Annotated in this window: 40 protein-coding genes and 1 tRNA gene; 13 read left to right on the plus strand and 28 right to left on the minus strand. The window is 44.1% G+C overall.

Annotation, left to right across the window (positions count from 1 at the left end; translation table 11 throughout):
- Window positions 1-301 precede the first annotated feature (301 nt).
- The 5 genes from Q0369_RS01910 to Q0369_RS01930 all read left to right on the plus strand — a co-directional run bounded on the left by Q0369_RS01910 (window position 302) and on the right by Q0369_RS01930 (window position 3,157).
- Window positions 302-1,261 carry a hypothetical protein gene (locus Q0369_RS01910; protein ID WP_298095237.1) on the plus strand — a complete coding sequence of 320 codons (960 nt, stop codon included), beginning with the start codon at window positions 302-304 and terminating at the stop codon, window positions 1,259-1,261.
- On the plus strand, window positions 1,248-1,514 hold the full coding sequence (locus tag Q0369_RS01915) for a hypothetical protein (RefSeq protein WP_298095242.1): 267 nt from the start codon (window positions 1,248-1,250) through the stop codon (window positions 1,512-1,514). The genes Q0369_RS01910 and Q0369_RS01915 overlap by 14 nt, the downstream gene beginning before the upstream one ends.
- 104 nt (window positions 1,515-1,618) lie before the next feature.
- Window positions 1,619-2,443 (plus strand): hypothetical protein, encoded by an 825-nt coding sequence (locus tag Q0369_RS01920; protein WP_298095245.1) that lies wholly within the window; start codon window positions 1,619-1,621, stop codon window positions 2,441-2,443.
- Between the two features lie 133 nt (window positions 2,444-2,576).
- On the plus strand, window positions 2,577-2,804 hold the full coding sequence (locus Q0369_RS01925; protein ID WP_298095248.1) for a type II toxin-antitoxin system HicA family toxin: 228 nt from the start codon (window positions 2,577-2,579) through the stop codon (window positions 2,802-2,804).
- The gene (locus Q0369_RS01930; protein ID WP_298095251.1) at window positions 2,801-3,157 is read left to right on the plus strand and encodes a type II toxin-antitoxin system HicB family antitoxin; all 357 of its coding nucleotides are present in this window, start codon (window positions 2,801-2,803) and stop codon (window positions 3,155-3,157) included. The genes Q0369_RS01925 and Q0369_RS01930 overlap by 4 nt, the downstream gene beginning before the upstream one ends.
- Here the strand turns inward: Q0369_RS01930 and Q0369_RS01935 are convergent.
- Window positions 3,154-3,684: a restriction endonuclease gene (locus Q0369_RS01935; protein ID WP_298095254.1), complete on the minus strand. Its 531-nt coding sequence runs from the start codon at window positions 3,682-3,684 to the stop codon at window positions 3,154-3,156. The genes Q0369_RS01930 and Q0369_RS01935 overlap by 4 nt on opposite strands.
- Before the next feature lies 1 nt (window position 3,685).
- Entirely contained in the window at window positions 3,686-3,925 is a 240-nt protein-coding gene (locus Q0369_RS01940) for a hypothetical protein (RefSeq protein ID WP_298095258.1), read from the minus strand.
- 254 nt (window positions 3,926-4,179) lie between these two features.
- Between Q0369_RS01940 and Q0369_RS01945 the strand changes: the two genes are divergently transcribed.
- The 8 genes from Q0369_RS01945 to Q0369_RS01980 all read left to right on the plus strand — a co-directional run bounded on the left by Q0369_RS01945 (window position 4,180) and on the right by Q0369_RS01980 (window position 12,191).
- On the plus strand, window positions 4,180-4,524 hold the full coding sequence (locus Q0369_RS01945; RefSeq protein ID WP_298095260.1) for a hypothetical protein: 345 nt from the start codon (window positions 4,180-4,182) through the stop codon (window positions 4,522-4,524).
- 162 nt (window positions 4,525-4,686) lie between these two features.
- Complete coding sequence (locus Q0369_RS01950; RefSeq protein WP_298095263.1) at window positions 4,687-4,932, plus strand: hypothetical protein; 246 nt, start codon at window positions 4,687-4,689, stop codon at window positions 4,930-4,932.
- Window positions 4,933-5,544: 612 nt separating this feature from the next.
- A complete protein-coding gene (locus Q0369_RS01955; RefSeq protein WP_298095266.1) occupies window positions 5,545-7,293 on the plus strand; it encodes a hypothetical protein in 1,749 nt (582 codons plus the stop codon).
- A 3-nt stretch (window positions 7,294-7,296) separates the two neighbouring features.
- Window positions 7,297-7,755, plus strand: a complete 459-nt coding sequence (locus Q0369_RS01960) for a hypothetical protein (RefSeq protein WP_298095269.1) — start codon at window positions 7,297-7,299, stop codon at window positions 7,753-7,755.
- Window positions 7,752-8,837 carry a zonular occludens toxin domain-containing protein gene (locus Q0369_RS01965; RefSeq protein WP_298095272.1) on the plus strand — a complete coding sequence of 362 codons (1,086 nt, stop codon included), beginning with the start codon at window positions 7,752-7,754 and terminating at the stop codon, window positions 8,835-8,837. The genes Q0369_RS01960 and Q0369_RS01965 overlap by 4 nt, the downstream gene beginning before the upstream one ends.
- Window positions 8,782-9,960 carry a type II and III secretion system protein gene (locus tag Q0369_RS01970; protein WP_298095275.1) on the plus strand — a complete coding sequence of 393 codons (1,179 nt, stop codon included), beginning with the start codon at window positions 8,782-8,784 and terminating at the stop codon, window positions 9,958-9,960. Before Q0369_RS01965 ends, Q0369_RS01970 begins: the two co-directional genes overlap by 56 nt.
- A 105-nt stretch (window positions 9,961-10,065) precedes the next feature.
- Entirely contained in the window at window positions 10,066-11,298 is a 1,233-nt protein-coding gene (locus Q0369_RS01975) for a replication endonuclease (protein ID WP_298095278.1), read from the plus strand.
- Window positions 11,299-11,309: 11 nt separating this feature from the next.
- Complete coding sequence (locus Q0369_RS01980) at window positions 11,310-12,191, plus strand: site-specific integrase (protein WP_298095280.1); 882 nt, start codon at window positions 11,310-11,312, stop codon at window positions 12,189-12,191.
- A gap of 57 nt (window positions 12,192-12,248) precedes the next feature.
- On the opposite strand, the gene Q0369_RS01985 is transcribed toward Q0369_RS01980, so the two are convergent.
- The 26 genes from Q0369_RS01985 to Q0369_RS02110 form a co-directional block, all read right to left on the minus strand.
- Window positions 12,249-12,333, minus strand: a tRNA-Leu gene (locus tag Q0369_RS01985).
- A gap of 69 nt (window positions 12,334-12,402) precedes the next feature.
- Window positions 12,403-12,741: an ATP synthase F0 subunit C gene (gene atpE / locus Q0369_RS01990; protein ID WP_298095283.1), complete on the minus strand. Its 339-nt coding sequence runs from the start codon at window positions 12,739-12,741 to the stop codon at window positions 12,403-12,405.
- A 157-nt stretch (window positions 12,742-12,898) separates the two neighbouring features.
- Window positions 12,899-14,413 (minus strand): 2-isopropylmalate synthase, encoded by a 1,515-nt coding sequence (locus Q0369_RS01995; protein WP_298095286.1) that lies wholly within the window; start codon window positions 14,411-14,413, stop codon window positions 12,899-12,901.
- A gap of 84 nt (window positions 14,414-14,497) precedes the next feature.
- Window positions 14,498-15,247: a CDP-diacylglycerol--serine O-phosphatidyltransferase gene (gene pssA / locus Q0369_RS02000; RefSeq protein WP_297905032.1), complete on the minus strand. Its 750-nt coding sequence runs from the start codon at window positions 15,245-15,247 to the stop codon at window positions 14,498-14,500.
- A gap of 126 nt (window positions 15,248-15,373) precedes the next feature.
- Entirely contained in the window at window positions 15,374-17,323 is a 1,950-nt protein-coding gene (gene ftsH / locus Q0369_RS02005; RefSeq protein ID WP_297905028.1) for an ATP-dependent zinc metalloprotease FtsH, read from the minus strand.
- The gene (locus Q0369_RS02010) at window positions 17,320-18,183 is read right to left on the minus strand and encodes a 50S ribosomal protein L11 methyltransferase (protein WP_298095289.1); all 864 of its coding nucleotides are present in this window, start codon (window positions 18,181-18,183) and stop codon (window positions 17,320-17,322) included. Before Q0369_RS02010 ends, ftsH begins: the two co-directional genes overlap by 4 nt.
- A 78-nt stretch (window positions 18,184-18,261) precedes the next feature.
- Complete coding sequence (hisA, locus tag Q0369_RS02015) at window positions 18,262-18,969, minus strand: 1-(5-phosphoribosyl)-5-[(5-phosphoribosylamino)methylideneamino]imidazole-4-carboxamide isomerase (protein ID WP_298095292.1); 708 nt, start codon at window positions 18,967-18,969, stop codon at window positions 18,262-18,264.
- Window positions 18,969-19,694, minus strand: a complete 726-nt coding sequence (hisH, locus tag Q0369_RS02020; RefSeq protein WP_298095295.1) for an imidazole glycerol phosphate synthase subunit HisH — start codon at window positions 19,692-19,694, stop codon at window positions 18,969-18,971. The genes hisA and hisH overlap by 1 nt, the downstream gene beginning before the upstream one ends.
- Entirely contained in the window at window positions 19,691-21,496 is a 1,806-nt protein-coding gene (locus Q0369_RS02025) for a nucleoside-diphosphate sugar epimerase/dehydratase (protein ID WP_298095298.1), read from the minus strand. The genes hisH and Q0369_RS02025 overlap by 4 nt, the downstream gene beginning before the upstream one ends.
- Entirely contained in the window at window positions 21,496-22,593 is a 1,098-nt protein-coding gene (gene pglE / locus Q0369_RS02030; RefSeq protein WP_298095301.1) for a UDP-N-acetylbacillosamine transaminase, read from the minus strand. The genes Q0369_RS02025 and pglE overlap by 1 nt, the downstream gene beginning before the upstream one ends.
- 116 nt (window positions 22,594-22,709) lie before the next feature.
- Complete coding sequence (pglD, locus tag Q0369_RS02035) at window positions 22,710-23,309, minus strand: UDP-N-acetylbacillosamine N-acetyltransferase (protein WP_298095304.1); 600 nt, start codon at window positions 23,307-23,309, stop codon at window positions 22,710-22,712.
- Complete coding sequence (pglC, locus tag Q0369_RS02040; RefSeq protein WP_297918852.1) at window positions 23,296-23,901, minus strand: undecaprenyl phosphate N,N'-diacetylbacillosamine 1-phosphate transferase; 606 nt, start codon at window positions 23,899-23,901, stop codon at window positions 23,296-23,298. The genes pglD and pglC overlap by 14 nt, the downstream gene beginning before the upstream one ends.
- Window positions 23,894-25,021 (minus strand): glycosyltransferase family 4 protein, encoded by a 1,128-nt coding sequence (locus tag Q0369_RS02045; RefSeq protein ID WP_298095307.1) that lies wholly within the window; start codon window positions 25,019-25,021, stop codon window positions 23,894-23,896. The genes pglC and Q0369_RS02045 overlap by 8 nt, the downstream gene beginning before the upstream one ends.
- A gap of 73 nt (window positions 25,022-25,094) precedes the next feature.
- Window positions 25,095-27,875 (minus strand): STT3 domain-containing protein, encoded by a 2,781-nt coding sequence (locus tag Q0369_RS02050; RefSeq protein ID WP_298095310.1) that lies wholly within the window; start codon window positions 27,873-27,875, stop codon window positions 25,095-25,097.
- A gap of 2 nt (window positions 27,876-27,877) precedes the next feature.
- Entirely contained in the window at window positions 27,878-28,996 is a 1,119-nt protein-coding gene (locus Q0369_RS02055) for a glycosyltransferase (RefSeq protein ID WP_298095313.1), read from the minus strand.
- A gap of 246 nt (window positions 28,997-29,242) precedes the next feature.
- Complete coding sequence (locus tag Q0369_RS02060; protein WP_298095317.1) at window positions 29,243-30,286, minus strand: glycosyltransferase; 1,044 nt, start codon at window positions 30,284-30,286, stop codon at window positions 29,243-29,245.
- On the minus strand, window positions 30,283-31,548 hold the full coding sequence (locus Q0369_RS02065; RefSeq protein ID WP_298095320.1) for a glycosyltransferase: 1,266 nt from the start codon (window positions 31,546-31,548) through the stop codon (window positions 30,283-30,285). The genes Q0369_RS02060 and Q0369_RS02065 overlap by 4 nt, the downstream gene beginning before the upstream one ends.
- Window positions 31,548-32,627, minus strand: a complete 1,080-nt coding sequence (locus Q0369_RS02070; protein ID WP_298095324.1) for a glycosyltransferase family 4 protein — start codon at window positions 32,625-32,627, stop codon at window positions 31,548-31,550. The genes Q0369_RS02065 and Q0369_RS02070 overlap by 1 nt, the downstream gene beginning before the upstream one ends.
- Window position 32,628: 1 nt before the next feature.
- A complete protein-coding gene (locus Q0369_RS02075; RefSeq protein WP_298095328.1) occupies window positions 32,629-33,690 on the minus strand; it encodes a polysaccharide pyruvyl transferase family protein in 1,062 nt (353 codons plus the stop codon).
- On the minus strand, window positions 33,687-35,309 hold the full coding sequence (locus tag Q0369_RS02080; protein WP_298095331.1) for a Coenzyme F420 hydrogenase/dehydrogenase, beta subunit C-terminal domain: 1,623 nt from the start codon (window positions 35,307-35,309) through the stop codon (window positions 33,687-33,689). Before Q0369_RS02080 ends, Q0369_RS02075 begins: the two co-directional genes overlap by 4 nt.
- A complete protein-coding gene (locus Q0369_RS02085) occupies window positions 35,306-36,844 on the minus strand; it encodes an oligosaccharide flippase family protein (protein ID WP_298095333.1) in 1,539 nt (512 codons plus the stop codon). The genes Q0369_RS02080 and Q0369_RS02085 overlap by 4 nt, the downstream gene beginning before the upstream one ends.
- 81 nt (window positions 36,845-36,925) lie before the next feature.
- Window positions 36,926-37,915 carry a UDP-glucose 4-epimerase GalE gene (gene galE / locus Q0369_RS02090; RefSeq protein ID WP_298095335.1) on the minus strand — a complete coding sequence of 330 codons (990 nt, stop codon included), beginning with the start codon at window positions 37,913-37,915 and terminating at the stop codon, window positions 36,926-36,928.
- Window positions 37,916-37,967: 52 nt separating this feature from the next.
- Window positions 37,968-38,822, minus strand: coding sequence for a DNA ligase (locus tag Q0369_RS02095; protein ID WP_298095337.1), 855 nt, complete (start codon window positions 38,820-38,822; stop codon window positions 37,968-37,970).
- The gene (locus Q0369_RS02100) at window positions 38,812-40,086 is read right to left on the minus strand and encodes a 3'-5' exonuclease (protein ID WP_298095340.1); all 1,275 of its coding nucleotides are present in this window, start codon (window positions 40,084-40,086) and stop codon (window positions 38,812-38,814) included. Before Q0369_RS02100 ends, Q0369_RS02095 begins: the two co-directional genes overlap by 11 nt.
- Before the next feature lie 256 nt (window positions 40,087-40,342).
- Window positions 40,343-40,570 (minus strand): hypothetical protein, encoded by a 228-nt coding sequence (locus tag Q0369_RS02105; protein WP_298095343.1) that lies wholly within the window; start codon window positions 40,568-40,570, stop codon window positions 40,343-40,345.
- A 139-nt stretch (window positions 40,571-40,709) separates the two neighbouring features.
- A partial coding sequence (locus Q0369_RS02110; RefSeq protein WP_298095346.1) for an SDR family oxidoreductase occupies window positions 40,710-40,917 on the minus strand: 208 nt, incomplete at its 5' end.

A 40,917-nucleotide genomic window follows, 5' to 3' on the forward strand; every position in this document is an offset into this window, starting at 1 on the left:
AGAAAGGATAGAAAATGAGAAAGTTTGAGGCACTAAAAACATATGCAGAGCTAGCTTGGGCGAGGTATATGGGATTGAACAATTAACAAGCTATGGTATAAAAAGACTACTATGCTATTTAGATTTAACTGAGGGCTAATTCAGATCAAACAGATCCAAATATTAAATTTGCAAATTTAAATTTACTAATTGTGTGAATTTGTAAAGTAAGTTTAAATTTGTAAATTTAATAAATTCAGTATCAAACGATACTGACCGAGTTTAAATTCGCAAGTTAAACTTTAAATTTGAAAGGAAAAATATGAAAAAATTATTTAAAATTTTATTTATAATATTTATTTTATTTACTTTGTGTCTTATTATTTCATTTGCTTATCAACTTTATAAAGACGACAAAAGGCATACTGCCGAATTAGAAGCTATGTTTGATAAATACGATAAAGTAAAATATTTGGAAAACAAGATAGATTTTAAAACAGCAACCGAGCATGAAAAAATTAATTTTCACATAAAAGATTTTCTACAAAAAATTCACTATTTAGACAATTATCCAGCAAAAGATATAAAAAAGATGAAAAATATCCATAGAGATATAAATGACTTTGCTGAAACAAGATTTTATTTTTGCAATGGAGACAAATACCCTGATGACAAATGCGAATTTTTCAAGCTTGATAAAAGATTAAATTTAGAATATTTACTAAATTTAGGTTCTAAAATTTGTAATGCCGACACACCTATACAAAACGCACAAGAGATAATTGATAATGATGAAATTTTAAAAATAGAACCTTTTTATCCGTTCAATGAAAAATACATTATTGATGAAAATGGTAAATTTTTGGAAAATTTCGTTTATATTGGCGAAAATAAGCATATACTTTTTTCAGATTTTGTATTTATAAATAAAAAAGTCTTAAAATATCACGATACAAAAAACGACATAGTCATTGTATCAAATATTATGTTTTCTTGGCTTTTAGCAAATGCTATTGTCAATAACGAAATATCAGAATTTTGCGTTACCCATAATCTACTGACAACAAACAAAAAAAGATTTTTTGAAAAAACATATAGGAGAGAATATTATTTTAAATATATTCCTGCCAATAGACCTACACTCCAAAATATCGTTTTTAATGATTTTTCATATAATGGCGATTACTATTATAATGTGATTTTAGAGCAATACCAAACTTTAAAAAACAACAATTTCAATAAAAATCTAAATTTACAAGGAGACGGCAATGCCAACAATTAAAGAAGCACAGCTTGATTTAAACAACAGAGATTATGCTTTGGAAGTTTTGAGTTACTATACTTTTGGTGAAGTTTTAAATTTGCGCCAAGCTATGGTAAAAGATAAAGTTTTACAAACAATGGTTCAAAACTACATTGCTTCAGATAAAGCCAAACAAAATGAGATAATAAACGACATAATCTATCGTTGGGCTAACTCAGACCAAATAGATCCAAATATCAAATTTGTAAATTTAAATTTACTTGTTGCTTGAATTTAAAAGCAATAGCAAGTTTAAATTTGTGAATTCATAAAATTCAGTATCAGTGGTACTGACCGAGATTGAATTTGCTAGGAAATTTTATAAAAAGGATTGATTTGAATAACGATATAAAGCAACGAGCCGAGCAGTTAAGAAAAAATGCAGAAGCAAAAATACAACAAGCCCAAATCAAAGAGCGAAAATATCAACAATGGCTTGAAAATCAAAAACAAAACAATCCGAATTTTAGGGATTATGATGAAAATCCTTTGATTATTCAAAGTTATGAAGAGTTTTTCGTTTTAACATTGCTTGTTTCATCTTTTCTTTTTGCTTGTATACTTGCTGGGATACTAAATGAACTGCGTTGGAGAGAAGTGCCGCAAGAGTTGCTTTGGTTAAGTTTGATACCTATGAGTTATATTATCATCGTCGCAATTTTTCAAAAATTCAAATTTAAAAACCATAAAATCAAATTTACAAACCACTATATAGAATTTTATGATTACAGAAAATTAAAACGACAATGTAAAATTGCGATAGATGAATTAGCTAGACCTTTTTTTACTCAATGCACAATAAAAAAATCCAAATTTGATATATTGTTTAATTTATTTATGGTTCTAGTGATAAGTTTAACATTTTTATCAGCTGGAATTTTGGAAACAATGTATTTTTTGATTTCATTTTATCTTGCAAATTTGATACTAAAATTTCTTTTTTATATATTTGCAAGTAAAAGCTTGAAAAATTTTAAAATATTTCCATTTATACAGGTTGATAAACCACACAGCACCGTGCCTATGTATGGTGCATTATTATCGGCTAGATATTATTTAGTCTATTTGTATAACGATGAAATTTATAAAGAAGTTAAAAAATATTTTTTGCAACAAGGTATAAACATAGATAATTTACCGAAAAGGTATTCAATTTTTTAGTAACAAAATTTAATAAAACCAAAAAATAGGGAAAATTTTGATAGATGGTGCGACCGACGAGATTTGAAATTTTACTACGCATTTAAATTTATATTAAATTTATTTGTGTATAATTACACAATAAGGTTTAAAGATGAGCAAAGACGATAAATTAATCAAGGATTTGGAAAATAATCCTAAAAACGTAAGGTTTGAGACTCTAGAAAAAATTTTACTTAGCAGAGGTTTTACTTTGCAAAGCATTAAAGGTTCTCACCATAATTTTGTCAGAAATGGCTATTTGGTAACTTTGCCTAAACATAAGCCTATGAAAATTTTTTATGTTAAACTTGTGCTAAAATCTATAGAGGAGCAGAAATGAAAAAGGATTTAAACTATTATCTAAATTTGCCTTATAAAATCGAGCTTAGAAAGATAGCGGACGATGAAGGCGGTGGCTGGGGTGCATTTATGCCTGAATTTAAAGGTTATGCTTTGTTTTGGGGCGACGGCGATACAAAAGAGGAAGCATTAAACTATCTTGATGCCGCTTTTAAATCTACGCTTGAGAGTATGCTAGAGCATAATGATTTTATTCCCGAGCCTACTTCTGATAAGAAAATTCGTGTAAATGTAAGCCTTTCGCAATCTTTGCTTAATGCTATCGACAAGGTAACTAATAATAGATCACAATTTTTAAGCGAGGCTGCGAATTTGAAGCTTAATGGGATTTAGTAGATTTTTCTATAATGTTGTAGTGCGACATTAAAGAATTCTATTTCGTTATTGATTTGCTTTAGGTATTCGCGTATTTCTTTATTTTTGTAAGGATTTGATATTACGAAAATTTTTCTTATGCTTTTTCGTCTTAGTTTGATGTAGTTTTTTTGTTCGTATTCTCTGCAATTATATACAAATTTTTTAACGCTATTCAGATCTGCTTGCTTTTTCCAGTTTTTGCATTGAACTAATACTACTTCAATTCCCTTATAGCATATTAAGTCGATGCCCTCGTCATAAAAACCTTCGTTTATTCCTTTATAGTATACTTTATAACCGTGTTCTTTGAATAATCTACCTATATAAAATTCATATTCGTCGCCTTTTTCTTTATTCGTTTGTTCTCGATAATAATTTCTATATTTTGGCTTCCAATCTTTTTTATATTGAAAATTTTGGTCTACTTCTGGATATTGGTTAGAGATTAAAGAAAGCAGTAAAAGTAGTATTATTACTATAAGAAAAATTATGAAAAGCCACATTTTATTTTTCCAATTGCTTTTTTAATACTCTAGCTTTTATATCGCTTAGGTAAAATTCTTTTTCTAATTCGTTTAGGCTTCTAAATAGTTTTATTATTTCTTGTTCTGCTTTGCTAAAATTATTTGAATTTTCATTTTTAAAATTCATTACTATATTGTATAAATTTGGTTTTTCTTTTTTCCAATTATAAAGTGTGGGTGTCGTGATATTTATATATTCGCAAATTTCTCGTATTGTCAAAATTTTTCCTTTTTTCTATTGACAATGTCTAAATTATTTTGTATAATGTGTTTAAATATTTTAGACATATAAACAGAATGTTTAATATATTTTAAAAGTCCAAAAATATTTTAGCTTATTTTTGCTAAATATTTGCGAAATTCTTTTTAGAGTTTCAGACCCGGGCACGTCTTTAAACTGCTTGGGGGTGGTTATAAGCTCCGCCCCCGTTAAAACCAAAAGCTTGATGAAATTTTCCTTAAAGGAGCTTTATTATGATTACTTACTTAATCGGGCTTGTTGACGAAGTTCGCCCCGTCAAGAATACAAATCGCCAAACTGGTGAAATTACTCAAACGCTTGAAGTTACCGTTACTTATTCCTCTCACGATCTTGAGGGATACAAGGTCAAAGATACTGAAATTTTGCGTTTACCTATTACGGAGCGTGAAAAATGGCAAGGTTTCAAGGATAAATTTGTCGGAATTCCTTATCGCTTTATCTCTGCCGGGCAACGCGGGAATTTTCTTATTGTTGCCGATGATATCCAGATAGAAACTTTCGACAAGTCGCCTTTTGCGGCTTCTGCTGTTCCTGCGGCTGCTGTTTCTAAAAAATAGGACTTTTACGAGGTTCTGACCTAGGCAAGTCAAAAAACTACTAGGGCGGTTGGGTTTTCACTTCCTTTTCCGCCCGCACTATAAACCTAAAAAATACATAAAAGCTTCGCTTATGAGTTTTTATGTGTCTTTTAGGCGCAAATTTTAAAAAAGGAGCTTGTTATGGGATTTGCAAGTAAATTTAAAGGGTTTTTGCAAACTTCAAAAGCTAAGGTTTTAGGTGTCGTTGCTGCTGCTTCGATTGTTTGCGTGGATACCGCTTCCGCGGACGTTACGTTTTCCAAGGACAATGGATTTACTGGAACGTTTGATCTTACGTATTTCTACTCTGCTATCGGCATTATCGTTACCGCGATTGCTATCGTTGCCGCTATCGGTTTAGCTTTGCGTCAGTTCCGCAAAATTTAGCGTCTTTGCTCCTACCTCCCGTGTGTTCGGGAGGTATGTTTTTGAATAGAAAAAAAGGTGTCGTATGGTTTCGTTCGATTTGTCCGCGCTAGTTCTAGCTTGTCAGACGTTGCTTGGCGTTTTCGTCGTTGCGCTTTTCGTTGTCAAAGCTGCTCTAGTCGGAATAGAAGCTTTGCGGAGAGTATAGAATGCTTACGATACGATCGGTAGATGTTGGGCTTAGTGACGAAATGCTAAACGTGCTATTTGCTGCGACTGCTATTACGCTTGGCTCTTTGATATTGTTGTTTATTGTATTGACGATTAGCAAAATTTCTGGTTGATAGTATGAATTCTGTTTTGAATATTACGGGCGTTGCGAGTTTTGATTTATTTTTTAGTATTTTTGTTTATGTGATTATCTCTATCGTGCCCGTAATGCTTGCCGTTTCTGTTTTGATGATTAAATTTTTTAAATGATGTCTGAAGTTTCTTTTTTAGCTTGATGCGCGCTTTTCATTTCGTCTTACGAAATGAAATTTAGCGCACGCATCAAGCCCACGCCTCCAAGGCGTGTATCGCGTAGCGTTTGGTGTCTGTCTAGCCGCTTTTATTCATCTGAAAGGAAGTGAAATGCTTAAATTTAAAGCTCTCTTATTATTGTCGCTTTCGTTTTGCTGCCTTTTTGCCGATGATAATCCCCTTGTTCCATTTAAAAATGCTTTCGATTATTTTTCTACTGCCGAGCCCGATATTCCATCTACTAGCCGTTTTTATGAGCCTACTTCCGATAAGGTTTCTCCCGCTACTTTTAGTTTTCTAAAATCTGATAATGGTCTTGCCTATTATGACGTTGGCAGCGGTATATATAAACTATCTGACCCCGTAAAAAAAATGATATATACAAATGATGATCGTAAAGATGTCCCTCGTTTTAGTTTTGTTTCTGGCAACTCTTTTTATTCTTATGAGTATGCTTTACCTGCTGTTTATACTTTTAAAAATGGCGTCGATTATTACACACTCGATAAAAGTAAAGTTCCTGGCAATGTTAGCTTTGATACTTTTAAAAGCGCTGTTTATACCAGTTATTCTATTGTTTCTACTCTTAAATCTTGTCCTGAGGGAAGTAATTTTAATACCTCTACCGAGCAGTGCCAGGTTTGTTTTCAAGGTGAAGTTTGGGACAAATCACAAAATAAGTGCATAACTGGTTGTCCTGCGGGTAAAATTTATGATCCTGGTCGTAAAACTTGCGATGAAATTATTTGTGCTGCTCCCGAGGTTTTGGACAAGCTAACTAATACCTGCAAGCCTTGCTCTGAAAATACTCAATATGATTCTGAAACAAAATCTTGCGTATGCAAAAGTGGCACTTTCAATTTTGAAAATCGATGTGTTTCTACTTGCGCTGATTTTGAGATATTGCAGCAGCGTTTTTCTTGCCTTTGCTCTCACGGTGACGGCGATAAGAAAATTAAAGTTACTCAATCTAGCGGTAAAATTTCGGGTAAATTTGAGGGATTTTACGATAAGGGTGATACTATTGTCGGTGTAAATCAAACACCCGATACTATTGTTGCAAATTATGCCTGCGTCGCAAAATGTACCGTTGGTATTATTCGTGTTGCTCCGAATGAGGCTGGAAATGCTATGTGTTCTGGTTTAAATCTTGATGATTTTACTCAGATCGATTTAGATACCTTAGACAAGAGCGCATCAAATCCTGATAGTGCTAAGACCGATAAAGAAAAAGAGGAAGATAAAAATAAGGACAAGGATAAAGATAAAGGCGGCGGTTCTGGTAAAGGCGATGGTAAGGGTGATGGTTCTACTACCGGTGATGATAATTCAAAGGGTTCTAGTGGCAATATCACTATAGGGGATAATAACAAAACTAAAAACCCTGATAAGCCGGGCTCTAATAATTCCAAAGATGATCCCAATAATAATGGTAAGGGCAAGGACAATGGTAGTAAAGGCGATAAGGGTCATAGTGGTAGCGGTAATAACAATAGTAGTTCTGGTATTTCTAATGTTGATTTAGGTATTGGCGATATCGATAATACGGATTATTTTGCTGAGTTCGATGATATTATTAGTAAGGGTGATTCTATTATGAATGATTTTAAAGAGTTATCTAATTTTTTATCTACCGGTAATGCTATAGCAAAACTTAATAGTCCTTCTGTTCCTAAATCTTGCCCTGTTACTCGTAAATTTAGCGGTACTAATATTAAGACTATAAATGTTACTTGGGATTTATGTGCGATTTTAGCGCCTATGCGTGATCCGTTATATTTTATGTTTTATTTAGCCTTTTTTGTTTCTTTTGCCTGGTGTGCTTATAAAATTTTATTAAATACTTTTAAGGGAGTTTGATTTATGCCTGCTTTTATTGGTTTTCTTTTGGGTGGTTTTGCTGATGGTTTAATAAAATTTTTTAATTTATTTTCTAAGAATTGGACTATTTCTAAAGTTCGCGTCTACTTTGTTGTTTATTGGGGACTTTTTCTTTCCTTTCTTGCTTTAGTTTATAAGCTTATTTCTAATGTTATGTCTTTTACTAATAGTGCTATTAATGAGGTAAATAATGCCATAGTTAATCCAAATGGCGAGCTTTTGAATGTTGCTTTCGCAGTTTTAAAAACTATCGGCTTTTTTGAGGCTCTTGCCTCTACTTTTAATAATTTTGTTCCGTTTCTTGGTATGGTTTTAGAGCTTTATATCGCTAAAATTTCTGTTCAGAAAGCTTGGCAATCTTATTTAGCTTCTTATCATATTGCTACTTTATATACCACTAACTCTGCCTCTAAAAACGGCAAAAGGTTCTTTAAGAAATGAGCTTAACGTATATCGTCGGCAATCCTGGTTCTGGTAAAACTTATTTCGCTGTTAATAAGCTATATGAATGTTTTATCAGTGATACTAAAACCAATAAGAAAAATTATCGGTTTGCTTATACAAATATTAATGAATTTGATTTTTCTAAGTCAGATAAAATTAAGAAACTTGATATCGATGAATTTAAATCTAATCTTTCCGTTCTTTATTCTTACTATAAGTCTAAAGTAACCGATAGTGAGCTTATAAAATATGCAAAGGAGCTAAATTTATGTAATGTTTTAATCGTTATCGATGAATGTCATTCAACTATTTTTAGTCAGAAAGGCGATAAGGTCTTGATTTGGTGGCTTACTTACCATCGTCATCTTTATCAAGATATTTATCTTATTACCCAAAATTTAAGCCTCGTCGATAGTGCTTATAAAAAGATTGCAGAATTTTTTTATAAAGCTGTTGACGGCTCTAAACGTCTTTTTTCCAGTCGTTTACGGTATGTATTGTTTAACAGCCCTACAATGTATCAAAAGCGTGATATAGTCGTCGGCGGCGGTGTAAGTCTTAAATTTAACCCTGAAATTTATAAACTTTACCATAGTGGTGATGAAACGAAACATAAAAGTCTTATTAAGTATTATTTTTTAGTATCTTTTTTTCTTATTTTTTTAATTGTTGTATTATTTTTATTTTTCAAAGATTATTTTAGTACTAGCGATAAAAGCGCTCGTAAAGTTAGTTCGATTTCTACTTCCCCTGTTGTTGTTAATCAAATTTATGCAAATACTGGGGTTTCGGTTGATAAAAATGTTTCTATGGCTCAAATTCAGTATTCATATTTTATAAGGTGCATATACACTGATTGCGTGATAGATGGTTATGCTCCTTTCACTTATAAATACTTTTCGCTTATGATCTCTCAAGTTGAGCCTATTTATATCGAATACAAAAGCGATACTAAAGGCTTTTTAGAAATTTATGCTTATTTTGATAAGCCTATTTTTGAAAATTTAAAAAAGGAAGTGAAAAATGAAAAGGATTCTTTTAGCACTAGTTCTGTCGTTAAATCTGCTTTTAGCAAGTGAGGTTAAGTTAAATTTATTAGAATTTGCTAATCTCGCTAGCGTAAATTCAAACATCGATATTCTTATATCTGACGATATTAATCCTAATGATTTCTATTTTTACACCAATAAACAAACTAAAATTTCTATATCTCTTTTTCGTAAAGCGATAGAAGTTAAAGGTTTAAGACTCGTGCGAAATAGTGATTTTTACTACGTAGAAAATAAAGCTTTTGATAATAACGGCACTTTAACCCCTAAAGCTAAGCTTCGCTATTTGGAGCTTAAGAATAATACCTTTGACGATGTATCCAAGATTATTAAATCGACTACTGATTCAAACGATTTAAACTCCACTGCTTCTAATGTAGAATATATAAAATCTACTAATTCTGTTGTTTTTAAGGCTAATGACGATGATTATAACGATATTATTGACTTCGCGCAGCGCTCTGATAAAAGGCTCGAGCAGGTAAATTTTAAGCTTACTATTTTAGAAACTAATCTCAATAATGCCGAAAATATAGGCACAAATCTAAATTCTCTTGCCGATGTCGTAACTCGCGCTGATTTTAATTATTTTGTAAATCTTATTACTATGCCTTACACTGCCGAAACCAACGTTGTCAGAGATAAGAAAAAAGGATTTTATGGAGTTTTAAATTTACTTGTTAAAAATGATGTTACTTCCGTTAAGCAATCGCCTTATTTAGTTGCCAAAAATGGCACTCCCGTTTATTTCTCATCTGTTAGGAATATTCCTTATCTTAAAAATACTTCTACCTATTCTAATGCTTCTACTACCACGCAAAACACTTATGATTATCGCGATGTAGGCTTAAAAGTTTCTATTACTCCAACTATATTAAAAGACCATATTGATTTTGATTTAGATCTTGTCGTTGAGGACATTTTAGATGAAACAACTTTGACGCCTCAAACGTCCAAAAAAGAGCTAAAATCAAGTTATTCAATTAACAAAGGTGAAATTTTAGTATTAAGTGGAATCAATAAAGAAACAGCTTATGAGTATCGCAATGGTATTCCGCTTTTAAAAGATATCCCGATTATTCAGTATTTGTTTTCAATCAAACAAAAGGTTATCCAGAAGTCCGTTATTACGCTTACAATAGAAGCGTTTTGATGAGGCAGTTGCGCGCCTAGCGAGGCGCCCCGCGCCGAGCGAAGGCGTGCCACTTGACTAAATATAATAGATATGTGTTGTTTTCATATTTTAGGGATTTTGATAATGTATGGTATAACAAAACAAGATAAAATTTTTCTTTCGGAGCGTCTAAAGCTTCAGCAGAAATTTCTCGATGAGAATTTCGTTTCGTTTGATGATGTCGCCTTGCCGTTGTCGTCGTTCTATTTTAGCTCTTGGCATAACCCTGCGCGTTATATCGCGGAGCTTAATAATCGTGTTTCGTCTATGGAGCAATATGCCTCTGATCGTAATTTAGAGCCTATATTTTGCGTTTTTACGCTTCCTAGCGCCTATCATTGCAAGAGGTCTATAAAGCTTAAAAATGGTGGATATAGGCTTGTGCGTAATGAAAATTTTATCGATGATGAGGAACATAGCGTTTGCGCGGGAGCTCATCGGCTTCAGTTGCTTATTCGTAGTATTATGAATTCTGTCGTGGTTCGTGAAATTCCCGTCGAGGATAGATGCTATATTACTACCAAAGAGCCTCATAAAGATGGCACTTGTCATTTAAATTTGCTTTTTTTTGTTCCTATTGAATTTAAGGAGCGTGTAATACATATTATAAAGAAACGCTTTATTTCTGATGAAAATAGGATTGAAACGAATATTCGCAACGCTACCGGGTATATTATGAAATATATTTTTAAGACTTTGGACGATCTGCGAGATAATCCGTCTATCGAAAATTTAAGCGACATTTCATTTTGGTATTTAAAGCATCGTATTCGTCGTGTTACTATGTCAAAGACTTTTATTAGTCTTGAGATTTTTCGTAAGGTTGGCGGTAAATTTAGCCTTATTGAGCTTACTAAAAATTATAGTTTGGGTTTGCTTACGGTTCTTTGTGATACCGAAAGCAAAAAGCCTGTTTTAATTTATGATAGCGATTTCGGGGATTTATGGGTTAAGAAAAAGACACAAGTTTTTTATCCTTGCGGTAAAATCCAATCTCACGAGCTTAAATCCATTCAAAGTTTCTATAATAGCGGTATTAAGCCAGTTTATTATAATCCATACAAGATATTCCGTACCGCTTGGAAAGATATGAGCGACGAGCGTTTAAAATTATACTGGCGCGACAATCAAAACGAAATGACCGATGATATTTTAAGCGTTCAAGATTACGCTATGCTTGAGAATGAGATGATTGAGCGTGGGTTTCTGCAGAGATATAAAAATCATATCAGATATTTTACCGAGCACGCTTTAGAGGATATCAGGGAGCTAGAATTCAAGTATTCCAATAACGGCGTTATGCCGTATCCGTTTTAAAAGAGTAAGTGATGAAATTTAAATATTTTGCTGATCTATTTTTGCAAATAGGCTCTAATAGCTGGAAACCCTCTACTATCTTTAAGTATGAAAGTATCGTTACTAAAAGGCTAAATTTTTTATACGATAGAGAGATTGAGAGTATTAAGGCTAGCGAGCTTAAGCTATGGTTTTCTCAGATGAATAAGGAAGTGAGTGCCAAAACTCTAAGGGATTATAAAAGCTGCTTAAATCAAATTTTTCAGCTTGCTAAGTATGATGAGTTTATTAGAAATAATCCGATTGATTATATACGGAATTTTAACCTTGTCAAGCCTAAAATTCAGCCTTTTACCGATACTGAAGTTAATCGTATTTTAGAAGCTTCAAAGGCTTATAGTTCAAAGTTTCAAATGTTTTTAAAAATTGGCTTTTACACAGGTATGCGCACGGGCGAAATTCTAGCTCTTAAAAAGGAAAATATCGATTTTAAGAAAAAGCTTATAAACGTTGAGCTTTCTAGGTCAAAATTCGGCGAGAATAGTCCTAAAACTGCAGGTAGTATAAGGCAAGTGCCTATAGTCGATGCTTTATATTATGATTTATGGTGCTATTGTCGTCTCACTTTTACTGCTTACCTATTTGTCAATCAATATTGCGAGCCTTATAACACCGATTTTTCATTTACTCGCTATTGTTGGAAGCCTTTACTTAAGTCTTTGGGAATTCCGTATCGTAAGCTATATGTTATGCGCCATACATATGCGACTAATATTCTAAAAAACACTGATATTAGTCCTTATGAGCTTTCAAGGCTTTTGGGTCATAGTAGCACGGAGATGGTTTTTAATCGTTACGTTAAATTTATTGAAAATCAAAAAGATGAGTTTAAGAGAGATGTTAAAATTTACTAATGATTTTTTATCCCCGGGCTCTTATATTAAAAGAGACTTAAAGTAGATAAAATTTCGTGGTGCGACCGACGAGATTTGAACTCGTACACCTTGCGGCACTACCCCCTCAAGATAGCGTGTCTACCAATTCCACCACGGTCGCATAAATTTTAAAGCTTGATCTTAAGCCTTGAGTTATATAAGTTTAAAGCCCGATTTCTCGGGCTTAGAATTAATTTGCAGCAGCCTTTAAACCCGCTGTCAAAAAAGGATTTACGAAAAGCAAGATAAATGAAATAACTAATGCATAGATAACCTGCGCTTCGATCATCGCTAGCGAAATATACATCGTAGTCGATAATTTGCTAGCTACGCTTGGATTTCTAGCGATGCCGTTAAGCGTCGCACTAGCGGCATTTCCCATACCTAATGCGCCACCCAAAGCGGCTAGACCTAAAACGACTGCAACGGTAATTGCAGAAAAAGAAACGATCTGAGTGTAAGCGCTTAGCTGCTCGCTAGCGAAAGCTGCACCGCAAAGTGCGAATAACAATACAAGAACTTTTTTCATAAAAGTCTCCATAAATAAATTTTAAAACGAGTTTCGGCTCAATACCCCCTACTCCAACGTTTTAAGTGTGAAATATTATTAAAATTTTGCTTTTGATTTGTTTAATCTGGCGGAATTTGCGTTAAATTTAACAAATCCCGCCGTACACGCCAACATCTTAACGTTTAGCGTCCAGATATGTATTTAGCGCCGCAACGTAGGCCTTTGCAGACGCCAGCATCGTATCTACGTCAAGTCCTCTGCCGATGATGGCGCCCTCGCCCGCAAATTCCACCTTAACGGTTACTTTCGCCAGCGCGTCTTTGCCCTGTGAGACCGCTTTTACTTGGTATTCTTTCAAGCTACCACTGATGCCGCTGATACGATCTATCGCTTTAAATATCGCATCCACGCCGCCGTTTCCAAGCGCGCTGTCGCTTAAAATTTCATCCTTATACCTTAGCGTAAGTGCGGTGCTAGCGTGTCCTTTGTTGCAGCTATTGGAGCTTAAAACTAGCACTTCATAGGTCTTTTTGGCTCCCACGAACTCGTCGTTTACAAGCTCTCTAATATCCTCGTCGAAAACGTCCTTTTTGCTATCGGCGAGCGCTTTAAATTTATTAAACGCGATCTCAATCTGCTCGTTACTAAGCTCATATCCCAAAGATACCAGCTTGTCCTTGAAGGCGTGACGGCCGCTGTGCTTGCCCAGCACGAGCGAGTTTTTATCAAGCCCGATATCCTCGGCATGCATTATCTCGTAGGTTTCTTTGTGCTTTAGCACGCCGTCTTGGTGGATGCCGCTTTCATGCGCGAAGGCGTTTTTGCCCACGATCGCTTTATTGGGTTGCGGCTCGATGCCGGTAATGCTCGCGACCAAGCGGCTGGATGGATAAATTTCTTTCAAATTTATATCGGTATAAAGCGGCGCAAATTTATCTGTGCGCGTCTTGATCGCCATTACGATCTCTTCTAGCGCCGCGTTGCCCGCGCGCTCGCCGATACCGTTTATCGTGCATTCGACCTGTCTGGCTCCCGCCAAGATAGCGGCTAAGGAATTTACGGTAGCCATTCCCAAGTCGTTGTGGTTGTGCACCGAAACTACGGCGCGCTCGCCGATAAGCTTAACGAGTTCGCCTATTCGAGCGGTGATCTCGTCCGGATAGAGATAGCCCACCGTATCGGGGATATTTATGGTGGAGGCTCCTGCGCTTATCGCGGCGTCACAGATCTCTTTTAAAAAACCCATATCGCTTCTGCACGCATCCTCGCAGCTAAACTCCACGTCATCGCATAGGCTTTTTGCGTATTGCACAGACTCTACGGCGCGCTTTATGACCTCTTGCGGCTGCATTTTGAGTTTAAATTCCATATGGATAGGGCTTGTGGCGATGAAGGTGTGGATACGCCCAAGCTTCGCGCCCTTTACCGCTTCGCCGGCGGCTTTGATATCTTTTTCTAAAGCGCGCGCAAGCGAACAGACGCGAGCCTTGCTAACGGCGCCGGCGATCTTTTCTATCGCGTCAAAATCGCCTAGGCTCGCCGCCGCAAAGCCAGCCTCGATAACATCTACGCCCAGCTTTTCAAGCTGCAACGCAAGATGGATCTTTTCGTCCGTATTCATCGACGCTCCGGGGCTTTGCTCGCCGTCACGAAGCGTCGTATCGAAGATTATGATTTTATTTTTGTCCATTACTTGTCCTTTCAAATCGTTAAAATTTGGCAAAATTATAGCCGCGCAAGCTTAAAACAATCGCGGCGATAAACATATTTGAGATTATTTCGCCGTTTCCTCGGGTTTGTCTTTTTTATGAAATTTAGCCGCGCTTAAATTTAAAGCTCCGCGAACCAAACCGTAAACGATATAAACCAAAGTGAGCACCGCCGGAAATTCCAGCCTGAAAAGATATAAAAGCGAGAAAAATACGACGATTAGAAGCACTAAAATTTTAATCGCGTTGGGGCGCTTTAGGCTGATCTTTTTAAAGCTTGGAAAGCGGATGTTGCTGACCATTAAAAACGATAGCGCCGCCATTGCGATGATCAAAAATACGCCAAACCCTTTGGAAAGCTCATATTTTAGATAAATTCCGATCCAAAACGCCATCGTAATCGCAGCCGTCGGAATCGGCAGCCCGATAAAAACGCTAGGCTCGTAGGTGCCCGTAGTGACGTTGAATCGCGCCAGCCTTATCGCGCCGAAAACCACGTAAAGTGCTGCTACGAGCGAGCCGACCTTACCGTAATCGTGCCCGACCGCGCAGTAAAACAGCAGCGCCGGCGCTACGCCGAAAGCCACGATATCCGCAAGGCTATCGAATTCCACGCCGAATTTCGACGTAGCATGTGTTAGCCTCGCTACGCGGCCGTCAAGCCCGTCGCAGATCAAGGATAAAATGATATAAAAGATCGCGGCGCTGAAGTTGCCTTTGATCGTAGAAATTATGCTGATGACCGCTAAAAATGCACTTGCCGCCGTGAAAAAATTCGGCAATATGTAGATTAATTTTCCCTTTTCCTCTTCCATCTCTTACTCTTTAAATTTTATTTTCATACCGCTTTTCGTTCGGTACCGCGGATCGCGCGCAAAACACTTTGGCGCAACCTTCTTAAAATTTAGCGCTAAGTTATTGCCCTGCGCGAGGCTTTAAATTTAAGCCTCGCTCTTTGCGCTTTCGATATCGTCGTTAGCGCCTAAATTTCGCACCAGACGGGTAGGCATGCCGTTATCTTTTTCAAATTTAGAGATGATCTCTACGATCTGCTCTCCAGAGACCGTCTCCTTCTCATACAGCGCCTTTACCATCTCCTCGATCGCCGGAGCGTAGGTCCTTAGCGTCTCTTTTACCGCCGCATAGCGCTCATCCAGCGTCTTGCGGACATATTCGTCGATCTTAACCGCCGTTACCTCGCTGTAATCCTTGATGCTCTGTCCGCCGTTTAGGAAGGAATACTGCTGCTTTTCTAACACCGCAAGCCCGAGCGCATCGGTCATTCCGACCTGAGTAGCCATAAATTTAAGCATATCGGTAGCGCGCTGTAGGTCGTTGCCCGCGCCGTCGGTGATCTCGCCTAAAAACACATCCTCCGCCGCGCGCCCCGCCAAAAACGTATCGATCTCGGCAAAAATTTCATGGCGCTGGTGTAGGTATCTATTTTCAAACGGAGAATTTAGCGTATATCCCGCGGCACTTAATCCGCGCGGCACGATAGTTACCTTCGATACCGGCATCGCGCCTTTGGTAAGCTCGGCGATGAGTGCATGGCCGCTTTCGTGGTAGGCGACGATTCGCTTTTCGATAGGGCTTACGCGGCGCGATTTTTTAGCCAGTCCGATACCGACGCGCTCGATCGCTTCGAGCAGGTCTTTTTGCTCGACCTCCGCCTTTGCCTCGCGACCCGCTAAAAGCGCGGCTTCGTTGATGATATTTGCAAGATCGGCTCCCGCAAAGCCAACGGTAAGGCGCGCGATCTCTTCAATATCGATATCACGAGCAAATTTAACGTCGCGCATATGCACTTTTAAAATCGCCATTCTGCCGTCAAAATCAGGTCTATCGACTAGAACCTGCCTATCGAATCTGCCCGGACGTAGAAGCGCCGCATCCAGCGTCTCCGGGCGGTTGGTAGCCGCAAGGACGATTACCGGGCTTGATTCCGAGCCGAAGCCGTCCATCTCTGCAAGCAGCTGATTTAGCGTCTGCTCGCGCTCGTCGTTGCCTCCGCCGATACCGCCTGCGGTTCTGCTTTTGCCGATCGCGTCGATCTCGTCTATAAAAACGATCGCCGGAGCCTGTTTTTTAGCGTTATCAAATAGATCGCGCACCCTACTGGCGCCCACGCCTACGAACATCTCTATGAAGCTTGAACCCGATACCGAAAAAAACGGCACGTCCGCTTCGCCCGCAACAGCTTTGGCTAGCAGCGTTTTACCCGTGCCGGGAGGCCCAACCAAAAGCACGCCTTTTGGAATTTTAGCCCCGAGGCTAATGTATCGCTCCGGATTTTTTAAGAAATCTACGATCTCCTTAACCTCCTCTTTCGCCTCTTCGACGCCCGCGACATCGCTAAATTTAACCTTCGGCTTTTCGGCGCTTACCAGGTTTTTAGAGCTTCCGATGCCGAGCACGCCGCCGCCCATATTGCGCTGCATACGATTGGCTAAAAACATCCAAATTCCAAAGAAAATCACGAGCGGCAAGACCCAGCTAAAGAGCAGATCGGTCAAAAAGTTGCTCTCGTTATACGCGCCGTATGGAATTTTGCGCGATTCTAAAATTTGAACTAGCTCGGGATCATCCACGCGCTTGGCGGTGTAGATTACATTGCCGACTTGCGCTTTAATCGTGGAACTTCCGATGGAAACCATGCTTACTTGGGAATTTTTTATCTGCGATTTTAGCTCGGAGTAAGTTACGTTTCTACTCTCGCCCGAGACGGAGCCCAGCACTCCACCGCTATCAAATCCGCCGCTTGGGGATATCGCTTTAAACACGACTATTAAAATAAGCGCAAAAATAATAAAAACGCCGATCGGATTTTTATTAAAAAAATTGTTTCCGCCACCGTTTTGAGGGGGTTGATTATTTGGGTTGTTATTCATATTTTCCTTTCATAAACGAAGCTAAGCCATTCGTTTTGCTTTTTCATATGCACGAAATTTAGATCCGAAAAGGCTTGCTCGATCCTATCTTTATATTTTTCTAAAATTCCCGACAGCACGAGCTTGCCGCCAGGTTTTAGCGCTTTTTTTAGATCCGCGCTTAGGATCAAAATCACGTCGGCGATTATATTTGCGACGATTAGATCAAACTGCGGCTGCGCGGTTGCGCTTAAACTTTGCTCCTTTAAGCTTGAAACGCTGCCGAGCCAAATTTTATCGATCTGCACGCCGTTTTTCTCGGCATTTTGCTGCGTAGCGGCCACCGCCTGCTCGTCGGTATCGCAGGCGCTTACTTTTGCGCCCAGTTTTTTCATCGCGATACTTAAAATTCCGCTACCGCAGCCCACGTCAAGCGCGCTCATGCCCGCGCGAGCAAGCTCGCTAAGCAGCGCCAGACACATATTGGTGCTTTCGTGATGACCCGAGCCGAACGCCAGCGCAGGATCGATCAGCAGATCGATTAGCGCGGGATTTTGCGATCTTTCGCACCAGCTCGGACGGACGTAAAATTTACCGACCGCTACGGGCGCGACGCCTTTTTTGTATTCGTCTAGCCAATCTTTATTTTGCTTTTTTGAAATTTCGATCTGCAGATCGGCGTCTAAATTAAGAGATCGCGCGAGCGCCTTTTTAAACTCTTCAAACGCAAATTTTAAATTTTGCAGATCCTCTTCGTCGCGGATTATGAAGCGATCGCCGCGCTCTTCGACGCAGGTAACGCCGAGCTCAAACGCAAAGCCCTTAAAAAGCTCGCTTGCATTCGCGCTTTTTACGATCATCTCATAAAAAAAATCTTTCATCGCCTCACATCGCCTTTAAATTTTAAAATTTGCATATTACTAAAATTTAGTTCAAACTTTGCTTACGCTCGGGCGTTTTTATAGAGCTTCAAACGCCTTTTTAAGATCGAGCGTGCCCTCGTAATATGCCTTACCGACGATAACGCCCGCGATGAGCTCTGCGTTTTTAAGCGCGATTATGTCGTTCATATCTTTCACGCCACCGCTTGCGATAGTGTCGATGCCGCAAGCTTTCGCGATAGAGCGGCTAAATTCTACGTTCACGCCGCTTAGCATCCCGTCGCGCGATATGTCGGTGCAGATGATCGCGCAAACGCCCGCGTCCGCGTAGTCTCGCGCCAGATCGGTCGCTTTTACGCGGCTTAGCTCCGCCCAGCCCTCGGTCGCTACTAGCCCCTCTTTTGCGTCTATGCCCACGACGATGCGGTAAAGCTTCGCCATTTGCTTTACGAAATCCGGGTTTTTTAGCGCCGCCGAGCCCAGGATAAATCTATCGACGCCCAAACTCAAATACTCCTTTATACGCGCTTCGTCGCGGATGCCGCCGCCCACTTCTACGCGCAGGCGCGTATTTTTTACGATCCGCTCGATCGCTTTGAAATTTACCGCCTCGCCCGCAAACGCGCCGTCTAAATCAACCAGATGCAGCCATTTAGCGCCGAGATCTTCAAATTTTTTGGCTAGCTCGCAGGGGTCTTTGGAATAAATTTTTGCGCTTTGCATCTCGCCCTTGCTAAGGCGCACGGCGCATCCTTGTTTCAGATCGATCGCAGGGAAAATCTCCATCACAGCTCCGTAAAATTTTTAATGATTTTTATGCCCGCATCGTGGCTTTTTTCGGGATGCGGCTGAAAGGCGAATACGTTTTCGCGCCAGATCGCGCTTGCAAACTCATAGCCGTAAAACGTGCTCGCAAGCGTGATCTCGCGCGCGCAAAGGACGTGGTAGGAGTGCACGAAATACAGATACTCAAACTCGCCTAGGCCCGCATTTATCGGCGAGCGTTTGATAAAGTGCGCGCTGTTCCAGCCGACGTGCGGGATCTTTAGGCTTTCGGCGCGGGTAAAATTTTGCCCGTTGCGCGCGCTAGGTTCCGCCTCGTCTGAATTAAATTTCGCCCCGCCCGATCTAAATTTAGAATCTTCGGATCGAAATTTCGTCCCCTGAATATTAAATTTCGTTTTGTCAAATTTCACGACGCGACCGGGTAGAATTCCAAGCCCGCTGCGCGCGCCGAATTCTTCGCTTTGTTCAAACAGAAGCTGCATCCCAAGGCAGATGCCTAAAAAATATCTGCCGCTTGCTACGAATTCTTTGATCGCAGCGTCCATACCGTTTGCGCAAAGCCTCTCCATCGCCTCGCCGAATGCGCCCACGCCCGGAAGCAGAGCCTTATCGCAGCTCAAAAGCTCCTCAGGGCTACGCGCGAGGCAAAATTTAGCGCCGCAAAAGCTAAGTGCGTTCATCACGCTTCGGATATTGCCCGCGCCGTAATCTACGATACCGATCAAGCCGTGCCCTTCATATCGTTCAATCGGTGCGAAAACTCGGGCACGATACGTTTTAGCTTATCCGCAACCTGCGCGTCCTCGCACTCCGAAAGCTCCTCGATCTGCGAGCTGAGCTCCTCTAGGTCGTATTTTGCGGAGTGGGTTACGAAGATGGATTGATACTTCGTGCTCTTGTCGTTTTCGTCGATCAAAAGCTCCTCGTAAAGCTTCTCGCCGGGGCGCAGACCGACAAATTTAATGCCAAGCTCCTCCTTGCCGGCAAGCTGCAGCATTCGCTTGGCAAGATCGGCGATCTTTACTGGCTCGCCCATATCCAGCACGAAAAGCTCACCGCCCTGCGCGATGGAGGCCGCTTGAAGCACGAGCTGACACGCCTCGCTAACGAGCATAAAATATCTCGTAATCTCTGGGTGTGTAACGGTAAGCGGCTCGTTCGCTTCGATCTGGCGTTTAAATTTAGGAATGACGCTACCGCTTGAGCCGAGCACGTTTCCGAAGCGAACGGCGACGATCTGCGTGTCGCTTGTCGCGTCGTTGGAATTTAATGCGTAAAGCTCGCAGATACGCTTCGTCGTGCCCATAATGTTCGTCGGTCGCACCGCCTTGTCGGTCGAGATCAAAACGACTTTTTTCGCGCCGTATTTTTTGGATAGATCGATTACGTTTTTAGTGCCGATGATGTTGTTTTTGACCGCTAAATGCGGGTTAAACTCGCATAGCGGCACATGTTTATATGCCGCTGCGTGCACGACCACCTCGGGATGAAATTCTGCAAAAACCTCCTCCAGCTCGCGATGATAGACGATATTTATCATCTTTAGCTCGTTGCGCATATCCGCGCCCGTAGCTTCGTTGATCGAGTAGAGGTTAAACTCGCTATGTTCGACCATAATGAGCCTCTTTGCGCCGAATTTCAAGCACTGCTTGCAAATTTCGCTTCCTATCGTGCCGCCCGCGCCCGTTACCAGCACGATCTTGTCTTTTATAAAATTTTCGATCGCCTTGGTGTCGAGGTCTTTGGGCTTTCGCGCGAGCAGATCCTCGATCGATACGTCGCGGATCTTTTTGCTCTCATCCTCCAAAAGCGAAAAGAGCTTGATATCCTTTAGCCCGTATGCAAAAAGCTCGTCGTAGAGCTCCTTTAGCTCGTCCGGATATAGCGCCAGTGCGATGATCGCGGTTTTGGCGCCGCTATCTTTGATCATCTGCGGAATTTCGCTCTTAGCCCTAACGACGTAGTTTTCGCAATAGGTCCCTACTAGCTCAGGCCGCCCGTCCACGACGCCAACCGGATAGTAGTTGATATATTTTTGCCGCATCCCTTTTAGGACGTGAAAGGTCTTGCTCGTAGCGCCCACGACGATGCAGGGTTCGTTATTCGTGATGTTTTTCTTCTCGCTTAGAAACATCCGCTTTGAAATTCTAACCCCGCTGATCAGAATAAATGAGATCGCCGCGTCGATGATGATGACCGAGCGCGGGAACGGGTTAAAAACTTTACTCGCTAGAAAAAACAGGATCAAAAAGGTAAGCGCTGCCATCACGTGCGCGTAGAAGAGCTTCCTCGCTTCATATAACCCGAAAAATCTCCACGGAACTAAATAGATCCGCAAAAACCAAAAGTAGCAAATTTTAATCGCCGTGAGGCTCGAGGCGCTAAGCAGCGCGCCTTTATAGAATTCGTTCGGTATATCTCCGCTAAATCGCAGCAAAAACGCGATATAAACGGAGAGGATCGAGATAAAAATATCTCCTAGCAAAAAAAACGCGAAGCGGCTAAATTTAGTGGGTTTTAACAGCATCAGATGTTTTCTTTTACGATTTTTACGACGCGCTCGATCGTCTCGTCGCTCATATCGGTACCGCTAGGAAGGCAGATGCCGCGACTGAACATATCCTCGCTCGTGCCATCAACTACGCTAAGTGCGCCTGCGAAGATGCTTTGCAGATGCATTGGCTTCCAAAGCGGACGAGATTCGATGTCAGCTTTATTCAGAGCGTCGATAACCTTTAAATGAGCACCTTTTTGCTTAAATAGAAGCGTGCTAAGCCATCTGTTGCCCTCGCTACCATCGACTTCCGGCATAAACTCCACGTCGGTTCCTTTAAACAGATCCTCGTAAATTTTAAAAATTTCGCGTTTTCTCTTTACACGCTGCGGCAAGACCTCCATCTGGCCTACGCCGATAGCTCCTAAGACGTTGCTTAAGCGGTAGTTATAGCCGTAGTCCTTGTGCTCATAGTGAAGCAGCGGCTCGCGCGCCTGGGTGCTGTAAAATCTAGCCTTAGCCACTAGCTCCTCATCGTTTGAAATCAACATTCCGCCGCCCGAGGTGGTGATGATTTTATTGCCGTTGAAGCTTAGCGCGCCGCATTTTCCGATACCGCCAAGTGCTTTACCCTTATAAAATCCGCCTAGCGCCTCTGCGGCATCCTCGATAACATCAATGCCTTCGTTCGCGCAAATTTCGCATATCTCATCCATCTTCGCAGCCTGTCCGTAAAGGTGCGTGACGATGAGCGTCTTTGGCTTTTTCGGCGATTTTTTGATCGCTTCTTTAAGCAGCTTAGGGCTTAAATTCCAGCTCTCGTCGCTATCTATCAGCACCGGCACGCAGCGCTCGTAAAATATCGGATTTAGCGACGCCATGAAGGTAAACGTGGAGCCAAGCACCACGTCGCCGTCCTTTACGCCGCTGCAGCGAAGCGCTAGATGAAGCGCCGCCGTGCCTGCGTTTAGCGCCAGCGCGCCGCGCGTACCAGTGTAGGACTTCACTACGTCCTCAAAGCGATTGACATATTCGCCCAAAGGCGCGATATAGTTACTCTCAAATACCTTTTTTATATACTCAAGCTCATTGCCGCCCATATTCGGCGGGCTTAAAAATACTCTTGCCATCTTCATCCTTTCTTGATCTTTAAATTTAATCTCGCGCGACGCAAGGCTAAATTTAGCTTTCGGCATTAAATTTAAATGCTCGGATTTTATCACTTTTAATGCTATAAATTTTAAATTCAGCCATTTTTTTTAATCACGCGAGCGGGCACGCCTACGGCTACGCTATCGCTAGCTATATCGCGCACCACCGCAGCACCCGCGCCGATGATGCAGCGCTGCCCGATACTTAGCCTCTGAATGACGCTGGCACCGATTCCAATGTGCGAAAACGCCCCCACCTTCACGCCGCCCGCAAGCGCTGCGTTTGGGCTAATGTGCGCGAACTCGCCGATCTCGCACTCATGCTCGATTACGACTCCTGAATTGATTATCGCGCCGCGACCGATTTTAGCTCGCGCGTTTATCACGGCGCCGGGCATTACGACTGCGCCCTCGCCGATAGCGGCGCTTGGGCTAACGATGGCGCTTTGATGAATTAACGTCGCTATCTCAAAACCGGCGCGCGCTACCTTCTCTTGGATCTTCGCGCGGGTTTTATTATCGCCGATTGCGATTATTACGGGATATTTCGGCAGATCCTCGCTAAATTTCAGCCCTGCCGCGTCGTCTAAAAAAACGACCTCGCTAAATTTAGCCCCGCGCGCGGCTAGCGCGACGTCCGCGACCACCAGCCCGTGTCCGCTCGCGCCGTAAACGTAAATTTTAGTTGTGCCCATTAAATTTCTCCGTCGTCGCCATGCCCTCTTTATTCACGCCCTCTTTCGCAAGCACTTTTTTAATCGTCAAAAGCGCGATCTTAAGATCGAGCGCGAAGCTTAAATTCTGCGCATAATACGTGTCGAACTCAAATTTTTTCTCCCAGCTGATCGCGTTGCGTCCGTTTACCTGCGCAAGCCCCGTGATGCCCGGGCGCACGCTATGTCGCAGGCGCTGCTGCGGCGAATAAAGCGGCAGGTATTCGATCAGCAGCGGGCGCGGCCCGATGAAGCTCATATCGCCCTTTAGCACGTTGAAAAGCTGCGGCAGCTCATCCAGGCTTAGCGCGCGGATCTTTTTGCCGTAATCGTTCAGCCGCGCTTCGTCGGGCAGAAGCTCGCCGTCCGCGCCGCGCTCGTCGCTCATCGTTTTAAATTTGTAAATTTTAAAAATTTGCTCATCAAGCCCAGGGCGAGATTGCGTAAAAATCGCGCTTTTGCTAATGTGCTTGCGGATCAAGAACCACGTAAGCGCCATCACGGGTGAAACCAAAATGATCAAAACCAAAGCCGCCGTAAAATCGAGCGCACGCTTTAAAAAACACCTATACATCGATAAATTTCCTATAAACCTCTAAATATTTTTTCGTGACGATCTTTTCGTCGTAATTTGCAAGCACCATCTCGCGCCCGTTTCGCCCTAGCCTCTCGCAAAGCGCAACATCGTCCAATAGAATTTCGATCTTTCGCGCAAGATCCTCTGCGTCGCGAGTGCGGCAAATTAAGCCGTTGACGCCATCTTGCACCGCCTCGACACAACCGCTGCAATCGCTTACCACGCAGGCTCGCGCCATGCTCATCGCCTCTAAAACCGTGCGCGGAAAGCCCTCCTTGTAGCTAGGAAGTGCCAGTAGGTAACTAGCCTTCAAAAGCTCAGGCACGTCGTTTCTGGCGCCTAGATAATGCACCGCACCGCTTTGCAAAAACGCAGGATCAGCGGTGCTTTTATTGCCCGCAAAGCCCTCGCCTACAAAGACAAATTTCGCATCCGATCGATCTTTTAAAATTTCTGCTGCTTCGTAGAATTCTCTCACGCCCTTATGCAACATCGCGCGAGCTATCATCAGTACGATCTTTTTGCCGTGCAAATCCTCGCCCAGATCCGCTGCACTAACGATTTTGGGGTTGAATCTTTCAGCATTTACGCCTACACTTTTAATCCTTATGACCTTTTGCTTCACAATAAGCCCACGAGATAGCATGTAATCGGGATCGGCATCGTTTACAAATACGCAAGCATCCGCCTGCGAAAATGAAAATTTATAAAGCTTCTCCAATACCGCTCGCACGAGCCTTGTTTTAATATCTTCGTCGATATAAAAGCTACCCAGCCCCTCGACTAAGTTTATCACATATTTTATACCCGCCTCTCGAGCCGCCAGCGTACCAAACACGTTTGATTTGTGCGCAGCTGTTTGCAGCAGGTCCAAATCCAGCCTCTTTAGCTCGCGTGCAAGGGCTTTGGTGTTGCTAAATACGGTAAGCGGATTTAGGCTCGCTCGATCAAGATCGTAAGTTACGGCATTAAAATCGCGTGCCAAATCCTGCGTATAAGCGCCACGAGGAGCAATTGCAAAAACCTCGTGCCCGCGCTCTTTTAAAGCCTGCATTATCGGGCGGCGAAAGAAATGTAAGCTCATATCGGCATGGCTTAAAAACCCTATGCGAGCCATATGCTGCATTCCTTGCTTGGCGTTGCGAGATTAAATTTCATAAATTTCTCCTTAGCTTGCGGCAAAATTTTATCTAGCGCTTTAATTTATAAACTTTCACAGCAGGGCTTAAGATCACAGGCTCGAATAGCTCGGGCCTATATCTTTCAAATACAAAAAGCTGAATATAGCTTGAGTTTAGCATCGTCTTATCTAGCAGCAAAAATCTCCCGTAATCGCGCATGAAAATCACGTAAAATTGCGCGCTGCTGTCCATATTAAACTCTTTTACCGAAAGCTTGCCGCTTGCGTCGTAGCTTGTTTCGTAAAAGGTATTGATCGCGAATTTTCTGCCGCTATACTCTAAATTTAAAAGGCTCGGCGAGATCGAAAAGCCGTTGTCCATATGCACGCCGCTTTGATCCTGAACGAACCTATCGCTCGTTATAAAAAACAGCTCACTTAGCTGCTTGCCGTCGGTGATGTCGATGTTTGAAAACTGCGTGACGACGGGGAAGATATTCATCATGCGATCGGGCAGGATGTAGTAGATGTCGCGCGTAGGCCTTGGCGGCTTAAAATCAGCCAGCCCCAAGCTTAAGATAAAATCATTCACATCGGTCGCGTTGTAGTCTTTTAAAATTTGCTTTAACTTGTTTGGAATTTTTTCGCTATATCCGCGCTCGGTGTATTCGACATCCAGGCGTGCCATATTCGCAGAGCTCATCTGATCTTTAAAAAGCGCGAAGCTAACGGGAAAATTATCGTTGCCGAGGTGTTTGCCGCCGTCAATGAGGGTCTTTACGTCGCTGTAATAGCGTATGCCGTATCCGTAGTCCCACCACGAAAGAGCGTAATCCTCGCGCTGCGCCTTATCTTTGAGCTCGTCAAGCACCCGCACCTCGCTTTTATAAAAGACCGTATCGACCTTGTACGAGACGATGTGCTGCCACGCGGGATAGATCGCAAGCGCCGTCAAAATCAGCAGTATCGCGCGTCCGGCGATCTTTGGCAGATCCAAGCGCTTTACGCAAAAATACAAAATATATCCGAAGCTCAGCCCCATCACGCCCACTGCATAGATCGTAAATCTAAGGCCTGCCTTGTTCGCCGCAAAGCCCAAAAGCAGAAGCGGGATCGAGAGCAAAAATTCCTTATGCCTAAAGCAAAGCACTAAATATCCGATCGCTGCGATCACGAAAACCGCGACGTGTGAGCTGATGCGCTCCATAAAGATCTTAGGCGGCACGATGCCCGATTCTTGGATCGTTTGATTGACGTTGAAAAAATGAAATGCCGTATCAGCGTTGTCCGCAAAGGAGCGGAAGATATAAAATTTCGCCTGAAAGATGATCGGGCTAAGACCTCCGTTTGCGATGAAAAAGACTACGGCAAAGCCGCCCAAAAGGGCTAGAGATTTAAAATTTAACAGCCTTCCTTTAAACGCAAAGAGCCAAAATAGCACAAGCGAGATTAAAATCTTTGCCACCAGCGGCGTAGAGCAAAGCGCGATCAAAAAGATAATCATCGCTTCGTAATTCACCGCATTTTTTCGCTTAAAAATCAGCGTATAAGCAAAAAATGCGGCGAGCATCATGGAATTTAGCGAGAAGCTTGAGGGATACCACCACATATAAAATATCGTAAACGTGCCCAGCCAAAACAGCGTGCTGCGCGAACCGCGCGTGCAAATGCGGATGAGCGCCCACAAAATACACATCGCAAGCACGATATTTAGCATATCGGTGTCGTAATACCCAGCCATCGTGCGGTTGTAGTAGCTATTCGCCACGCTCGCGACAAGTGCGCCGATGAAGCCTGCGCGCATGCAGCGAAACTCGCTTGAGATAAGCAAGATCGGCACTACGATGAGCGAGCTAAACAAAGCCGGTAGATAAACGAAGATCGTCTCGATTTTAAAGGGCAAAATTTCAGCCAAAAACGCCGTCACGATCGAAAGTGGCGCGCTAAAATAGCTAAGATCGTTGGGCTGATGAAAGCCCGCAAGACGGTCGCGCGCGCCCTCTGCGAAGGCGTAGCCGTCGTTTGTGTTTATCATCAGCTCGCCGTCCCAAAAAAAGTAGTTCACAAAGCCGCTCGCCCAATAAACCCACCACATACGAAACGCCACGCTAAAGGCAAATGCAAACAAAATCATCAGCAAAATATGCTTAGAAAACTCATAATTTTTTATGAAGCCAAAAATTCTACGCCTGGCAGGAAGCGCGCCAGCTGCCTGATTTTTAGAATTTTGGGAATTTTCTGCTGTAAAGCTTTTAGAATTATCAGAATTTATGCCGTTTGTAGAATTTAAAGCGCTTGCAGAATTCGCATTTTTAAATTTAGCCAAATTAGCGGCTTTTGCGGAATTTTTATTTGTAGAGTTCGCAACGCCAGCGGAATTTTTATTTGTAGAATTTTTGCTCGTGGAATTCGCAGTGCCTTTCAAATTTGAGTTTGTAGAATTTGCGCCTGCGGAATTTTCAGAATTTACCGAGGCGGAATTTCGTCCGTTTGATTTTTTAGCCTTTTTGGATTTTTTTTGTGCTCGCATTTTTGCAGAAACAGCGCGCGCTTGATCGTCGCTTAAATTTTTAACGCCGGCGTGCGCGGAATTTTTGCTCGCAGAATTTTTTGCATCAAGCGCGGAATTTTTATCGCTCTGAGGCGCGGTATCCTCGCTACCTTCAATTGCGGCATTTTCGCCGCTAAAATTCTCACCGCCGCCTGCGGAATACTCTGCATCAAAATTTCCCTCACTAGCGAAATTTTCGCTTAAGGCAGCTTTGTCGGCACCCATTGATTGCGCGTCTTTTTGATCGTCCGATCCTTCGTCGATCTCTCTGACGCTAAAAGCCTTTTTTTCTTCACCCACGCCTATTTTCCTTCGTCGATTTGTTCTATTTTTGCGATCAGCTCGCTTGCTATCCGTTTTTTATCGAAAAACGAGGCTCTAATTTTAGCCTTTTTCTCATAAAATTTTACATAATTTTCATCATCCAGCGCTTTTTGCATCGCCGCTTGAGTGCTTTCTAGATCGTTCACGCCCACTAGCACGCCCCATTCGCTCTGCCCCATAAGCTCGCGCGCGCCGCTTTGATGATCGCTTGAAATCACGAGCTTGCCGCACGCAAGAGCTTCGATGAGCGCGTTTGAAAAGCCCTCAAAAAGGCTTACGAAAACAAACGCGTAGCATCTAGCCATATACTTATACGGATTTGCGTCAAAGCCCAAAAGCTTCACGCGGCCGCCTAAGCCCAGCTCCTCTATCAGGGCCTCAAGCTCGGCTCGCAGCACGCCGTCGCCCAAGATCAGCAGGTCTTTGTCGTTATTTTTTAAATTTGCATACGCGCGGATCAAAAGCGCGTGGTTTTTGCCCGCATCGAGCCTGCCGACGCTTAGGAAAAACGGCCGCTCCTGCGCGACCTGCTCGCTTGCTTTGCGACCGATCTCATCCAAATCGATCGCGTTGTATAGCACGCTCATCTTGCGCTCGTCGATTCCGAAATTATCCGCCAGATCGCGCAGATTTCCAAGCGAGTTTGGAAAGATAAAATCAGCCTTCGGATAGAGCTTGCGCAGCAAAAGCTTTGAAATTTTGGATTTGAAGCTCGGCTCTTTATACAGCACCGACGGCGTCGAGCATTCGTTAAAAATCATCGTTCCGCGTAGCCCGTAAACTCGCGCCAGCGCCGCCACGTAACACGGGCGGTTCATCCAAACGAAGTGGATGTCGATACCCAGCCTCTCGCATAGCTTTTTGTATCGCAGCGCCAAAAACGGCAGCTTTGCGAGCTTCAACAGTCCATTTTCAAAAGGGGCTGATTTTTCGATGAAGTGGATCTGCACGCCGCTTGGAATTTCATAAAAAATCCTCTCGTTCATCAGCACCAGATGCACTTCGTAGCGTGCCGTAAGCTCGCCTAAGAGGTTGCTTACGACGCGTTCGGCGCCGCCGCCGCCCATCGAATATATAAAAACGCTTAATTTCTTCATCCCTTTACCTTTTAAATATCGCTGCCGCGCCCTAAATTTAAGCTTTACTCACGCCTTTTTATGCGAGCATACGCCGCGCTGTTTAAATTTAGCGCATTTTGCACTGCCTCAAGAGGCTAAATTTCATAGCGCAATGTGGCTTTGTAAATTTAAACGCACCGTTTTGCTCGGGCGCAAGAGCCTATCTTAGCACACCGAAGTTTAAATTTAATCCCTGCGCGCCGCAGAGCATCGATAAGCGCCGCACTATTTGCGCGCAAACCGATCTATCAAGCCCTGCCAAAGCTCAACTATGCGCTCTTGCGAAAACTCGTCTAAATTTTCATTTGCATTTTGCACCAGCCGCTTTTGCAGCGCCTCATCTCGCATTAAATTTTCAAGCTTTCTCGCAAGCCCATTCGCATCGCCGCGTTTAAACAAAATGCCGCTAAAGCCGTCCTTTATGAGCTCTTTTGCACCCGCTGTATCGCTGCTAAGCCGTGCGCAGCCATAAAATGCAGACTCGATCAGCACGTTCGAAAGCCCTTCATTAAGCGAACTGAGCACAAAAATTTTAGCTTCTTTATACAGCTCGCTCACGTCCTGCTTATGCCCTAAAAATCGCACTTCAAGCCCGAGTCGCGCCACGAGCTCGCGCAAGCTTTCGCGCAGCGAGCCATCGCCCGCGATTAAAATTTCCCACTTCGCAAGCAGGCTTTTATCGATCCTGCTTAGCGCGTCAAAGTAAATTTCATACCCCTTTACGGGCTCGAGCCTGCCGACGCTTAAGATTACGTTTCGCTTAGCGCTTTTAGCGCCATCAATCTCGCCGAAAAAGGGATTGTGCACGATGAAGCAGTTTTTGACAAATCGCGAATAGTACTCAAAGTCCGAGCGCGTAAGCACCGTAAGCGCGTCCGCTTTTTTATAGCACAGATCGCGCACGCGGCTAAAAAGCCCGCTTGGCAGATAATCGTGCGCGTTGTGCTCGGTCGCGATAAGCGGGATGCCTAGCCCGAAGCTTGCGATCACGCACGCTACGTTCGTCCAGTCCATAAAGCTGATGATGACGCTTGGGCGCTCGCGCTTGAAACACTCGCGCAAAATTCTGTATTTATCGAACCTGCCGCCGTTTTTATAAACGTCCAGATGCAAAAATTTTATCTTTTCGCTAAATTTATACCTGCCCTCGTCGTTTTCCAAAATCGCGATCGTAACGTCGTTTGCGCGCGCAAAATGGTTCGCCAAGACCTGCAGCACGCGCTCGGCGCCGCCGTTTCTAAGAGCTGCGATGACGAATAAAATTTTCATTTTAACTTCCGATAAATTTTATAAAATAGCCGCAAAAGCGCAGGGCTAGCGTAAAACAAGACCATCATCAGTGTCTGCGTGCGGCTTGCATGCGCCGCGAAAAATCTAAAATCCAGCCGCTCGCGCACCAAAGCGCGCAGTGAGCGGATCTGATCCGCAGCTTCTGCGGCGTTTAAAGGCGAGCGGGGATCTGCAGTCTTTCTTTGCGACGCGGAATTTTGCTCGGAATTTCGCATATAATTTTGCTTGGCGGAATTTTTAACTGCGGAATTTTTACCGCATGCGCAAGATAAACTATCAGCGCCATGCAAATCTGCCTCGTTTGCCAAGCTGCGCGTATTAGCCTTGGAAGGAGAAGTCGCATCCCCATCCGAACTTGCAGGATCAAAGCTCGATTTGATAATTAAAAACGCCGTATTCAGCGCGGACTCGCAGCGAGTGAAATTAGCCTCACGCGCCAAGCTTGGATAATTCGCAGCGATCGCCTCAGTATAGCGGCGCACCGCAGCGATGACCGCTAGATGCCTGCGCGCGAATGAGTTTACGGTCGAGCCCGCCCTTACGCGATAAAAATATAAAATTTCATCCGTGCACGCCGCAATAGAAGCGTTAAAAATATCAAAAAATATCGCCACATCCTCATAGATCTGCCCCGTAGGAAAGCGCAAGGCAGCGAAAATTTCACGAGCAAACAGCGCGCGCCAAACCGCGGTGCTAAAATACGGATCCTGCGTGCAGCTGCGTCTAAAAAGCTCTTGCGGCGATATTTTGTATTCGCCTGCGTTGGCATTCGAATTTGCAGCTCCTCCTGGATCGCTAATCTCTTTAGAATTTTGATTTTCTTTAGAATTTAAAGCCGCCTTGAAATTATTTATTTCGCTCTCGTCGCTAAATGCCGCGTAGCCGCACATAGCTATTTTGGTGCAAAATTTCTGCGTCAGGCGAAAAAGCGTCTCAATCAAATCAAGGCTTATCAAATCGTCGCTATCTACGAAACTGATAAACTCCCCGCGAGCGACATCCAAAGCAGCGTTTCGCGCGCTAGCCTGCCCGCCGTTTGGTTTATGCAGCACGCACACACGGGGATCGCGCGCAGCGTATTCGTCGCAAATCGCCTCGCTGCCGTCATTTGAGCCATCATCTACGAGCAAAATTTCTAAGTTCGTATAGGTCTGCGCCGTGATGCGCTCCATGCAAGCGCGCAGAAATTCTTTGACATTATAAACAGGGATGATGACCGAGATTAGGGGATTTTTGCTCATTATTCCTCCCTGTGTATCGTAGCGGCTATGAAATCAAGCCAGCGTCGCCCGATCGTTTCAATTTTAAAGCTCTCCTCGCGCTTAGAGGCATTTTGCACGAGTCGCTCGCGCAGCTTTTCGTCGCTCATTAGAATTTCAAGCTTTTTAGCGATACTTGCGCTATCGCCTACAGGGCACAAAAACCCATCTACGCCGTCGCTTATAAGCTCGCTAGGACCTGCGATGCAATCCGTAGAAATTCTAGCGGTGCCGAAAAATATACTTTCCATCAAAATATTGCAAAAGCCCTCCATCTTGGAGGTTACGACTACGATTTTAGCGCGTTCATATAAGCTTTCGATATCGCGCACAAAGCCGATGAACTGCACATTTAAGCGCAGCTTCGCAGCTAAGCTCTCAAGGCTCTTTCGCTCCTCTCCGTCGCCTGCGATCACCACCTTCCACTCTTTTAAAAGATTGAAATCTATAAGCGCAAGTGCCTTAAGAAGGACATCAAAGCCCTTATAGACATTGAGTCGGCCGGCTGCTAGGATGATATTTTCTTTAGGCGGGCGGGCGTCTTTAGCATGGCTGATCTCAAACATCGGATTAGGCATAATCGCGCGATTTTGCACATATGTGTAATGATCCAGATCAAATTTACTAAGCACGCTAAGAGCTGCAGCCCTCGGATAAAAGATCCGCTTGAGAGCTCGCCAGATCGGACTTTTTAAAAAGCGATGATTGGTGTGTTCGGAGACGATGATTTTCTGCCCAACTCCTAGATTTGCGATAAGCGTAAGGACATTGGTATTATCTAAAAACGAGATTACGACGTCAAATTTACGACTTTTTAGAAGCCTGTGCAAGGCTAAAATTTTATCGTAGCGCTTTTTTATATTGCCAAATACTCCCAAATCGCCCACTCCTAAATCCAAGCTAAGAAGCTCGATCTTAGGATCTAGCGCGTAAAACGGCTCATCTGCGTCAAATTTTATCACACAGACTTCATTCTCACGGCAGAAAAAATTTGCCAGCACGCTTAGCACGCGCTCGGCACCGCCCTTGCCTAAAGCAGAAATTACCATAGCTATTTTCATTTTATGAGCCTAAACTTGTTTTTAAAAATTTCATCGAGTCCTCTCTTTTACGGCGCAACGCCTCATTTACGCCATCCCAATCGATAGTCGCGTTCAAGCGCGCGTCTTTGGGATCTTGCAAAGCTCTATCTTCAAGCCCGAACGAGCCCAAAAGCGAGCTAAAGCGCGACGCGCCGCGACTAGCGTTAACGAGCACAAAAAACGGCTTATTAAAGATTATAGAAAATACGCAGCCGTGAAATGAGTCGGTTAGCACAAACTCCGCGCCCGCAATAGCGCTTAGCCACGCTTTTATGCCGATGCGGTTGCCGCGGTCGTTCACCTCATCTATCTCTAGGCCGCTTTGCTTTTTTAGTAGCTCTATCGTCGCTTCTGAGCGAGGCGATGGATCTAGGATATAGGCAAAACCCTTACGCTTTGGTGCATGACTTAAAAATTTATCGTAAATCTCTTTGTTAGCTAAAAGCGTAGGATCCAGTACCCAGTGCGCATCTACGCCAAAGCATTCACTCGCAAGCTTTATACCATCACGCTCGCGCACCGAAATAGCTTTAAATTTAGCCAAATTTGCAGCGTGAGCTTTTAAATCCGCGGGGTTTTTAAGCCCACAGAGCCTATCTCCGCCAAAGCTTGCAGCATAGGCGATCCGCGTGCAGTTAGGCGGCAAAAATCCAAGGCTAAAGCAATCTGCAAAATCCGCAAAATAGCTAGGGCGAAAAACCTGATCGCTTCCTAAAATCACCGCTTCAAAGCGCTTTTTCTCGCACAGCGCTTTTAAATCCGCAGGCGTGCAAACAGGCGCGGTTAAAGGAATATTTTCCGATACAAACTCGCTAGTATCGCGCTCGTAAGAGGGATTAAATTTCGCGCCGCAAAGCTCCTTTTTAAGCGCACATGCCACTAAAAATTTAATATACGCAATCGATAGTTTACTTCTTTGCAGGCGCAAGTTTATGAGACGTGGCTCATGCCCTAGCCCCACTAGGACGCGACTTAGCGCATAAGCTTGTAAAATTCCGCCGTAATTATTTACTAGCGGCAGGGTAAAAATCCCGATCTTCATGCAAACTTCCTATAAATTTTATATGCCGCGTTCTTTGGTAGCGCTAAAAGCGCTAGCACTTTATTCGCAGCGGCAATTTTTTTGAGCCTAGCGGCGATGAAATCATCACAATCAAAATGCGTAGCGCTATATCGCTGGATCTGAAGCTTCTGGCGCAATATGTAACACCTAAGCGGATTTTTCGCGCCATAGAAAATTTCGTTTTTACACTCCACCTGGCTTTGCTGCGAGCGCTGCACCTCCGCTGCGGATATCCGCTCGCAAAAAATCTCCTCGCGTGCCTGCTTCGTAGGCTGCGAAAACAGCGCGTCGATCTGAGCTGCGCGCGTAATTACGAGCGATGTGCCGCGCCACTCGCTTATTTCGCTTTGCAGCCACGCATCCATCAGCACGACGTCGGCGCATTTAGCAAAAACGTCGGTGCAGGCGTTGCACGCAAGCGGCGTAAAAGCGCGCGAACTCCAGTATGCAAAGGCGCTACTACTGCGATCATCTATCGCCTCGCTACCGTCTGCAGCGCGAAATTTAAAGCCAAAGCTCATCGCACTTTTGCCCGCGATTTTATATCTGTAATTAACTGCTGCGAGCTGCTTACGCTCTTTAAACGCAAGATCTGCCAGCTTATGCGTGAAACCAGCACCCTTGCCCTGTCCGCAAACCAGCCCGATAATAAAGCTTATGCGGGATTTAAGGCGCGGATTTTTACTCGCAGCAAGCCTTAAGGCCTTGGCAAAACACGGCAGCGCGCTGATCGCGTATCTACCCTCACGGCGCGACATCTCCTTTAGCACTGCTTCAAGCGTGAGCGGATAGTAAGCGGACGAGCGCGCGCGAGTAAGCTCATCAGCATTTTTTATCACGCTAAATTTAAATAGCGGCACGGAATTTTCGCCCATAGAATTTCGCGTGTTTTTAGAATTCTCGCAAGCAAAATTCTGCGTTGATACGGAATTTTCACAAGAAGCTTTATAATTCTGTGCGAAATTTTCATTTGTAAAATTCTGCACGGAATTCTGCGTAAAATTTTCGCAAAAAGAATTTTGCGCACTCGTAAAATTTATAGAATCATCATCCGCCAAATTCTGCGTTAAATTCGGAATTACGGAATTCTGCTCGGAATTTTTGGTTGCGGAATTTTGCAAATTCTGTGACTGCGCTAAATTATTGCAGGCAGAAAAATCACGCTTGGAATTTTGGGCTATAAAATCCCCCTCGTCCGCAGGCACAGCGCAAATCGCGTAATCAATGAGCCCGCGCGCAAAAAGCTCGCGAAAAATATAATCTCCCGCGCCGCCGCTTGCACTGCTTAAGCGCTGCGCTTCATCCTTTTTGTAGAATTTGTAAGTGGCTAAAAATCTGCCAAAATCAGGACTAAAGCTTTCCAGCTCTGAGTATGATTTAGAATTTAGCTCGTTTTCGAGCATGTCTTTTTCGTAAAACGGGCAGACTTTTAGACAAATATCACATTTGTCGCGACACCCTTCGCCTTCCTCGGGCGCGTAAAATCCATTGCCTCCAAGCCGCATTTTTAGCACGCTAAAAGGGCAGCTGCTCGCGCAGACGCCGCAGCCGATACAGCGGTCTTTCGTAACTACTTCGCTAATTACATTGAAGCTCAAGCCCGCCTCCTTATCTTTGCTGCAATGCCGCCAAAAATCGCGCGCTCGTAATCGTTCATCGCCCAAAAATATGCGCTTAGCACAAACATAGCCGAATAAAGCCCGCCGCAAATTAGCAAAAAGCTCACTCCATGCAAGCCTAGTGCATAATTTATCGCTAGGCTTACTGCGATTGCGGGAGCAAATTTTACTACCATCGCGCCGATATTTCGCCAAAATTTAGCGATGTCAAGTCCGATTACACGAGCATAGTAGATATTCATCACGCAGATATTTAGCAAGGTAATCGCAAAAGCCGTGCCGCACGCAGCGCCCACGCCTCCGTAAGCCTTAGCTAGCGGGATAGAAATAGCGATATTTACGAGCGTGACGCAAAACGCGGCGATTGAGCGAAATTTGACTTTGTTTTTTGCCTGAAGCACGGCTAGGCCTAAATTTTGAATCAACGGCACGCTTACTGGAAGCACCAAAATAAGCGCGATTGCGTATGAAATTTCATAATTTGCGCCAGCCCATAGCACGATAAACTCCCGCCCAAAAATCACCAAAAGCGACGCGATAAAAAATATCACGTAAAATTGCAGCCTGCCTATCTTGATAAATTCCGCGCTAAGCTCGGAATCAGTGGAGTTTGCAGAGACCATTTTGGCGATTTTAGGAAGCATCACACCGCTAATGGTGAGCGAAAGCGTGACGAAAGTGGCATTTATCGTGCTTGCTACGGCATACGTGGAGACCGCTGTAGCGCCTGCAACAGCGCCTAAGATAAAATTATCGACATTCCAGTTTACTTGATCGACTACGATGCCTAAAAATATAAAAAACGAGTAGCCAAAAATTTGCTTAAGCGTGGAGGCGTCGAAATTTCGCACGCTTATCACGGGCGAGACTTTGCTTTTGCAATAGATGAAATCTGCCGCGACGCAGATTAAATTTACCGCCGTAGCGATGATTACGATCGCGATAGCCTTATATCCCAAAAGTAGCGCAGGCACCGCAGCTATCGGCAGAGCGATCGTACGAAAGATCCCAACTAGCTTAATAAATACGAAATTCTCATGCGCCGTAAGGATCGACGAATAGATGCTAAAAGGAAAGCTAATCGCTAAATTTGCAGTTAGTAGCATTAGCATAATGCGAATTTCGCCCATCTCACTAGCGCTTAGCTTAGCGCCAAAAATCGCGTGCAGATTGGCTAGCAGCGCAGCTCCTGCAAGCACGATCACCGCGCTCATCACTAAATACACGCTAAAGATCGTTCCGTGCAGCTTATGCATGCGCTCCACTTCGCCGCTTGAGACGTATTTGGCGGTATAGACCGTCACAGCATTACCGAAACCCAAATCTAAAATCGCTAAATAGCCGATAACGCTGCTCGCTAAAGAATATAGCCCAAACTCGCTCTGCCCCAGCGCCCGCAGAAAAAACGGCGTATAAACCAAAGTAAGTATCGTAGAAACAAAGATATTTACATACGATAGCACGACGCCGAGCTTACGCTGCGCGGCTTCGGGGGCGTTTAGAATTTTAAGCAAACAAGGCTTCCTTTTGCTCGCCGCTATTAAACACGGCGGAGTAAAATTTTAAAATTTCAAATCGCACTTTCACGCTAGAACCTAGAGCTTCTTTTCCCAATTAAGCGCGCTTAGGATGATCTCATCCAGGCTCTCGTGCTCGGGATGCCAAGAGGTTTTGGTGCGAATTTTATCCGCATTTGAGATGAGGCAGGCAGGATCCCCCGCTCTGCGCGGAGCGATCTCCACTTTAAAATCCACGCCGCTTACTTTTTTAGCTTCATTGACGACCTCTTTTACGCTAAAGCCCGTGCCATATCCTACGTTAAAGACCGCGCTATCATTGCTTTGCAGATAATCAAGCACTGCCAGATGCGCGCTTGCGAGGTCCTCTACGTGGATGTAGTCGCGGATGCAGGTGCCGTCTTTGGTGTCGTAATCATCGCCGAAGATGCTCATCTTATCGCGCTTGCCGACGATCGTTTGGGTCGCAACCTTAATTAGATGTGTCGCGTTCGGGTAGTTTTGCCCGATCGTGCCGTCGCTAGCCGCGCCTGCCACATTGAAGTAGCGCAAAATTCCGTATTTAAAATTCGGATTTGCCGCCGCCGTATCTTTTAGTACCCACTCGACCATCAGCTTGCTTCTGCCGTACGGATTGATCGGGTTTTGCGGAGTTTCCTCGCTTACTTGTGGGATATCCGGCTCGCCGTAGGTTGCTGCCGTGGAGCTAAATATGAAGTCTTTCACGCCGTATTTGTTCGCAAGCGCGATCAAATTCATCGCGTTGGCGGTGTTATTTAGGTAGTATTTTAGCGGATTTTGCGTGCTTTCAAAAACCTCGATAAACGCCGCAAAGTGAATGATCGCATCAAACTTCTCGCGCCCAAAAAGCTTCTCGATTGCGGGGGTATTTTCTAGGCTTTCCTGCACGAACTCAAACTCGCCCACGTCGCGAAGCGCCTCGATCGCTCGCATTGAGCCTTTGCAAAGATTATCCAGTATGACGACGTCGTGGCGGTTCGCTTCTAAAAGCGCCTTTGCAACGTGGCTGCCGATATATCCCGCGCCGCCTGTGATTAAAATTTTCATCTCTTCTCCTTCGGATCAAATTTATCAAAATACGCGATTATAGCCCCTTAGATTAAATCTCCGGTCGCACGCGCAAAAATACGGGGAAGCGCGGCTTTTTTTCGCGGGTTAAATTTTGGTATTGATAGGTGATGATCGTGCCTACCTTAGGCGGATTTGCCCGCATTTCGTCGCTAAAGCCCGTGCCTACTTTAAATTTCACCCCGCTACGTAGATCCACGCAGCTAAGCGAACCCATCTTACCCTCGTTTTTGCCGTAGCCCGGGTTGATTTTTACGACCTTGCAATCGCTATCGTGCGTCTTTTTGTATTTTAAAATTTTATCGCTGCGCCCGCTCTCATAAAGCGCGTTTGGATCGCGCAGTACGACCCCCTCGCCGCCCGCGGCGATGACGCGATCAAAATACGCCTGCACGTCGGCGTGCGTGCTTACCGGAGTTTGCTGCACGATGAGCAAATTTTGCGCGCCGCTTGAGGCGATAAAATTTCTTAAAATTTCCATCTTCGCGCTTAGGTTTTTCTGCTCCTTCGGCAGGTCAAACGCATAAAATTTTACCCTGCTCCAGCGCTCATCGGGCACGCTAGAAGAGACGATCGATACGAGCTGCTCAAACTCTCCGCGCGCCGTGTATAGCTCGCCGTCCACGAAAAACGGCGGAAAGCCCGCGCTCCAGCCCTCGGGGGCGTTTATGATCTTGCCGCGTCTGGAGCGCAGATTTTTGCCGTCCCAGATCGCGCGCACGCCGTCTAGCTTCTCGCTGATCACCCAACCCGTGATATTCATGCCCGGGACATATTCTTTAAGCAGCATCGGTTTAAATTTAACCTCGTCCGCGATCGCGCCGCAGAGCAAAAACACCGCGCCAAAAACCGCGCCTTTTAAAATTTTAAAAATTTCACTTCGCATATGCCGCTAGCTCCCTTTCTATAAAGTCGCAAAAAACGGGCGTATAGCTCATGCCCGCGCACTCTTTTTTCAAAAATTCTCCCATCACCGCGATGTAATTCAAATAATCGTCCTTGGTGATCTTGCCGCGCAAAAGCTCGTATTTCAAAAACAGCCAGTAGGTGTTGAGCACATCGGATCTGCAGTACTCGTCGATCTTGGCCTGCTCGCCTGCGTAATACAGCTGCAAGACCTGATCGCCGTGTACGTCGTATTTGCCGGGAAGGCCCACGCTAGCGCAGATATGATCAAGTTTGAGCCCGCGAACGGCGCCAAAATCGCTGATGTGATCGAGCAGATCCATATGAAACCGCCCGTCGTAGCGGCTGCGGTAGTTCTCCCACTTGCTCTTATTGTTATCGCGATCGTTCGTCTCAAAATACGCTGCGGCGCTTAGATCATAGCACATCGCGCGCGCCATAATCATCGGCAGATCGAACCCGCGCCCGTTGAAGCTCACGAGCCGCGGATTAAAATCCTCGATGAAAGCTAGGAATTTTGCGATTTTATCGCGCTCGTTCTCGCCATCAAGCGTTGAGACGCGCAAAAACCTGCCGAATCCGTCCGCCATCACGGCGCTAATGCTAACGACGCGGTGGAAGCAGACAGGCAGGAACTCGCTGCCGGTTTTTTCTTTGAAAATTTCCATCGCCCTAAGCGAAAGTAATTTGTGGTTTAAAATTTTGCTTTTATCCGCGTTAAAGATCGGCTGCTCGCCGTAAATTTTAAAATTTAACGCGTTTGACGCGGCGTCTTGCACGGAATTTAAAGCGAGATTTTCGCTCTTTGAGCTTTGGGACGCAGAGCTTTGAGGCGCGATATCGTCGTAAGTTAAATTTGACGATGCGGAATTTTTGAGCGCCGTATTTTGCGATGCGAATTTTTCGCTCGTAAAATTTCCCTGCGCGTGATTTTTAGTGGAATTTTCACTGGCGAAGCTTTGAAGTGCAGCATCTTGTTGCGTAAAATTTTGAGGTGCGGAATTTTGCTCGGAATCTTCTATTTTAAAATTCTGCTCCGCCGAATTTACAGCAAAATTTAAAGACGCGCTTTGCTTCTCGCTGCCGATCTTTTGCGAGATCCGCGCATCAAGAAGCTTTGCAAAGCTTTTTTTATCGAAAGGCTCGAAACAGCTCGCGATCGCATCCTCATCCAGCACCCGCACCAACGCCGCTACGTCGGGGATCGTCTCGCAGTCGAATACGCAGATATAATCCTTTTTCATCAAGCTCCTTCCTGGCGGTTTTTACCGCTTTTTTCAAAAATGGCTCCGAAATAATCCTCTATCTCCATGCCGTTTTTAGGTACGCGCCCAATAGAGCTCCTCGCTCATCCGAGGTTCTCATGGCCGCTTCCAACCTTAAAATTTTACGCTGCCGCATTTTCGCAGCAAAAAAGGGGCGTGCGCGGAGGCGCGGCAAATTTCACTACCGCTCGCCGCGGCGCAATTACCGTGCGCAAAGGCGCGCCGGTCGTTAAATTTATCCTTCGATCAAGCGCTTGATACCCGGCAAAAGCTCGCCGGACGCCTCGTAAAGCCTGCTTTGCAGCACGCTAAAATCGCCGCAGTAATCGCCCAAAAGCTGCAAAATATCGTCTCTGATAGCTTGCGAGCGCTCGCTCAGAAGCAGCTCCTGCAAAAGGGCAAAAATTTCGCTCTCATGCGCCGGCGCGCAACCGCAATATGAATCAAGGTAAAACTGAGGCACGACAGAAGCGAGGCTTTCTCGGCCTCGTCATCACCTCGCAAAACAGCGGCGATGCCCTCTACGCCGCCCTCTGCTATGGCTTTGTGCCTAGCCTCGTAATACACCGTGCGCGTCAAATTTTGCCCTTTTTGCACGCCGCTTACTCGACCTTAGCCGCGTCCCACGCAAGGATCGTCTTACCCTCGGCGTCGGTCGCCACGTCGCACATGCCCATGACGTTGTAGCCGCAGTCGACGTAGTGTACCTCGCCGGTTACGCCGCTAGCAAGGTCACTAAGCAGGTACATCGCGCTTTTGCCGACGTCTTGCGTCGTGACGTTGCGCTTGAGAGGCGCGTTGATCTCGTTG

Origin of the sequence: uncultured Campylobacter sp., assembly GCF_938030685.1 — a bacterium.
Lineage (GTDB): Bacteria > Campylobacterota > Campylobacteria > Campylobacterales > Campylobacteraceae > Campylobacter_B.

Coding starts and splice junctions, on each gene's coding strand:
- ftsH (WP_297905028.1), bottom strand. CDS start 17,323: ATGAATAACAACCCAAATAATCAACCCCCTCAAAACGGTGGCGGAAAC.
- Q0369_RS01955 (WP_298095266.1), top strand. CDS start 5,545: ATGCTTAAATTTAAAGCTCTCTTATTATTGTCGCTTTCGTTTTGCTGC.
- Q0369_RS01970 (WP_298095275.1), top strand. CDS start 8,782: ATGAAAAGGATTCTTTTAGCACTAGTTCTGTCGTTAAATCTGCTTTTA.
- Q0369_RS01965 (WP_298095272.1), top strand. CDS start 7,752: ATGAGCTTAACGTATATCGTCGGCAATCCTGGTTCTGGTAAAACTTAT.
- Q0369_RS01935 (WP_298095254.1), bottom strand. CDS start 3,684: ATGTGGCTTTTCATAATTTTTCTTATAGTAATAATACTACTTTTACTG.
- Q0369_RS02095 (WP_298095337.1), bottom strand. CDS start 38,822: ATGCGAAGTGAAATTTTTAAAATTTTAAAAGGCGCGGTTTTTGGCGCG.
- Q0369_RS01960 (WP_298095269.1), top strand. CDS start 7,297: ATGCCTGCTTTTATTGGTTTTCTTTTGGGTGGTTTTGCTGATGGTTTA.
- Q0369_RS01945 (WP_298095260.1), top strand. CDS start 4,180: ATGATTACTTACTTAATCGGGCTTGTTGACGAAGTTCGCCCCGTCAAG.
- atpE (WP_298095283.1), bottom strand. CDS start 12,741: ATGAAAAAAGTTCTTGTATTGTTATTCGCACTTTGCGGTGCAGCTTTC.
- Q0369_RS01915 (WP_298095242.1), top strand. CDS start 1,248: ATGCCAACAATTAAAGAAGCACAGCTTGATTTAAACAACAGAGATTAT.
- Q0369_RS02045 (WP_298095307.1), bottom strand. CDS start 25,021: ATGGCTCGCATAGGGTTTTTAAGCCATGCCGATATGAGCTTACATTTC.
- pglC (WP_297918852.1), bottom strand. CDS start 23,901: ATGTATAGGTGTTTTTTAAAGCGTGCGCTCGATTTTACGGCGGCTTTG.
- Q0369_RS02010 (WP_298095289.1), bottom strand. CDS start 18,183: ATGAAAGATTTTTTTTATGAGATGATCGTAAAAAGCGCGAATGCAAGC.
- Q0369_RS01925 (WP_298095248.1), top strand. CDS start 2,577: ATGAGCAAAGACGATAAATTAATCAAGGATTTGGAAAATAATCCTAAA.
- Q0369_RS01910 (WP_298095237.1), top strand. CDS start 302: ATGAAAAAATTATTTAAAATTTTATTTATAATATTTATTTTATTTACT.
- pssA (WP_297905032.1), bottom strand. CDS start 15,247: ATGGAAGAGGAAAAGGGAAAATTAATCTACATATTGCCGAATTTTTTC.
- Q0369_RS02055 (WP_298095313.1), bottom strand. CDS start 28,996: ATGAAGAAATTAAGCGTTTTTATATATTCGATGGGCGGCGGCGGCGCC.
- Q0369_RS02100 (WP_298095340.1), bottom strand. CDS start 40,086: ATGAAAAAGGATTATATCTGCGTATTCGACTGCGAGACGATCCCCGAC.
- Q0369_RS02070 (WP_298095324.1), bottom strand. CDS start 32,627: ATGAAAATAGCTATGGTAATTTCTGCTTTAGGCAAGGGCGGTGCCGAG.
- Q0369_RS01980 (WP_298095280.1), top strand. CDS start 11,310: ATGAAATTTAAATATTTTGCTGATCTATTTTTGCAAATAGGCTCTAAT.
- Q0369_RS01995 (WP_298095286.1), bottom strand. CDS start 14,413: ATGGACAAAAATAAAATCATAATCTTCGATACGACGCTTCGTGACGGC.
- pglE (WP_298095301.1), bottom strand. CDS start 22,593: ATGGCAAGAGTATTTTTAAGCCCGCCGAATATGGGCGGCAATGAGCTT.
- hisA (WP_298095292.1), bottom strand. CDS start 18,969: ATGGAGATTTTCCCTGCGATCGATCTGAAACAAGGATGCGCCGTGCGC.
- pglD (WP_298095304.1), bottom strand. CDS start 23,309: ATGGGCACAACTAAAATTTACGTTTACGGCGCGAGCGGACACGGGCTG.
- Q0369_RS02060 (WP_298095317.1), bottom strand. CDS start 30,286: ATGAAAATTTTATTCGTCATCGCAGCTCTTAGAAACGGCGGCGCCGAG.
- Q0369_RS01950 (WP_298095263.1), top strand. CDS start 4,687: ATGGGATTTGCAAGTAAATTTAAAGGGTTTTTGCAAACTTCAAAAGCT.
- Q0369_RS01975 (WP_298095278.1), top strand. CDS start 10,066: ATGTATGGTATAACAAAACAAGATAAAATTTTTCTTTCGGAGCGTCTA.
- Q0369_RS01930 (WP_298095251.1), top strand. CDS start 2,801: ATGAAAAAGGATTTAAACTATTATCTAAATTTGCCTTATAAAATCGAG.
- Q0369_RS02025 (WP_298095298.1), bottom strand. CDS start 21,496: ATGCTGTTAAAACCCACTAAATTTAGCCGCTTCGCGTTTTTTTTGCTA.
- Q0369_RS02075 (WP_298095328.1), bottom strand. CDS start 33,690: ATGAAGATCGGGATTTTTACCCTGCCGCTAGTAAATAATTACGGCGGA.
- Q0369_RS02065 (WP_298095320.1), bottom strand. CDS start 31,548: ATGAGCAAAAATCCCCTAATCTCGGTCATCATCCCTGTTTATAATGTC.
- galE (WP_298095335.1), bottom strand. CDS start 37,915: ATGAAAATTTTAATCACAGGCGGCGCGGGATATATCGGCAGCCACGTT.